At 26.4% G+C, this 57,671-nt stretch carries 61 protein-coding genes and 1 other annotated feature (2 of these 62 only partly in view); of the genes, 46 read left to right on the forward strand and 15 right to left on the reverse strand.

Annotation, left to right across the window (positions count from 1 at the left end):
- Positions 1-345, forward strand: the 3' portion of a protein-coding gene (locus BUB01_RS04605; RefSeq protein WP_072985512.1) for a hypothetical protein. Its footprint begins 54 nt before the window's first position; the window shows 345 of its 399 coding nt (coding positions 55-399); the start codon falls outside the window, past its left edge; it ends in the stop codon at positions 343-345.
- A gap of 583 nt (positions 346-928) precedes the next feature.
- Here BUB01_RS04605 and BUB01_RS04615 read toward each other — a convergent pair.
- Positions 929-1,132, reverse strand: coding sequence for a Spo0E family sporulation regulatory protein-aspartic acid phosphatase (locus BUB01_RS04615; protein WP_072985513.1), 204 nt, complete (start codon positions 1,130-1,132; stop codon positions 929-931).
- Positions 1,133-1,447: 315 nt separating this feature from the next.
- Between BUB01_RS04615 and BUB01_RS04620 the strand changes: the two genes are divergently transcribed.
- The 16 genes from BUB01_RS04620 (at position 1,448) to BUB01_RS04695 (ending at position 16,970) form a co-directional block, all read left to right on the forward strand.
- Positions 1,448-1,618 carry a DUF896 domain-containing protein gene (locus BUB01_RS04620; protein WP_072985514.1) on the forward strand — a complete coding sequence of 57 codons (171 nt, stop codon included), beginning with the start codon at positions 1,448-1,450 and terminating at the stop codon, positions 1,616-1,618.
- A gap of 26 nt (positions 1,619-1,644) precedes the next feature.
- Complete coding sequence (hprK, locus tag BUB01_RS04625; RefSeq protein ID WP_072985515.1) at positions 1,645-2,556, forward strand: HPr(Ser) kinase/phosphatase; 912 nt, start codon at positions 1,645-1,647, stop codon at positions 2,554-2,556.
- A gap of 235 nt (positions 2,557-2,791) precedes the next feature.
- Positions 2,792-3,721, forward strand: a complete 930-nt coding sequence (locus tag BUB01_RS04630) for a magnesium transporter CorA family protein (RefSeq protein ID WP_072985516.1) — start codon at positions 2,792-2,794, stop codon at positions 3,719-3,721.
- A 132-nt stretch (positions 3,722-3,853) separates the two neighbouring features.
- Entirely contained in the window at positions 3,854-5,260 is a 1,407-nt protein-coding gene (locus tag BUB01_RS04635) for an aminopeptidase (RefSeq protein WP_072985517.1), read from the forward strand.
- Positions 5,261-5,597: 337 nt separating this feature from the next.
- Positions 5,598-6,596 carry a CdiA C-terminal domain-containing protein gene (locus tag BUB01_RS23435; RefSeq protein ID WP_072985518.1) on the forward strand — a complete coding sequence of 333 codons (999 nt, stop codon included), beginning with the start codon at positions 5,598-5,600 and terminating at the stop codon, positions 6,594-6,596.
- 6 nt (positions 6,597-6,602) lie between these two features.
- Positions 6,603-7,058, forward strand: coding sequence for a hypothetical protein (locus BUB01_RS04645; RefSeq protein ID WP_072985519.1), 456 nt, complete (start codon positions 6,603-6,605; stop codon positions 7,056-7,058).
- A 359-nt stretch (positions 7,059-7,417) separates the two neighbouring features.
- Positions 7,418-8,479 carry an Ig-like domain-containing protein gene (locus tag BUB01_RS04650; protein ID WP_072985520.1) on the forward strand — a complete coding sequence of 354 codons (1,062 nt, stop codon included), beginning with the start codon at positions 7,418-7,420 and terminating at the stop codon, positions 8,477-8,479.
- A gap of 697 nt (positions 8,480-9,176) precedes the next feature.
- Positions 9,177-9,710 (forward strand): hypothetical protein, encoded by a 534-nt coding sequence (locus BUB01_RS04655; RefSeq protein WP_072985521.1) that lies wholly within the window; start codon positions 9,177-9,179, stop codon positions 9,708-9,710.
- Positions 9,711-9,738: 28 nt separating this feature from the next.
- Positions 9,739-9,978 carry a DUF7336 domain-containing protein gene (locus BUB01_RS04660; protein WP_072985522.1) on the forward strand — a complete coding sequence of 80 codons (240 nt, stop codon included), beginning with the start codon at positions 9,739-9,741 and terminating at the stop codon, positions 9,976-9,978.
- A 352-nt stretch (positions 9,979-10,330) separates the two neighbouring features.
- Entirely contained in the window at positions 10,331-11,563 is a 1,233-nt protein-coding gene (locus tag BUB01_RS04665; RefSeq protein ID WP_072985523.1) for a LamG-like jellyroll fold domain-containing protein, read from the forward strand.
- A gap of 660 nt (positions 11,564-12,223) precedes the next feature.
- Positions 12,224-12,433: an alpha/beta-type small acid-soluble spore protein gene (locus tag BUB01_RS04670; RefSeq protein ID WP_072985524.1), complete on the forward strand. Its 210-nt coding sequence runs from the start codon at positions 12,224-12,226 to the stop codon at positions 12,431-12,433.
- Between the two features lie 300 nt (positions 12,434-12,733).
- Positions 12,734-13,282, forward strand: a complete 549-nt coding sequence (locus BUB01_RS23095; RefSeq protein ID WP_072985525.1) for a hypothetical protein — start codon at positions 12,734-12,736, stop codon at positions 13,280-13,282.
- 300 nt (positions 13,283-13,582) lie between these two features.
- Positions 13,583-14,371, forward strand: a complete 789-nt coding sequence (locus tag BUB01_RS04680) for a response regulator (RefSeq protein ID WP_072985526.1) — start codon at positions 13,583-13,585, stop codon at positions 14,369-14,371.
- A 72-nt stretch (positions 14,372-14,443) separates the two neighbouring features.
- On the forward strand, positions 14,444-14,773 hold the full coding sequence (locus tag BUB01_RS23905; protein WP_072985527.1) for a phage holin: 330 nt from the start codon (positions 14,444-14,446) through the stop codon (positions 14,771-14,773).
- A gap of 238 nt (positions 14,774-15,011) precedes the next feature.
- Entirely contained in the window at positions 15,012-15,389 is a 378-nt protein-coding gene (locus BUB01_RS04690; RefSeq protein ID WP_072985528.1) for a RidA family protein, read from the forward strand.
- A gap of 201 nt (positions 15,390-15,590) precedes the next feature.
- Positions 15,591-16,970 carry a radical SAM/SPASM domain-containing protein gene (locus tag BUB01_RS04695; RefSeq protein WP_072985529.1) on the forward strand — a complete coding sequence of 460 codons (1,380 nt, stop codon included), beginning with the start codon at positions 15,591-15,593 and terminating at the stop codon, positions 16,968-16,970.
- 71 nt (positions 16,971-17,041) lie between these two features.
- On the opposite strand, the gene BUB01_RS04700 is transcribed toward BUB01_RS04695, so the two are convergent.
- Positions 17,042-17,875 carry a PHP domain-containing protein gene (locus tag BUB01_RS04700; RefSeq protein WP_072985530.1) on the reverse strand — a complete coding sequence of 278 codons (834 nt, stop codon included), beginning with the start codon at positions 17,873-17,875 and terminating at the stop codon, positions 17,042-17,044.
- A 132-nt stretch (positions 17,876-18,007) separates the two neighbouring features.
- Between BUB01_RS04700 and BUB01_RS04705 the strand changes: the two genes are divergently transcribed.
- The 7 genes from BUB01_RS04705 (at position 18,008) to folK (ending at position 23,552) form a co-directional block, all read left to right on the forward strand.
- A complete protein-coding gene (locus tag BUB01_RS04705; RefSeq protein WP_072985531.1) occupies positions 18,008-18,586 on the forward strand; it encodes an anthranilate synthase component II in 579 nt (192 codons plus the stop codon).
- Positions 18,583-19,932, forward strand: coding sequence for an aminodeoxychorismate synthase component I (gene pabB, locus BUB01_RS04710; RefSeq protein WP_072985532.1), 1,350 nt, complete (start codon positions 18,583-18,585; stop codon positions 19,930-19,932). Before BUB01_RS04705 ends, pabB begins: the two co-directional genes overlap by 4 nt.
- Before the next feature lie 102 nt (positions 19,933-20,034).
- Complete coding sequence (locus tag BUB01_RS04715) at positions 20,035-20,796, forward strand: aminotransferase class IV (protein WP_072985533.1); 762 nt, start codon at positions 20,035-20,037, stop codon at positions 20,794-20,796.
- A 19-nt stretch (positions 20,797-20,815) separates the two neighbouring features.
- Positions 20,816-21,370, forward strand: coding sequence for a GTP cyclohydrolase I FolE (gene folE, locus BUB01_RS04720; protein ID WP_072985534.1), 555 nt, complete (start codon positions 20,816-20,818; stop codon positions 21,368-21,370).
- A gap of 26 nt (positions 21,371-21,396) precedes the next feature.
- Positions 21,397-21,870, forward strand: coding sequence for an HD domain-containing protein (locus BUB01_RS04725; protein ID WP_072985535.1), 474 nt, complete (start codon positions 21,397-21,399; stop codon positions 21,868-21,870).
- Between the two features lie 16 nt (positions 21,871-21,886).
- A complete protein-coding gene (folP, locus tag BUB01_RS04730; protein WP_072985536.1) occupies positions 21,887-22,693 on the forward strand; it encodes a dihydropteroate synthase in 807 nt (268 codons plus the stop codon).
- 43 nt (positions 22,694-22,736) lie between these two features.
- On the forward strand, positions 22,737-23,552 hold the full coding sequence (gene folK, locus BUB01_RS04735; protein WP_072985537.1) for a 2-amino-4-hydroxy-6-hydroxymethyldihydropteridine diphosphokinase: 816 nt from the start codon (positions 22,737-22,739) through the stop codon (positions 23,550-23,552).
- A gap of 160 nt (positions 23,553-23,712) precedes the next feature.
- Here folK and BUB01_RS04740 read toward each other — a convergent pair whose 3' ends face one another.
- Positions 23,713-24,180: a DUF4883 family protein gene (locus tag BUB01_RS04740; RefSeq protein WP_084108355.1), complete on the reverse strand. Its 468-nt coding sequence runs from the start codon at positions 24,178-24,180 to the stop codon at positions 23,713-23,715.
- Positions 24,181-24,289: 109 nt separating this feature from the next.
- On the opposite strand from BUB01_RS04740, the gene BUB01_RS04745 reads away from it, so the two are divergent.
- Positions 24,290-24,721 carry a hypothetical protein gene (locus BUB01_RS04745; protein ID WP_072985538.1) on the forward strand — a complete coding sequence of 144 codons (432 nt, stop codon included), beginning with the start codon at positions 24,290-24,292 and terminating at the stop codon, positions 24,719-24,721.
- A gap of 143 nt (positions 24,722-24,864) precedes the next feature.
- On the opposite strand, the gene BUB01_RS04750 is transcribed toward BUB01_RS04745, so the two are convergent.
- Entirely contained in the window at positions 24,865-25,266 is a 402-nt protein-coding gene (locus BUB01_RS04750; protein WP_072985539.1) for a hypothetical protein, read from the reverse strand.
- Between the two features lie 109 nt (positions 25,267-25,375).
- On the opposite strand from BUB01_RS04750, the gene BUB01_RS04755 reads away from it, so the two are divergent.
- The 5 genes from BUB01_RS04755 (at position 25,376) to panD (ending at position 29,946) form a co-directional block, all read left to right on the forward strand.
- Positions 25,376-26,431, forward strand: a complete 1,056-nt coding sequence (locus BUB01_RS04755) for a pyruvate kinase (protein ID WP_072985540.1) — start codon at positions 25,376-25,378, stop codon at positions 26,429-26,431.
- A gap of 584 nt (positions 26,432-27,015) precedes the next feature.
- Positions 27,016-27,867 carry a Rossmann-like and DUF2520 domain-containing protein gene (locus BUB01_RS04760; RefSeq protein WP_072985541.1) on the forward strand — a complete coding sequence of 284 codons (852 nt, stop codon included), beginning with the start codon at positions 27,016-27,018 and terminating at the stop codon, positions 27,865-27,867.
- A complete protein-coding gene (gene panB / locus BUB01_RS04765) occupies positions 27,864-28,688 on the forward strand; it encodes a 3-methyl-2-oxobutanoate hydroxymethyltransferase (protein WP_072985542.1) in 825 nt (274 codons plus the stop codon). The genes BUB01_RS04760 and panB overlap by 4 nt, the downstream gene beginning before the upstream one ends.
- A gap of 8 nt (positions 28,689-28,696) precedes the next feature.
- On the forward strand, positions 28,697-29,545 hold the full coding sequence (gene panC / locus BUB01_RS04770; protein ID WP_072985543.1) for a pantoate--beta-alanine ligase: 849 nt from the start codon (positions 28,697-28,699) through the stop codon (positions 29,543-29,545).
- A gap of 20 nt (positions 29,546-29,565) precedes the next feature.
- Positions 29,566-29,946: an aspartate 1-decarboxylase gene (panD, locus tag BUB01_RS04775; RefSeq protein ID WP_072985544.1), complete on the forward strand. Its 381-nt coding sequence runs from the start codon at positions 29,566-29,568 to the stop codon at positions 29,944-29,946.
- Between the two features lie 226 nt (positions 29,947-30,172).
- Here panD and BUB01_RS04780 read toward each other — a convergent pair whose 3' ends face one another.
- On the reverse strand, positions 30,173-30,478 hold the full coding sequence (locus BUB01_RS04780; RefSeq protein WP_143152453.1) for a 50S ribosomal protein L7/L12: 306 nt from the start codon (positions 30,476-30,478) through the stop codon (positions 30,173-30,175).
- A 224-nt stretch (positions 30,479-30,702) separates the two neighbouring features.
- Entirely contained in the window at positions 30,703-31,245 is a 543-nt protein-coding gene (locus BUB01_RS04785; RefSeq protein WP_341422416.1) for a GNAT family N-acetyltransferase, read from the reverse strand.
- 224 nt (positions 31,246-31,469) lie between these two features.
- Here BUB01_RS04785 and BUB01_RS04790 point away from each other — a divergent pair, with 224 nt between their 5' ends.
- Genes BUB01_RS04790 through BUB01_RS04800 form a run of 3 tightly spaced genes read left to right on the forward strand, consistent with a single transcriptional unit; the run spans position 31,470 to position 33,866 of the window.
- Entirely contained in the window at positions 31,470-32,279 is an 810-nt protein-coding gene (locus BUB01_RS04790; protein ID WP_072985547.1) for an ABC transporter ATP-binding protein, read from the forward strand.
- Positions 32,276-33,079, forward strand: a complete 804-nt coding sequence (locus BUB01_RS04795; RefSeq protein WP_072985548.1) for an ABC transporter permease — start codon at positions 32,276-32,278, stop codon at positions 33,077-33,079. Before BUB01_RS04790 ends, BUB01_RS04795 begins: the two co-directional genes overlap by 4 nt.
- A gap of 4 nt (positions 33,080-33,083) precedes the next feature.
- Positions 33,084-33,866 (forward strand): ABC transporter permease, encoded by a 783-nt coding sequence (locus BUB01_RS04800; RefSeq protein WP_072985549.1) that lies wholly within the window; start codon positions 33,084-33,086, stop codon positions 33,864-33,866.
- A 332-nt stretch (positions 33,867-34,198) separates the two neighbouring features.
- Here the strand turns inward: BUB01_RS04800 and trpB are convergent, their stop codons facing one another.
- On the reverse strand, positions 34,199-35,368 hold the full coding sequence (gene trpB / locus BUB01_RS04805; RefSeq protein ID WP_200802840.1) for a tryptophan synthase subunit beta: 1,170 nt from the start codon (positions 35,366-35,368) through the stop codon (positions 34,199-34,201).
- A 54-nt stretch (positions 35,369-35,422) separates the two neighbouring features.
- Positions 35,423-35,663: a binding site (T-box leader), on the reverse strand.
- Positions 35,664-35,932: 269 nt separating this feature from the next.
- Between trpB and BUB01_RS04810 the strand changes: the two genes are divergently transcribed.
- The 3 genes from BUB01_RS04810 (at position 35,933) to BUB01_RS04820 (ending at position 37,874) form a co-directional block, all read left to right on the forward strand.
- Entirely contained in the window at positions 35,933-36,628 is a 696-nt protein-coding gene (locus BUB01_RS04810; RefSeq protein ID WP_072985551.1) for an MBL fold metallo-hydrolase, read from the forward strand.
- Positions 36,629-36,790: 162 nt separating this feature from the next.
- Positions 36,791-37,159 (forward strand): C-GCAxxG-C-C family (seleno)protein, encoded by a 369-nt coding sequence (locus BUB01_RS04815; protein ID WP_072985552.1) that lies wholly within the window; start codon positions 36,791-36,793, stop codon positions 37,157-37,159.
- 232 nt (positions 37,160-37,391) lie between these two features.
- On the forward strand, positions 37,392-37,874 hold the full coding sequence (locus BUB01_RS04820; RefSeq protein WP_072985553.1) for a DUF2628 domain-containing protein: 483 nt from the start codon (positions 37,392-37,394) through the stop codon (positions 37,872-37,874).
- Positions 37,875-37,970: 96 nt separating this feature from the next.
- Here the strand turns inward: BUB01_RS04820 and BUB01_RS04825 are convergent, their stop codons facing one another.
- Together BUB01_RS04825 and BUB01_RS04830 are read right to left on the reverse strand one after the other, a co-directional pair.
- Complete coding sequence (locus tag BUB01_RS04825) at positions 37,971-39,044, reverse strand: polysaccharide pyruvyl transferase family protein (protein WP_072985554.1); 1,074 nt, start codon at positions 39,042-39,044, stop codon at positions 37,971-37,973.
- Between the two features lie 11 nt (positions 39,045-39,055).
- Positions 39,056-40,891, reverse strand: a complete 1,836-nt coding sequence (locus tag BUB01_RS04830) for a glycosyltransferase (protein ID WP_072985555.1) — start codon at positions 40,889-40,891, stop codon at positions 39,056-39,058.
- Between the two features lie 237 nt (positions 40,892-41,128).
- Here BUB01_RS04830 and BUB01_RS04835 point away from each other — a divergent pair, with 237 nt between their 5' ends.
- From BUB01_RS04835 to BUB01_RS04850, 4 genes are all read left to right on the forward strand, one after another.
- Positions 41,129-41,599, forward strand: coding sequence for a hypothetical protein (locus BUB01_RS04835; RefSeq protein ID WP_072985556.1), 471 nt, complete (start codon positions 41,129-41,131; stop codon positions 41,597-41,599).
- Position 41,600: 1 nt separating this feature from the next.
- Entirely contained in the window at positions 41,601-43,493 is a 1,893-nt protein-coding gene (locus BUB01_RS04840) for a glycosyltransferase (protein ID WP_072985557.1), read from the forward strand.
- Between the two features lie 215 nt (positions 43,494-43,708).
- Positions 43,709-44,614, forward strand: a complete 906-nt coding sequence (locus BUB01_RS04845; protein ID WP_072985558.1) for a hypothetical protein — start codon at positions 43,709-43,711, stop codon at positions 44,612-44,614.
- 2 nt (positions 44,615-44,616) lie between these two features.
- A complete protein-coding gene (locus tag BUB01_RS04850; RefSeq protein ID WP_072985559.1) occupies positions 44,617-45,687 on the forward strand; it encodes a radical SAM/SPASM domain-containing protein in 1,071 nt (356 codons plus the stop codon).
- Positions 45,688-45,706: 19 nt separating this feature from the next.
- Here BUB01_RS04850 and BUB01_RS04855 read toward each other — a convergent pair whose 3' ends face one another.
- On the reverse strand, positions 45,707-46,456 hold the full coding sequence (locus BUB01_RS04855) for an ATP-binding protein (RefSeq protein ID WP_072985560.1): 750 nt from the start codon (positions 46,454-46,456) through the stop codon (positions 45,707-45,709).
- 325 nt (positions 46,457-46,781) lie between these two features.
- On the opposite strand from BUB01_RS04855, the gene BUB01_RS04860 reads away from it, so the two are divergent.
- From BUB01_RS04860 to BUB01_RS04870, 3 genes are all read left to right on the forward strand, one after another.
- Positions 46,782-47,300: a metal-dependent hydrolase gene (locus BUB01_RS04860; RefSeq protein ID WP_072985561.1), complete on the forward strand. Its 519-nt coding sequence runs from the start codon at positions 46,782-46,784 to the stop codon at positions 47,298-47,300.
- Positions 47,301-47,532: 232 nt separating this feature from the next.
- Positions 47,533-48,561 carry a DNA polymerase beta superfamily protein gene (locus tag BUB01_RS04865; RefSeq protein ID WP_072985562.1) on the forward strand — a complete coding sequence of 343 codons (1,029 nt, stop codon included), beginning with the start codon at positions 47,533-47,535 and terminating at the stop codon, positions 48,559-48,561.
- On the forward strand, positions 48,551-49,888 hold the full coding sequence (locus tag BUB01_RS04870; RefSeq protein WP_072985563.1) for a CCA tRNA nucleotidyltransferase: 1,338 nt from the start codon (positions 48,551-48,553) through the stop codon (positions 49,886-49,888). Before BUB01_RS04865 ends, BUB01_RS04870 begins: the two co-directional genes overlap by 11 nt.
- A gap of 212 nt (positions 49,889-50,100) precedes the next feature.
- Here the strand turns inward: BUB01_RS04870 and BUB01_RS04875 are convergent, their stop codons facing one another.
- Positions 50,101-50,376 carry a barstar family protein gene (locus BUB01_RS04875; protein WP_072985564.1) on the reverse strand — a complete coding sequence of 92 codons (276 nt, stop codon included), beginning with the start codon at positions 50,374-50,376 and terminating at the stop codon, positions 50,101-50,103.
- A 33-nt stretch (positions 50,377-50,409) separates the two neighbouring features.
- Entirely contained in the window at positions 50,410-50,919 is a 510-nt protein-coding gene (locus BUB01_RS04880) for a ribonuclease domain-containing protein (protein ID WP_072985565.1), read from the reverse strand.
- A gap of 245 nt (positions 50,920-51,164) precedes the next feature.
- Between BUB01_RS04880 and BUB01_RS04885 the strand changes: the two genes are divergently transcribed.
- The gene (locus tag BUB01_RS04885; protein WP_072985566.1) at positions 51,165-51,836 is read left to right on the forward strand and encodes a putative ABC transporter permease; all 672 of its coding nucleotides are present in this window, start codon (positions 51,165-51,167) and stop codon (positions 51,834-51,836) included.
- 197 nt (positions 51,837-52,033) lie between these two features.
- On the forward strand, positions 52,034-55,027 hold the full coding sequence (locus BUB01_RS04890) for an insulinase family protein (protein WP_072985567.1): 2,994 nt from the start codon (positions 52,034-52,036) through the stop codon (positions 55,025-55,027).
- A 136-nt stretch (positions 55,028-55,163) separates the two neighbouring features.
- Here BUB01_RS04890 and BUB01_RS04895 read toward each other — a convergent pair whose 3' ends face one another.
- A complete protein-coding gene (locus BUB01_RS04895; protein ID WP_072985568.1) occupies positions 55,164-55,919 on the reverse strand; it encodes an exodeoxyribonuclease III in 756 nt (251 codons plus the stop codon).
- Between the two features lie 366 nt (positions 55,920-56,285).
- Between BUB01_RS04895 and BUB01_RS04900 the strand changes: the two genes are divergently transcribed.
- Positions 56,286-56,465 carry a hypothetical protein gene (locus BUB01_RS04900; RefSeq protein WP_072985569.1) on the forward strand — a complete coding sequence of 60 codons (180 nt, stop codon included), beginning with the start codon at positions 56,286-56,288 and terminating at the stop codon, positions 56,463-56,465.
- Positions 56,466-56,544: 79 nt separating this feature from the next.
- Here the strand turns inward: BUB01_RS04900 and BUB01_RS23100 are convergent, their stop codons facing one another.
- Both BUB01_RS23100 and BUB01_RS04905 read right to left on the reverse strand, forming a co-directional pair.
- A complete protein-coding gene (locus BUB01_RS23100) occupies positions 56,545-56,712 on the reverse strand; it encodes a hypothetical protein (protein ID WP_159433206.1) in 168 nt (55 codons plus the stop codon).
- Between the two features lie 131 nt (positions 56,713-56,843).
- On the reverse strand, positions 56,844-57,671 hold the 3' portion of the coding sequence (locus tag BUB01_RS04905) for an aspartate kinase (RefSeq protein ID WP_072985570.1). Its footprint extends 486 nt past the window's final position; only the last 828 of its 1,314 coding nucleotides appear in the window; its start codon lies off the right edge, out of view — the gene reads right to left on this strand; it ends in the stop codon at positions 56,844-56,846.

The raw sequence follows: 57,671 nt of genomic DNA on the forward strand, positions 1-57,671 counted from the left end.
GAAGAGGTAAAATACAAATCGAAGCTTTTAGTTGTAAAATTCTATTATGATTTTGATCAAGCGGAAATAGAAGCAGCTAAAGCATACGCTAATGAAGAAAGTGATTATGATGTAGATAGTAAAGAATGGATTGCAGAATATGTTATTCCATATTTAAATGATTTAGCTATTGATAATGTTGGAGAGATAGTTGAAGAAGCTATGGAAAATTTTGAAGTTGAGGGTCAATTTGTAGCATTTGATATAGATTTAAACAATTATACTTATAACGAATTCTTAGTTGTATTTGGAAGTGAAGACCAAGCAATAGATTTAGATGAAGTAATGGATGATCTTAATTTATAGACAATATATTACATTTGAGTTTAAATTTAGATTTTTAATTATTAAATTTATATGTATTTATTCGAATAAAATGAGAAAGAGTTTCCTTTTAAAAAGTATTGATTTATAAAAAATATATGCTATAATAAATTTATAAAAATCCTGAGATGTGCGCGTAGCTTATAGTTTCAACCTACATTATTCATACGGGATTTGCAAAATTTTCTCATATGTCGGACTTCAAGTTTTTTACTTCACTTATGTGACAGAAGATGACAGAAAAGAGATGAGCGAAACCCACCTGCGAGGAGCAGGTATGAATTTATAAGTGAGACGGCATGTTGGGACTTTATATTAATAGGAATTATAAAAAGCCTCTAGATTATAATAGAGACTTTTTTTATGTCTAGGAATTTGTAAAATTAATTATAAGTATGTATTCATTAATATAAGTGTTTTAGTATATTATATATAATAATAAATCTTGTGAATTTTTTATTTTTTTAAAATTTTAAGTGGTATTATATAATTTTCTATGAGTTGAATTTATTCAGGACACGAGAAAATCATATAATACCACTTTCATCTTTATTAAGCAATTTTATTAAGCAATTTTTTTTCTTGTAATATAATATGCTTCCTTTTTTTTATGTTTAGTATAAGAGTATTTTTGATACTTAGTTATAAATATATCTAGATCTTGGCTTAATTGAACTATAATTGTATTTGTTGGATTTAAAAATATAAGTAATGTGTTTAATAAAAATTTTCTCAAAGCTATTTTTCTTTTTAATTCTCTTAGTCTCATAATATATCCCCCTGAAACTCTAGAAATGTTATTTATATGTTAACTATAGTATTATTATAACAAAAAAAGTAAAAAAGTAAAAAAATTTCCTTATACAATATTTTACAAAAAAATGTAAAAAGATATGTTTACGTATATAAATATCTAAAAAAATTATGCACAGATTATCCACAAACATCTTAGAAATGTAGAAAAATGAATACATGGAAAAAAATGTAAATGTAGAAATTTAGCAAAATAATTTTTAGTTGATAAAATTTCTTCTGGAAGGTAAAATAAAAATTGAAGGATAATAAAAGACAAGGAGATATTAGAATGAAAATAGATGAATTAATAGAAAGAATAAATTTTTTATATAAAAAGAGTAAAGAAGAAGGATTAACATCTGAAGAAAAACTTGAGCAAGAAAAATTAAGAAGACAATATATAGATAATGTAAAGGGAAATTTTAGAGTACAATTGCAAGGTATAAAACCTAAGAATTAAGAGAAGGGGAAAATGGGTGAGTACTTATGAATGTTACAGTCGAAAGGTTAATACACGATTTTGATTTAGAAGTATTAATAGAAGGAGATAAAAATGTCTCTATAAATGTTAGTGATATAAATAGACCAGGACTTCAATTGGCTGGATTTTACAATTATTTTGCGCCAGAAAGAATTCAGGTTATTGGTAAGGCTGAGTGGAGTTTTTTAGAGGATATGGCTGTAGATGTTAGAAAGAAGAGACTCAGTAAGTTTTTTTCTTTCAATATTAGTTGCGTAATAATAACTAGAGAGCTAGAACCTCATGATGATTTTTTAAAATATGCTAAGAAAAACAACACTTGGATTTTAAGAAGTAGAATGATGACTACAAAATTTATGAGTAAACTTACTATATATTTAGCTGACAAAATGGCACCAGAAACAAGACTTCATGGAGTTTTACTAGATGTTTATGGTATAGGTATGATGATAACTGGAGAAAGTGGAATAGGAAAAAGTGAAGTTGCTTTGGAGCTTATAAAAAGAGGACATAGACTAGTAACTGATGATGCTGTTGATATAAGAGAAATTGATGGTGAACTTATAGGTACAAGCCCTCAAATAACTTTTGGTATGCTAGAAGTTAGAGGAATGGGAATAATAGATGTATCAGCCCTATATGGATTAAGTTCAGTAATAGCTTCTAAAGAAATAAAGATAGTTATACATTTTGAACATTGGAAAGATGATGGTGATTATGATAGGCTTGGCATAAATGCAGAATATATGGATGTATTAGGTGTTAAGGTAAGAAAATTAACAATACCTATAAGACCAGGAAGAAATATAGCAGTAATTATAGAAGCAGCGGCGGCTAATTATAGATATAGTCTAATGTCAGATGTAACACCAGTAGATATAATTGAAAGTAGAATGAATAAATTTTCGGGTAATTAATTATAATATATTATTAAAAGATAGACCAAAATTTGAATTTTGGTCTATTTTTTTGTTATACAAGACATTATAAAACTATTTATAGATATAAGTTGTTTTATATTATGATTTAAATATTATAAAAAGAGTAATATCCATAGTTATAAGGTCTAAAATCTTCCTTTTTGAATGGTAAAGAGTAATTTTTATATACCTTGCATATAATACTATCATCTTTATATAAAAGGTGGATAGTATGATTACATTTAATATAGAAAACAATTTTAAGATTCAAAAGCAATGGAATGGGGAAGACGGATATTATTGGATCCTGTTAAATAGTTCTGAGGCAGAAGAGTTGAACTATCTATTTCATAAGGAATGTATAGAGGAATGTTTAGATTATAAGCAAAATTCTAGAATAGATTATTATAAAGAATATTTATTTATGGTTATTAATATTTTAGAGCAAGGTGAGAGAGAAATATTATCAAAAGAACTAGATATATTTTTAAGTAAAAATTTAATAATAACTGTTTATAAAGATAAAATTAAACTTATAGAGGAAATTATAAAGGATATAAATTTAGATAAAAATTGCCTTTTGCTTAAAGACGTGAAGAGACCTTGCATGGTACTTTATTATATATTAGATAGGCTTATTATAAATAATTATAATATAATATCTGATTTAGAGGTAAAAGGTGATAGTATCGAAATAGAGATTTTAAAAGAACCTAAAGGCGAACAATTAAATAAGTTGCTTTTTGTAAGAAGAGAAGCATATAAGGTACGTAAGCTTTTAAAACCATTAAGGTACATAGGTGAAAATATGCTTTTAAATGAAAATGGAATTATAGAAGATGAAAATCTTTTCTACTTTAGAAATATAAATCGTAAGATTGATAAATTAATGCTTACATTAGATAATTTATCTCAAGAACTTGCATTAGTAAGAGAGGCGTATGAATCAGAAATAGCAAATAAAACTAATGAACTTATGAAAGTATTTACTATAATAACAGCTGTTTTCTTGCCATTAGAACTTATAACAGCATTATTTTCTATGAGCTTTGATTACATGCCATTTAAAGGGAATTGTTATGCTTTTTATGGTATTTTAATATTTATGGCTTTATTAGTTATATATCTTTTGAGATTATTTAAAAATAAAAATATATTGTAAGTTATATTAAAATTAATAAAGATTAAAGGCATTTTTACTTGTTAAAATTAGTATTTTTATATTTGGAGAGAAATTTGAATTTTTATGTCATATGGTGTAAAATGTGGTTAATATATAAAAAGGGGTGTCACAATGGAAGATTTAAAAGGCTTAAAAAAGAAAGATGGGTTTGCTTGGGATAATTATTCTGAAGAACAATTAAAAGATGTTTTTGATTTAAGTGAAAGATACAGAAATTTTATGTCAAAGGCGAAGTCTGAAAGAGAATGTGTAGATGATTTCATAAACTTAGCTAAAAATGCAGGATATAAAGATTTAAATGAAGTTATAAAAAATGGTGAAACTTTAAAATCAGGTGATAAAGTATATTCAAATAATATGGGGAAAAATTTAGCTATGTTTCTTATAGGGGATAAGCCTTTAGAAAAAGGCTTAAAAATACTTGGAGCACATATAGACTCTCCGAGAATAGATTTAAAGCAAAATCCATTATATGAGGATAATGATTTAGCTTTATTTGAAACACATTATTACGGAGGAATAAAAAAGTATCAATGGGTTAATATTCCATTAGCTATACATGGTGTAATAGTTAAAAAAGATGGGACTAGGATTAACGTGGTTATAGGTGAGGATGATAATGATCCTGTAATTGGTATATCAGATCTTTTAGTTCATCTTTCAGCTACACAATTAGCAAAAAAGGCATCTGAAGTAATAGAAGGAGAAGAACTTAATGTTTTAATAGGTAGTATGCCAATTAAGGATAAGGATGCAAAAGAAAGAGTAAAGGGAAACATACTTATACTTTTAAATGAAAAATATGGTATTGATGAAAATGATTTTGTATCTGCAGAACTTGAATTAGTTCCAGCTGGTAAGGCTAGAGATTATGGTCTAGATAGAAGTATGATAATGGCTTATGGTCAAGATGATAGAGTGTGTGCTTATACTTCTTTTGAAGCTCTTTTAAAATTAGATAAAACTGATAAGACATGTGTAGCTTTATTTGTAGATAAAGAGGAAATTGGTAGCGTTGGAGCTACTGGAATGCAATCAAGATTTTTTGAAAACACAGTTGCAGAAATTATGGATAGATGTAATGAATATAGTGAACTTAAGCTTAGAAGATGTTTAACAAACTCAAAAATGTTATCATCAGATGTAAGCGCGGCTTTTGATCCTAATTTTCCATCAGTTATGGAAAAGAAAAATTCAGCTTTTTTAGGAAAAGGTATAGTATTTAATAAATATACAGGAGCTAGAGGAAAATATAGCTGTAATGATGCAAATGCTGAATATATGGCAGAAATAAGATCAATTATGGACAAACATGGAGTTACTTGGCAAACAGCAGAACTTGGAAAAGTAGATCAAGGTGGTGGTGGAACTATCGCTTATATTCTAGCTCAGTATAATATGCAAGTTATAGATTGTGGAGTAGCACTTTTAAATATGCATGCACCATGGGAAATTGCTTCTAAAGCAGATATATATGAAACTATGAAAGGTTATTATGCCTTTTTATTAGAAGCTTAAAAATGGTACAATAAAGCCATTTATATGTTTTATAAATTGTAATTGAAACGATGTTTTTTTATATATGGAAATCATGTTTTTTAAGGACATGAATTTTATGTATAGGAGGGCGTCGTTTTTTATGTGTTTAAGAGGTGAAAAATGGAATATAAAATATTTAGAGGATTAATTGTAGAGTGTCTAGAATATTAAAAAGTAAAAATAGGAGTAAGAGGACTATAAAAACTTGCACAGAAAAGTTTAATGCTTTTAGTAGATTTCTTGGAGATATCACTTTTAAATTCTAGTTTCAGATGCTATTAACACTCTTCCTACTACTGGCTCTGTAGGTATTCCAATGAATAAATTTCAAGAATGGGTTCAGAATTCACAAACTATAATGCCAAAAGATACTCTTGCACCTAGACAAATACCAGTTAAAAATATTTCTACTAATGCTATTAGTCTACAAGATATTGAAGATAGTATAATTAATGGTGGATGCTCAATAACAGAAGAAGTTCAAGAAAACATAAAAGCAACAACTGATTCATTAACAGCACAAAGATATATAAACGGTAGAGCAGTTGTAATAAATCAATCCTTAAAAGATGCCAATATAAAAGGGACAAAGGTATATGAATCAGATATAGTAAAAGGTATAACCAGAAGTTTATTAACTGAAGATGCCGAATTTTTGCTTGATTATTATGCAGGGACAGGCTGTAAAATTAATGATTATACGGAATTAGTAGATTTTGAAGATACAATAGGTCAATATTATGATACAAGTACTAAAACTTTTGAAGATACTAGTATGGGTGTTATAATATATGGTGTAAATGGAGCGCATATTGTACCGGTTAAGGCAGAAAGTAAATCAGGAGAAAATGAAAATAAAAAAACTAAAACAACAGAGCCTTCATTAAAGAAAGATGGTAAACCTAAAGGTAATTATCAAAAAGAGACTAGCCGTGGTATTAAAAGACAAAATGAAACCGCTGATACATTTGCAAAAGAGGGGTATGATACAGAAATGTTAGATGAAGTGGCTGGTGGAAATGGACATGGAATTGAAAAAGACACCAATCCAGATTTTTTAATTGAAGAAGAACCTTTCGATTGTTACTCACCAGATAAAAACACAAGTTTTAATAATGTTTGTAAAGAAATAGCTAAGAAGTTAAGAAAACAAGCCTACAGAATTGTTCTAAATTTAGATGATTATAATCCTGAAATGACGGAGGAGTTAATATCAACAATAGTAAGAAAAGCAAAACCTAATGGTGATTTGAAGAGATTAATAGAATTATTTATTGTTAAGGATGGTAAAATAAAAAGAGTTTTTTTGAGGTGATAGATAATGGAATTAAATTTGTTTTTGTTTTCAATTTATGATGAAGAGGTTACTATAAATATATTATTAGAATTATTAAAACAAGTTACACAAGATATTAAAACAGATTTGTCTGAATCGGGAGAAGTATATATATATTGTAATTATTTTTTGATTTGCATTGAAAAAGATGAGATAGATAATATAAATGATATAAAAGAAGAACATGATATGGATGTAAATCTATCAATTAGTATTCAGGTATTTAATAAAACATTTGATGTTGGGATAACTAGCTTATTAAAGTTTATTGGGTTGATTATTAATAAACTTCAAGGAGATGTGTTATTACTAGAAAACTTTTCACCAGAAATCTTAAAAAGAAAAGATGATGTTTTGTTTGCAAACATTGATTTTAATAGTGAGTATTATAGGTTTCCATTTAATGAGTTAGGAATACCTTATGTTGAATTGAAAATATAATTGAATATGAGAGCAAATAAAGTTTAAAAATAATAAGACATGTCAATACTTCATAGAAAGGAATTGTGGACATGTCTTTTATAATTACAAAGAAAGGTCATATTATTTAATAACGGCATTTTGCTTTGTTAGAGTTAATAAAAATAGCATTATAGTTGATTATGATAAAGGATTTGATATTGTAAGTTAGATAAATATGAATTTGTATCATTATTATGTTTTAATCCTTATAAGAATTTATTGTATAAAATTTACTTTATTTATAAAATATAAGGAAAAATGTAGAAATATTTTCCTTGAAATTGAAAATTATGTAGTTATATAATAGTAACTGTAGTAATTTTAAGGGGGAAATATAAATGAAAAAGAAAATTAGTTTAGTTTTAAGTATTATTTTAGCATTTACTTTTTTAGCTTTTACACATCCAACTAATGCTAGAGCAGAGGATAAGGACGTAGTAATTGGAGCAGATAATCTAAACAAGACAGCTGAAAATAGCGCTAAAGTTGGAGATAAACTTTTGCAACCTGAAAAAGGCTGGAAAAGATATATGCATACAAATCCAAATATAAATTATATAGGAGATTCATGGGAAAAAAGTGATTATTCTCATTATTCGTACTTAAACAATAAAAATATAAAAATAAAATTTAATTTTATAGGAACTAAGATAAGAATTATTGGAACTAGTAATATATATAAATTTAAAGATAATATAATAAATATAGATGGTAAGGAATATACATTTTCTCAATACTCCGAAAGAGAACCTTCGTCAAAACCAACTTATCAATTGAATTATGAAAATCTAGAACTTACAAATAAAAAACACACAGTTGAAATAAGTATTCCTAGAACTGAAGCACAATATACTTTGGTATTATGTGCAATAGATATAGATGATACTGGTAGATTGTTGACATCTAATGAAATTTTAGCAGAATCAATAACCTTGGATAAATCATCAATAAGTTTATTAACAGGAAAAACAGATAAACTAACAGCAACAGTAAAACCAGATAATGCAACAAATAAAAAAGTTGTATGGTCATCAAGTGATGAAAACATAGCTAAAATAGACCAAGATGGAAATATAACAGCTGGTAAAGTAGGACATGCAACAATAACAGCTACAGTTGAAGGTACTGATTTAAAGGCTACTTGTGAAGTTAATGTAACAGAAGAAAATAAAGGTAGGGCAATCCTTGCTATAACAATGGTAAATGGAATAACTAAAGAATATGATGTATCAGCAGATGAAATATCAGCTTTTGAAAAGTGGTTTGATGAAAGTAATGGTAAGGGACAAGTTAGATATGGATTTAATAAAACAATAAAACCATATAAACAAGTTAAGGAATATGTAGTATTTGATAAAATAGCTTCATTTGAAATTAGAGAATATGAGGCAGATAAATAAATTAAATAAGATATTTAAGAGCATCTATAGAGGTGCTCTTTTTTGTATTTTTCAACATATATGAGAGGGTATGTAACATGGGTGAATTATTAAAAGTTGCAATAAATCAAGGCTTTTGAAGCTTTTTAGATCCTATCTTTACTGATAAATATATGTAACTGTAGTAGTCTTTTAATAAAGAAACACTTATTTAATTAAATATGAAATCATTATTTATTGTTATTTGTTAGTAAGAACACTCCATGCACCATGGGAAATTGCTTCTAAAGCAGATATATATGAAACTATGAAAGGTTATTATGCCTTTTTATTAGAAGCTTAAAAAGCTATTGGTTGTGCAATTTTTTGATAAAACTTAATATTTGAAACGATGTATTTTTATATATGGAATAAATGTAATTTCCTTAAATGAAGGATTTTAAAATAAAATTTTAAAAAGGAGGTTGTATTTATTTTTTATGCATTTAAGAAGAATTAATATTAAAGATAAAATATTTAAAGAATTAGCAAAAGAGTGTTTAGGCTATTATAACAAAGAGAGAAATTAATAAAAAGAAAAAGTATTATTGAAATAAATGCAATGGCATAACTTATTTAATAACAATATTATAAAAGATTACTCTAAAAATGTTATGTAATTGTATAAATTTAGAAAAGCTGTTAATATAATTACATAATATAAAAGAGAAGAAATAAAATGAAAAACGCGTTTAAAAGTTTTGGATCAAAAAATGCTACAATCAAGATTACTAATTTATTAATAGTATTTATTATGGTAATAAGTTTAGGGGTTAATGGAATAGGTTGTGATTCAAAATCATCAGAAAATAAGAAAGTAGCTTCTGAAAAATTGCAATTTGAACAAAAGGGTAATGAAAAAGAGCAAGAAAAATTAGCTGAAGAGAAATTAGAGAAAAAACAAGCTGCAGAACAGCAAAGAAAGGAACAGGAAAAAAAAGCTAAAAAAGTGCAAGAGGATAAAGCCAAGATAGAATATGGACAAGCTAATAAAACTAATAACGCAACAACATCAAGTAATAATACTATAAAGAAAGAAATTCCTCAAAGTAATACGGATAATCAATCAGTTGCTGTATATAGTACAGATACAGGAAAAAAATATCATAGTAATGGATGTCAATATTTAAGAAAGAGTAAAATAGCCATAAATTTAAAAGATGCAAAATTACAGGGACTTACACCTTGTAGTAAATGCCATCCGCCTAGATAGAGTGTGAAATAATAAGGAGGTGTAATATATGAAGTATGTCTATTTATTACAGCATAGTTATGAAATAAATGAGGTAGATGAAACAAAAACAATAGGGATATACACATCAGAAGAAAATGCTTTGAATGTTATAGAGAAGTATAAAAGTCTTCCAGGTTTTAAAGATTATAATGAGGATTGTTTTTATATAGATAAGTACGAGCTTAATCAAAATAACTGGGAAGAAGGCTTTATAACTTGGGAAGAAGCAAATAAGACTGATAAATAATAAAATGGTAGTTTGTGTAAAGCTTAAAACCAACAAGACATGTCAATATTTCATAGAAAGGGAGTGTGGACATGTTTTTTATAATTACAAATAAAACTCATATATTATGGCATTTTGACTTATTAGAATGAATAAAAATAGTTTATATTTGATTAGGATAGAGAATTTGATATTGTAAGTTAGATAAATATGAATCTGTAGCATTATTGTGTTTTAATACTTATAAGAATTTATTGTATAAAATTTACTTTATTTATAAAATATAAGGAAAAATGTAGAAATATTTTCCTTGAAATTGAAAATTATGTAGTTATATAATAGTAACTGTAGTAATTTTAAGGGGGAAATATAAATGAAAAAGAAAATTAGTTTAGTTTTATCAATAGTATTGATTTTTTCAACAATATTTATGGGAAGTGGTTTTGGAAAAAATGTAATTGCAGTAGAAAATACAACAACTAAACAAAGTACTGATATAAAACCAATACACCAGTATACATTTGATAAAGATAATGGAGATACTGTGATTGATACAGGAAGCATGGCTGGAGAAGATGGAAAGTTTAATGGAAAAGCAAATAATACTAAGATTATAACTGAAAACGGAGAAAAGTTTAGAAGATTTAATGGTGGAGATGATAGCATTGGGTTTAATGATTATATTACACCATTAGGAAAGAAAAGTATAAAATTTAAAATAAGAACTAGTAGTACAAATGATTCAAATCTTATATCTAATTTAAATGATGGAGCTATTGAATGTGGATGGGCATCTTGGATAAGTGGTTCTGGTCAAATCAATGTATCAGTATCTAATGGAAATACATCATCAATCTCTAAAGTAACAAGTAATAAATCAATAAATGATGGAAAATGGCATGAAATCTTATTTACATGGGATGGAACAACAGGTACAAATAAAATGATGCTATATATTGACGACCTAACAAATGCAGATGCTGTGACTACAGCTAAAAGTGTTGAAAATAAATTACCAGCAAATAAATTTTTGATTGGTAAATATGGAGTAAATAAAGCTTATTCTTTTATTGGTGATTTAGCCTCATTAGAAGTATATAATGATGTATTGGACTGCTCAATAAAAGTAGAATCAATAACATTAGATAAATCATCAATAAGCTTATTAACAGGAAAAACAGATAATTTAACGGCTATAGTAAAACCAGATAATGCAATCAATAAAGAAATCGAATGGTCATCAAGTGATAAAGATATTGCTGAGTATAAAGATGGAAAAGTAGTAGCAGGCAAAAAAATAGGACAGGCAACAATAACTGCTAAAGTTAAAGGTACTGATTTAAAAGCAACTTGCGAAGTTAATGTAACTGAAGATAGAAATAAAGCAATACTTGCTATTACAATGGTAAATGGAATAACTAAAGAGTATGATGTATCAGCAGATGAAATATCAGCTTTTGAAAAGTGGTTTGATGAAAGTAATGGTAAGGGACAAGTTAGATATGGATTTAATAAAAAAATAAATCCTTATAAGCAAGTTAAAGAATATATAGTATTTGATAAAATAGCTTCATTTGAAATTAGATCATATGAGGCAGATAAATAGATATTTATTAATTAATAAGGGATACTTACTTGGTGGGTATCCCTTATTTTTTATTTACCTAAAAATAAAGGTAACAATAATAAAATATATATTAGAATCTTTATAAATAATAATATAAATATTTTAATGTAAAAATTTTTTTGTTTTAAGCATAATAAATTTTCAAATTAAAATTAGTTATTTATATTATTAATAAGTATTTACCAAAGTTACAAAATGTAAATTATGAGTAGATGGTATGCCTTTTTATTAGAAGCTTAAGAATGTATAATAAAACCAATTATGGGCGCTATAACTCAAATCTAAAACGATTTTTTCTTTTATATGAAAATCATGTGTTTAATCTCATGAAATTTAAAATTTTGGAGTATTATATTATTATTTTGGGTATTATATTTTTTGTAGGCATTTTTTGTTTACTGATTAAACTAGATTGCTTCTGTACAAAATTAACTTCCTTTTTTGTTTTAATGTATGCTAGGAGAAGTTAAAATTTTTTCCTAGCATACTTATTGGTAAAATTAAGCGATTAAAGTTTTAAATGCTAATATTGCTAATCATTAAATAGATTATTATTTTATAAAACGGTTAAGATATTATTGTACAAAAATAAAACAATATATTATTGTACAAATAAAAAACACAAAGGAGGAGTTAGATATGGCTTCAAATAATAGCAGAAGTAACAGAACTTTAATACCAGAAGCAAGACATGGATTAGACCAATTTAAGTATGAAGTTGCATCCGAAATGGGTATGCAAAACTATGACCATGTAGACAAAGGAAATCTTTCTTCAAGACAAAATGGAAGTGTTGGTGGAGAAATGGTTAGAAGAATGGTCCAAAGCTACGAACAAAATTTAAAATAACCAATAAAATAGTAAATGCACTAAGTTAATCTTAGTGCATTTATGTATTTGTAAAATATATTTAAAATTTATTTTAGTTATAAAATAATATAAGAACTCTAAGAATTTATTTTAGTTATTGATAGCTAAAATAAGTTTTTAGAGTTTTTTATTGAAGGATTTGATTATTTAAAGATGTAGTAATTAAGATAAATAATAATAAAAGCTATGGTTTAAATAATAATTTTAAAGACAATTTAATTGTATAATTATATAAATTTTGTTAAAATTATTGATAGACATGGTAAAGGGGGAAACAGTATGAGAAGATTACTTGAAAATTTTGAATCTAGAAAAACTATAATTAAAATAACAAATATTTCAATAGTTTTTCTTATGTTAATAACTTTTGCTATTAATGGAATAGCTTGTGGCTCTAAGCAGGCAGAGGATGAAAAGCTATCAGCTAATAAGTTAAAAGTAGAAGAAAAAGAAAAATTAGAGAAGGAAAAAGCTGATAAAAAACAGGCAAAAGAACAACAAAAAAAGGAGCAAGAGGAAAAGGTTAGAAAGCAACAAGAGGAGAAGGCTAAGAAGGAGCAAGAAGAGAAAACGAATAGAGAAGCAGAACAAGTTGTAAATGATAACAATTCAATGGTATCAACAACAGAAGAGAAAAGTACAGTAAATAAGGGGATTCCTAAAATTATTACAAGGAATAAATCGGTTATCGTATATACAAGTAAGAAAGATGATAAGTATCATAATGATGGATGCAAATATTTAAAAAATAATAAAATGGAAATAACTTTAAAAAGTGCAAAAAAGGGAAAACTAAAACCTTGTAATAAGTGCCGTCCACCTAGATAAGAATAATAAATATCTGTTTAGTTACATAATTTTTAAAAATAAGAGTTGTAAAATTAAAGAGAAGTATATTAAGATTAATATTACATAAAGCCACAAGATTAGATTTTTCTATCCTTGTGGCATCTTTTTGTATAAAAACAAATTTAGACGTTTAAAATATAATTAATATATATATAATTATTTAAACATTTAAATGAATATATTTTAAAGAAAATTTTCTACTAATATAAGCTCAAAGGACCTTAAAGTAAGTAAATATTTACACGATAAATAACAAACAAAAGAAAAGGGGGAAACAAAATGTATAACATCTTACATGTTGAACAAAGTGATTTTTTTTGTAAAATGGTAAAGAAAATAATAAGTGATAAGGGGTACGCTTATATACAAACGGATAGTTTCAATGATGCGCTACATATTTTAGAAACAGAAGATATTAATTTAATAATAACTTCATTATATGCTAAAGGGGGAAATGTAGAAGATTTTATTAAATGTGTTAATTATGGTGATAAAAAGGAAACACCTATATTTGTAGTTACAAGTAATACAATGGATGAAACTAAAATGAATTTAATAGACTTAGGAATAAGTGAATATATATTAAAAGATGAGTTTGAAAAAGAAATAGAATCTCATATGGATGCAGTTTTTGTGGAAAATGAGTATATGGAAAATTTAAAAGAAGCAAATATTGCAGTTGTTGAAGATAGCACTTTTGAAACATTGATTGAGAAAGATATTTTTAGAAAATATGAAATTAAAAATGTTGACTATTATAAATCAGGTAAAAAACTTTTAGAAGGTGAAAAAAAATATGATATTTATTTAATTGATATTATACTTAAAAACGAATTTGGAAAAGATTTGATAAGAACTATTAGGAGAAATAATATAAATGCTTCAATAATAGCTGTAACCTCTCTAAATAATACAAAAACAGTATCAAGTATATTAAATTCTGGAGCTGATGATGTAATACATAAACCTATTGATGAAAATATATTTATAGCAAAATTAAAATCAAATATAAGAGTATATACTTTAAATAAAAGAATAAGCAAAATGATTAAAGAACTAAAAAAATAAATCGATATTGCCTTCACAAATTTACTTTTTACAGAATAGAATATAATAAAGTAAATCTGAGGAGGTATTTTTATGGACACTTCAAGATTCAAAAATTACGGACTATGGGTAGCTATTTTTGCGTTAATTCCTATGGTGCTTCAAGGATTTGGTGTTAATATACTTCCAGATAACTATAAGGAAATAGTAAATGCTGTTTTGGGAATTTTAGTTATGGCTGGTATTTTAAATAATCCAACTACTGAAAATAAAGGTTTTTTAGATGATGAAAAAAAAAAGCTAGAGGATGACAAGAAAATAAAGTTAGAAAACAAACAGGATGAATCTGTTTATGAATATCATAATGATTATGATGATATAACTAGAAAAACTATAGATAGAGAAAATAGTGAAGGTAGATAATTTGTTGCTAGTCATAGGTAGTAAAATACCTATGACTATTTTTAATATATAGTAAAATGTAAAAATATTTATATATGAAATTAAAGAAGATATATTTTTTTAGAATATTATAAAATTAAAGTTGTAATACTTAATTCTATAAGTTTTTTGTCAAAGTTTAATACTTTATTTTAAAAGGTATTTGTAATATAATACAGTTATTATGTAAAATACTTATTTATTAGAAGGAGACACTTTTATTATGAAAGAAATTATATCAACTAAAAATGCACCCGGAGCTATAGGTCCATATTCTCAAGGAATAAAAATGGGAGATTTTATTTTTACATCAGGACAAATTCCTTTAAACCCTGAAACTGGAAAAATGCCTGATGATATTAAAGCTCAAACAGAGCAATCACTTAAGAACGTAAAGGCTATTTTAGAAGAAGCTGGATCATCTTTAGATAAGGTTATAAAAACTACAGTATTTTTAAAAGATATGAATGACTTTGCATTTATGAACGATGTATACGCTACTTTTTTTAATGAAAATCCTCCTGCAAGAAGTGCAGTAGAGGTTGCTCGTTTGCCTAAAGATGCTAAGATAGAAATAGAAGCCATAGCAAAATTATAATAAATTTTAGATATAAAAGTTCCTTTAAGATTAGTTTTTAGTCTTAAAGGAGCTTTTACATTTTATTTGGATAAAACTAAAAAATAAAATACAAATCAAATGTTAATAAATTGTTAATATTATAATTTAAATAAATAAAAGTGAAAATAAAATAATACTATCTAATATGACTAGTCGGTATAAAAAATAGAGGGTGATTTTATGAGTATTATTGAAAAGGCAGAAAAAACTGCTAAAAAGGTTGTTGTTGGAGCTGTATGTGACATACTAGAAAAAAATCCAGAAGATAATATAGGAAAGATATTTACACTTGTAAAAAAGCTTTCAACAGATGAAGCTTCTATGAAATCTATAGAAGATATAGAAAGTGATTACAATCAGGTGCCCTCAACTAAGGAATATATAGATAGAATATTAAAAGATACTAATAAAAATTGTTTGAAAAAATTTTTTCAGAATTTCTTAGCTGATGCAGTATGGACTGGAATACCTCAAAGAGAAAAATGGATGAAAAAAGAAGATACCAAGATTCCGTTTGTTCTACTTATAAGTCCATCCATGAAATGCAATTTAAGGTGTACTGGTTGTTATGCAGCAGCTTATGATAAAGGCGATGGCCTTTCATATGAGGAAGTAGATAAAATAGTCTCAGAAGCTAGAACATTAGGTATACATTTTATTATAATATTAGGTGGAGAACCTTTCTTTGTAGATTTTATGTATAAGATATACGAAAAATATAGTGATATAGAATTCATGCCTTTTACTAATGGTACTTTATTTAATGAAGAAGTATCAGAAAAATTAGTTAAGTTAGGAAACGTAATGCCTATGTTTTCTTTAGAAGGCTTCGAAGAGGAAACAGATGGTAGAAGGGGCAAGGGAACATTTAATAAAGTAATGAATGGAATGGATTTATTGAAGAATAAGGGAATACCATTTGGAGTTTCTTCAGCTACCACAAGATTTAACATGGATACCGTAACTTCAAAGAAATTTATTAATATGTTAATTGAAAAAGGATCGAAAATGAGTTGGTACTTTATGTATATGCCTGTTGGAGATACTCCTAATATAGACCTAATGCTTACACCAGAACAAAGAATAGAATTAGGAAGAAGAAATAGAAATATAAGAGAGACTATGCCTTATTTTACAATAGACTTCTTCAATGATGCTCCTTATGTAGGTGGATGTATAGCTGGTAAATACTATTGTCATATAAACTCTAAAGGTGATGTTGAACCTTGTATATTTGCACATATAGCAGTTGATAATGCTAAAGATAAATCACTAATAGATATATTTAGAGGAACTATGTTTAAGGAGCTTAGAAAAAGACAACCTTATAACAAAAATATGTTAAGACCTTGTATGATGATTGATAATCCTCATGTTATAAGAGAAGTAGCTAAAGTTTCAAATGCTCATCCAACAGACATAAGTGCAAAGGCTATGTTAGATAATCCGGAATTTCAGAAGAAGCTTGAAAAGTATTCAGAGGATTTTAAACCTTATGCAGATGAAGCATGGAAAAATGATTTTAATTCGCAGGGGAATGATGAATTTAGTAAAGGTTAAAATGAAAATCTACTATATTCTAAATTTTTAAGTTTAGAATATAGTAGATTTTTTATTAATATTTTAAATTTTTATGATTTTAAAGCTTTTAGAAACTTTTCTAGGTCAGCGTCATCAATACTCATATCGCCAATATCACCATGTTTTTCATCATTTTCATTAATACCATGAAAATCTGATCCACAAGTTATAAGCATATTATTTTTACGAGCATGACTTAAAAAAAATTCGGTTTCACGTTTAAAGTTTTGAAAATAAACTGCTTCTATACCATCGAAAGGAAAGGCTAAAACTTCACTTATAGGACATTTCTTTATAAGTTTTGGATGAGCTAGTATCGTTAAAGCATTATATTTTTTTAATAATGTAATGCCTTCTTCTACAGAAATCTTTTGGTTTGGAACATAGGCTGGACTATCATTGCCTATAAATTTTTCAAAAATATATTCCCATGGGTAGTCATAGCCAGCTTCTAAAATACTTTCTGCTATATGTGGTCTAGCTACAACACCATTTCCTTTTTTTAATACTTCGTTATGATTTATATGTATGTTAAAATGTTTTTTTAGATTGTCTACTATTTTTTTAGCTCTAGCTATCCTAGAAGCTTTAAGTTCATTAAGAAATTTTTGAAGCTCAGGATTTTTGTAATTATTATCTTTAAAATAACCAAGTACATGTACAGTACTTCCTTTATGTTCGCAGCTAAGTTCTATACCTGGTATAAATTCTATATTAAATTCTTTAGCAGCATCACTAGCTTCATCTAATCCTAAAGTTATGTCATGATCAGTTAATGCCAAAATCGAAACATCATTTTTGTGAGCCCTTTTAACCACATCATAAGGTGTAAGTTTACCATCAGATGCATTTGAGTGACAGTGAAATTCAGCTTTTATGGGCATACTAAAACTCCTTCCTTTACTTGATTTTAAACTTAGGGTTCAAATTTTTGAGCTTTTTGTTATAATTATTGTAACATAATAAATTAATATAAATAAGATAAAATTTAATCTTATTTATAGAAAAGAGGAAAAATGTTTTTAATGATAGATAATTATGACTCTTTTGTATATAATCTCGTAAGATATTTTGAGGAATTAGGTGAAGAGGTCTTAGTTTTTAGAAATGATGCGATTAATATAGAAAGAATAGAAGAACTTAATATAGATGGTATAATTTTATCACCAGGGCCTAAATCACCTGAAGATGCGAAGTTATGCTTAGACATAATAGATAAATTTAAAGGAAGAATACCAATTTTAGGGGTATGTCTTGGTCATCAATGTATAGGATATTATTTCGGTCTAGATGTGAAAAGAGCTAATTATCCTATGCATGGTAAAATATCCGTTATAGAACATAATAATACAGGTTTATTTAAAGGAATTAAAAATCCATTAAGGGTTACAAGGTATCATTCTTTAGTAGTTGAAATGCCTACGGAAGAAAGTTGCCTTTTATTAAATAGTAAAAGTGATGATGATGCAGTGATGGGGATTTCACATAAGGAGTATAAAATATATGGAGTTCAATTTCATCCAGAAGCAGAACTTACAGAAGAGGGACATAAGATTATAAAAAATTTTATAGATATAGCAAAGGAGAGAAAATGACACCTATAGTTAAAGAAATAGATTTTAGGTTTAATGCTTTTGAGGCTTATAGTCTATTTAAAGAGGAAGAAGATAGTATATTTTTAGATAGTTCTAAGGAAGACTCAGAATTTTCTAGATTTTCATTTATTGGTATAAATAAGTTTAAAACTTTTAGAGCATATGGAAATAATATAGAAATAGATAATCATAAATTTAAGGGAGATATTTTTTATGAATTAGAAAAACTTATAATTGAATATAAGTTTAATTATGAAAGTGATTTACCTTTAGTTTCAGGTTGTATAGGATACTTTTCTTATGATGCAGCAAGAACATTAGAGAGTATACCTGATACAACAGAGTATGATTTTAATATCCCTGATGCCTATTTTAATTTTTATGATAATATAATTATTTTTGATTTACTTAATAAGAAAACGTACATAACTGCTTTAGGGATATTAGAGGATAAAAAATCTAGTATATCTAGAATAGAAAATAAACTTAAAGAGTGCCAAGCTAGAGAGATAAAAGAAGTTATACCTAAGAAGACTAATTTTAAATCTAATTTTACTAGAGAGGAATATATAAATACTGTAAAGGCGCTTAAAGAATATATAAAGAGTGGTGATGTCTATATTGCAAATTTGACACAAAGATTTTATTGTGATTCATTAAATGATAGTTTTAATATATATGAGAGCTTAAGAAGTATAAATAAGGCCCCATTTTCAGCATATATGAAATTAGATGGATTCGAAGTAATAAGTTCGTCTCCAGAAAGGTTTGTAAAAATATATGATAGAAAGGTGGAGACTAGACCTATAAAAGGCACTAGACCTAGAGGGAGTACTCCGCATGAAGATATAAGAAATAAAGAAGAATTAGAAAATAGTGAGAAGGATAAGTCAGAGTTACTTATGATTGTGGATTTAGAAAGAAACGATTTAAGTAAGGTTTGTAAAAATAATACTATAAAAGTTACAGATTTATTTAAGTTAGAAACTTATGCAACAGTTTTTCATTTAGTTTCAACAATTACAGGTATGCTTAAAGATGATGTTACAAGCGTTAAGTGTATTAGAGAATGTTTTCCAGGAGGTTCCATAACTGGAGCACCTAAGATAAGAGCTATGGAGATAATAGAAGAATTAGAAGGTCTTAAAAGAAATCTTTATACAGGTTCAATAGGATATTTTGATTTCAGAGGTAATAGTGATTTTAACATTGTTATTAGAACTATAGTAAAAAAGGATAATAAGGCATATTTTGGTGTTGGTGGAGGTATAACGATAGATTCAATAGAGGAAGATGAATATGAGGAAACATTAGATAAAGCTAAAGCATTGATGAAAGTTTTATAAAAATCAAAATTTACAAATTAATTATGTGTTAAAGCTAATAAAAAAATATATAATAATTATAATAAAAATATTTAAAATGACATTGAAAGGAGGCTTGCTTTTATGTTTATAATAAACGGTAAAGAAGATAAGGCTTTGAATCTGGACTCTGGTTATTTTTTTGGACGTGCTATCTTTGAAACTTTATTAGTTAAAGATAAGCCATTATTTTTAGAAGATCATATAAAGAGGTTAAATGATTCAAGTAAAATTTTAAAAATAAAAAAAGTTATTAATGAAAATGAGATAATAGAATTAATTAATAAATTTAGCATTAAAAACACAGTTCTTAAAATAGTTCTTAGTGAAGAAAATTTAATTTTAGCAACTAGAGATTTTTGTTATAATAAAGAGATTTATGATAAGGGCTTTAATTTATGTATTAGTAATGTTATTAGAAATAGTACTTCTAGACTTACATACATAAAGTCTACAAATTATATTGAAAATATTTTGGAGCGAGAAGAGGCAGTCCAAAATGGGTTTCAGGAAGTTTTGTTTTTAAATGAAAAGGGGAACTTAACTGAAGGAAGTTTTACTAATGTATTTTTTATAAAAAATAAAGAAATTTTTACTCCATCTAAACAGGAAGGATTATTAGATGGTATAATGAGACAGTGGATACTAAATAATTATAATGTAAAAGTAGGAAGTTATAGTATGAATGATATATATGAAGCAGATGAAGTATTTTTAACAAATTCAGTATTTGGAATAATGAAGGTTAAAAGTGTAAATTTTAAAGATGAAGTTAAGAATTTTAAATATAAAAATATACTTAAAATACAAAATGATTATTTTAGATATATAGATACAAAATATTAAAAGAACAGGAGGAGAAATGATGGATAAACAAAAAATAAAAGAAGCAGTAAAAATGATTATAGAGGCTGTTGGGGATGATCCAAATAGAGAAGGGCTGTTGGAGACACCGGACAGAATAGCAAGAATGTATGAAGAAATATTTTCAGGAATTTCGCAGACAGCTGAAACGTATTTAACTAAGAATTTTTCAGTAGAAGGCGAAGATATAGTATTAGAAAAGGATATAACTTTTTATTCTATGTGTGAACATCATTTTTTACCTTTTTATGGTAAAGTGCATATAGCTTATATTCCAAATGGTAAAGTAGCTGGGCTTTCAAAACTTGCTAGATGTGTAGATGTATATTCTAAAAAGCCTCAGTTACAAGAAAGATTAACTTATGAAATAGCAGATGCCATAATGGAATATTTGGATGCTAAAGGTTCTATGGTTATAATTGAAGCTGAACATATGTGTATGACTATGAGAGGTGTAAGAAAACCTGGGACTAAGACCATAACATCAAGTTATAGAGGCGTTTTTAAAGAAGATTCTAGTCTTAAAAATGAAGTGTATAAAATGTTATCTATGTAATTTAAGACTTATAAGGAGGGATGTAGTTGCATAGAATTAATCTTTTATTGGAAAATGTTAAGTATAAAGAATTTTTGTGTAAATTGGAAAAATTAGAAGAAGGTAGAATATTCTGCAATCATAATCTTCAGCATTTTTTAGATGTATCTAGAATAGCTTATATACTTTGTTTAGAAAATAAATTATCTGTAAATAAAGAAATAATTTATGCATTTGGTCTCTTACATGACATAGGAAGAGTTTTAGAATATGAAGAAGGTATACCACATGATAAAGCCTCTAAGGATATAGCCGAGGAGCTTTTGACAGAAGCTGACTTTAATAAAGAGGAAATTCAGATTATTAGTCAAGCCATATTGAGCCATAGATTAGAAAAAACAACTGGACTTAATAATATATTTTTAATGGCAGACAAGTTATCAAGGGCTTGCTTTAATTGTAAAGCAGAGAAACTTTGTAAGTGGAAAGATGAAAAGAAAAATCTTTACATAAAAATTTAAGAGAGAAGTGATTATTATGAAAATAGGAAACACAGAATTTAACATAGGTGAAAGGACTTATGTTATGGGAATATTGAATGTAACTCCAGATTCTTTTTCAGATGGCGGTAAGTTTAATGTGTTAGACAAAGCAATGGAACATGCTTTTCAGATGATAAATGAAGGTGTAGATATAATAGATATAGGTGGAGAATCTACAAGGCCTAATCATACAAAGGTATTAGAGGATGAAGAAATAAAAAGAGTAGTTCCTATAATAAAAGCCTTAAGGGAAAAGTCAGATATTCCAATATCAATAGATACTTACAAAGGAAAAGTTGCAGAAGAAGCTATTCTAGTAGGAGCGAATCTTATAAATGATGTGTGGGGATTTAAGAAGGACACTTATATGGCAAAGGTCGCTGCAAAATATGGAGTTCAATGTTGCCTTATGCATAATAGAGATAATACAGATTATGATGATATAATAGAAGACATGAAAAAAGATTTAGAGGAAAGTATAAAAATAGCTTTAGATGCTGGTGTTAAAAAAGAAAATATAATTTTAGATCCAGGAATAGGTTTTGCCAAAACATATGAACAAAATTTAGAAGTTCTAAATAGACTAGAAGAATTAAATAGTTTAGGATATCCAATATTACTTGGAACTTCAAGAAAATCTGTTATAGGTCTTACTTTAAATTTAGATGCTAGTGAAAGGTTAGAAGGAACCTTAGCTACTACGACCCTTGGAATTATGAAGGGGTGTGACTTCGTAAGAATACATGATGTACTTCAAAACAAGAGAGTTTGTGTTATGACAGATGCTATGGTTAGAAGATAAAAAAATAATTTTATAAAAAGTTTTAATTTAGAAGGGGAAAATCATGAATAAAATAATAATAAAAGATTTAGAAGCTTTTGCTCATCATGGAGTCTTTAAGGAGGAAAAAACTTTAGGTCAGAAGTTTTTAATTTGTTTAGAGTTAGAACTAGACACAAGGGCAGCAGCGAAATCTTGTGATTTACAAAAATCAGTCCATTATGGAGAACTTTCTCATAGAGTACTTGAAGAATTCGCAAGAGAAAGTTATGATTTACTAGAAACAGTGGCTGAAAATCTAGCTGAATTTATTCTTCTTGAATATAATTTAGTTAAAGCAGTTAAGGTCACTGTAAAAAAACCATGGGCACCTATACTTAGGAGTTTAGATACTGTATCCATTGAGATTTGTAGAAAATGGCATAGAGTATATATATCTTTAGGATCTAACCTTGGAAACAAGGAAGAAAACTTAAATAATGCTTTAAAATTAATGGAAGATTCAAATTATATAAATATTTTAAAGGTTTCAAATTTTATAAAAACAGAACCTTGGGGATATGAAAATCAAGATGAATTTTTAAATGGTGTTTGTGAGATTAAAACTTTATTAAGTCCAAAAGAACTTGTGAAATTTTTACTTAATATAGAGGCAGAATTAAAAAGGGAAAGAACTATAAAGTGGGGACCTAGAACTATAGATTTAGATGTATTACTTTATGATGATATGATAACAGAGGATGAAGAAATCTTAATTCCACATCCAAGAATGCATTTAAGAAGATTTGTTATGGAACCTCTAACAGAAATAGCACCATATGTATTTCATCCTGTATTAAGAAAAAGAAACTATGAAATATTAGAAGCTTTACTAGGTTAAATTATAATATTTATATTTATGGAAGTGAAATTTATTAAGAAAATTTCTGTTTGGTAAAATTAATTGGAATAATTTCAAAAAAGAGTATGATTATATAGAAGTGTATCTAAATCATACTCTTTTTTGATATACATTGGAATTTTATTTATAAATGTTATGATTATTTATCATAGACATATTTACAAAATTGTTCAAGTTTATAAGCGTCAGGCACGGTTTTTAAATCTACAAAATCTTCAGGAAAATTACCATCCCAAGGGAAAACTGAAATTATGTTATTACTATAAATATTAATAACATATTTTTTAGAATTTTGATTTATAAAAAGTTTATACATAGGCTTTTCTTTTAAGTCAGTAGGCTTGTCTATAAAATTATTAGTAGTTAGACTTTTTATAGTACTTTTTAAAATATACTTGTCCTCATCTTTTACAATAACATTCTTATAAAGATTTGTATCTAACATAGTGAAATCATAATTGTTATCTTTAACTGCTTTATATAAAAGTTCAGTATAATACCCTTTGTGTGGTTTATTTTCTAAATTTATATATTTAGGATCAGAGCAACCATATAAAGCTATTGAAAAATTTAAAACTATAAATATTAACAACATGCGTTTTTTCAAATAAATCACCTCTTAAGATTAATTTATGAAATATCTCTTTTGGTTAGAACAAAATTATAAATTTTAGAATATACTACAGAGGATAATAATTATTACGTTGGGACTAGCGATGAAAATAGGAATCGATATAAATAATCAATTTATTAGATTAAATTTAAAATATAGATTAAAGAAGATTAATCATGTTGTAGTAGATTTTTCAGAAATTAATGCAGCATCTTTAGGAGAGCGATTATATAAAAAGTCAATTATGGCAAATCAAATTAAGGTGGACTTATTTATAAATATAACTACAATTGAGAATTTCCAAGATGAATTCATTATTTTTAGTAAGCTTCAGGATCAATTTGTAATAAATATAGAGAAGGAATTAAAAAAATTTTTTAATTCTAAAAAAGTTTCATTAAGAGATGGAGCGTATTTATATATTATAAAAAATATAAAGGCTACAGCATATATTATAAATATACCTAAAAATTTAAATTATGATGAGTCTTTAGGCTTTGCAAATTGTATTTATGATTCAATAATAAAGCAATAATTTATTAAATAAAAATAATTCTATTATTGCAATTTAAAGATAACAGAATTATTTTTTTAATTACATTTTCTATAAAATTTATGTAGTAAAAAAACACACCAAAATTACATTAATTATTTTGGTGTAAGTTAATATAAAAGATATTAGTTGCATTCTGGGCTTTTACAACGACTTATTAAAAAGCCTACTGATGAAAATAGTAGGTTTCTAATTTCAATAATGGCCGGACTATTTTGATCAATATAAATTAAGTCACTTAATATTGTCATAGTTAAGGTTACAAAACCAATAATACTACAAACCGCAATTTGAAATTTCTTATTTCTAAAATTTTCATTAGTTATTATTTGTTCACCAAAAATATATCCAAATATAGAAGATAAAACTGAGCGAACTGCAAGACTAGAAGGTGTAGAAAAATTACTATTAAAGAAAATGGATATTGAGGTGTGTAGTAATGCTATAAAACCTAGACTTGTTAAAACTTTTGTAGCACTACATTGTTTGTTCCATATACTTTTTAATGAAGAAAATATCTTAAGCATATTATCACCTCTACTTATATTATGTTATGTAATAATTTAAAATTTGTGAATATAAAAAGAAAATAAAAAATATAAATATTAGTATGTAATAATTTTAGGGGAGATACTTATGTATATTATAGCTACTATTGGCCCTAAATCTTCAAATGAGGATATGCTTGAGAAGATAATAAAAGGGGGAGCTACTTGTATAAGGCTTAATTTTTCTCATGGAGGATATGGAAGAATTGAGGATACAATAGATTATCTTAGAAGGTATAGTAAAAATACTCTCATAATGGGAGATCTTCAGGGAAATAAAGTTAGGGTTTCTATGCTTTTAACAGAAGCTTTTTATGCTAAAGAAGGTAAGGTTATTTATTTTTGTTCGGAAGATGATTATTATGAGATTAAGTCAAAATGGAAGCTTGATGAAAGATTAGTACCACTAAATATAGGAAGAGATCATATTGTTAATGGAAGTTATAAAAAATTATATATGAAGGACGGTACTATGGAATTTAGTATAATGGCTAGAACACAAAAACTTGTAAAGACCAAAGTTAAAAGTGGAGGAATGATTAGAGCAGAGAAAGGATGCAATTTGCCAGGTATAAATAGAAAAAATTGGGGACTTTCTATTAAGGATAAAGAAGATATAGATTATGCATTAAGTAAAAATATTGATATTTTATGTTATTCTTATTGTTGTTATAAAGAAGAATGTTTGGAGTTCAAGGAATATGTGTTTTCAAAATACAACCTTGGAGTAATAAATAAAATACCAAAGCTTTGGGGAAAAATAGAAACTAAAGAAGGTGTAGAGAATTTAAAGGATATTTTGGAGATTCTGGATGGCATAGTTGTTGGTAGAGGGGATTTGGTTCCAGAAACAAATCTTTATCATATACCAATACTTCAAGATAAGATAGTTTTAACAGCTAAAAACTTTAATAAAGATATAATTATAGCAACTCATGTTTTGGATACTATGAAAGAAGAATTTAAGCCTACTGTAAATGAATTAAATGATATATATATTCTTTTGAAGCATGGGGTTAGTGGTTTTATATTAACAAGTGAAACAACAATAGGTAAAAATCATTTTGCTACTGCCAAAACATTAAAATCGGTAGTTGACTTTTATTCAAAAATAATAAATAAAGGGAAAAATAATAGAACCTAGTGTTATAAAGTGATAATCTAATGTTAAAAATACATAAAAAAGATTAATCTTTAGAAAATACTAGAATAATTATAAATTTAAATAGTCATAATATATAATGTAATAACTTAATTATAACTTGTGTCTAAAAACTAAGGAAGAGTAATCTACCTTAGTTTTTATTTTAAGTTTAGATAATCAAATGATAAATTTGATTATTTGAATTTAGTAACATAGTAATTATTTTAAATATAGTATTAGGTTAAAACAATATAATATGAAAAATATAATAAGCATAGATATAGTTGCAAATATAATTGAGCCATCTAAATTTATTAAAAATTTTTTTATTGATTGAATAAAATCACCTCTTTAGTTGAAATTATTGACAAAAAGAAAATTTTAATTCAATAAACTATTAAAAAATTCAATAGTTCTTAAAAAATAGAATTATATGATTTAATTTCACTTAATGTAAAAAAATTCTTGTTGTTAAAAATAATTTGTGATATATTTATCATGGGTGGTATCTAAAAAATAGAACCGCACCTTAATAAGTTTGAAGAATTTAAGGGCACACTAACAAAGTATAAGGTGGTGATGCTATGAAAATAGGCTTTCTAGGAGCAGGTAAGGTTGGTGTATCCCTAGGAAAGTATTTTAAAATAAAAGGTTTAAATTTAAGTGGTTATTATTCTAGAAAACTTGCATCCAGTCAATTTGGAGCAGGATTTACAGATAGTAAATACTATACTTCATTTCAAAAATTTATAGTTGAAAGTGATATTATATTCATAACTACTACAGATAATGAAGTTGTCAATTGCTATAATAAACTTTCAAACTTTGATTTAAGAGGTAAAATTCTTATAAACACTTCAGGCTCAATTTCTTCAAAAGAATTCTCTAAAGCTAGGGAATTAGGTGCGTACTCCTATTCTTTACATCCAATTTATCCATTCCCAGATAAAGAAACATCATATAAAAATTTAAACCAAGCTGTATTTACATTAGAAGGACAAGCTGAAAAATTAAATATTATTTACGAAATTATAACCTCACTAGGAAATGATGTTGTTATTTTAAATGGTGATAAAACTACATATCATTTAGCTTGCGTTATGGCTTCTAATTTAATGTTAGCTCTAACATCTAAAGCCATAAATTATTTAAAGCTTTTAGGGTTTACTGAAGAGAGCGCCATATCAATTTTAATACCCTTAATAAAGAGTAATTTTCAATCTATTGAACAGGTTGGACTTGTTAATTCTTTAACTGGTCCTGTTTTAAGATATGATAGTTTAACTATAAAGAAGCATTTAGAGGTTATTAATTTAGAGGATGCTCAATTTTATAAGGATCTTTCTTTAGAACTTTTATCTTTAGCTATTAAAAAGAATGGAGAAAATCAAGGTTATGCAGAACTTAAAAGGATTCTAGGAGGAATAAATTTATGAAAAATACGACTGCCAGTTTTGTAGAAATGAAGAGAACAGGAGAAAGAATTTCTATGTTAACTGCATATGATTATTCTACAGCAAGATTAATTGATGAAAGTAATATTAATGGTATTTTAGTTGGAGATTCATTAGGAATGGTATGTTTAGGATATGAAAATACATTATCTGTAACTATGGAAGATATGATTCATCATACAAGGGCTGTAGCTAGAGGAGTTAAAAATGCACTAGTAGTTTCGGATATGCCTTTTATGAGTTATACCAATATAGATGATGCTGTAAAAAATGCAGGACGACTTATAAAAGAAGGGTTTGCTGGAGCTGTAAAGCTAGAGGGTGGAGCTAAAGTCAAGAATCAAGTTAGAGCAATAGTAGATGCTCAAATTCCTGTTATGGGTCATATTGGGTTAACACCACAATCTATAAATGTTTTTGGTGGGTTTAAAGTACAGGGAAAAAGTGAAGAGGCAGCAAGGTCAATAATAGAGGATGCTAAATTACTTCAAGAAGCTGGAGCTTTTGCAATTGTACTTGAATGTATACCAAGTGATCTTGCAAAAATTATATCAAATGAACTTTACATACCAACAATAGGTATAGGTGCTGGACCAGGATGTGATGGCCAAATTTTAGTTTATCAAGATATGATATCAATGTTTTCATCTTTTAAACCAAAATTTGTTAAGGAATATGCAAATGTAGGGTCTATTATGAGAGAATCATTTATGAGTTATGACAAGGAAGTTAAAAATGGTGTATTTCCAGGAGAAAAGCATTGTTTCAAAATAGAAGAAAGCATTATAAATAAATTATATTAGGAGGATTTATGAGAACATTATATACTATAAACCAGATGAAACAAAAAGTTAAAGAGTGGAAAAGACAAGGATTAACTATCGGATTTGTACCTACTATGGGATATTTGCATGAGGGACATGCTTCTTTAATAAGAAAGGCTAGTAGTGAATGTGATAGAGTTGTGGTTTCAACTTTTGTTAATCCTATCCAGTTTGGACCGAATGAAGATTTAGATAAATATCCTAGGGATCAAGAAAGAGATGAGGAAGTCTGTATTAAAAATGGTGCTGATGTAATGTTCTTTCCAAGCGTTTTGGAAATGTATGGTGAAGATAGAAAAACAACAGTTTCAGTTATTGGCTTAACAGCTGGACTTTGTGGAGCTAAAAGACCAGGACATTTTGATGGAGTAACTACAATTTTAACAAAATTGTTCAATATAATAACACCAAAGAAAGCTTATTTTGGAGAAAAAGATATCCAACAGCTTATGGTAGTAAAAAAGATGGTAAAAGATTTAAATATGGATGTAAAAATAATTGGATGTCCTATTGTTAGAGAAGAGGATGGACTTGCAAAGAGTTCTAGAAATAAGTATTTAAATCAAGAAGAGAGGAAAGCCGCATTAGTTTTATCAAAAAGCTTAAATAAGGCAAGAGAATATATAATTAATAATAAAAATAAGGAAATACTAGCCACTGAAGTAAAAGAAATAATAGCAAAAGAAATAAGTACAGAAGATTTAGCAAAAATTGATTATATAGAAATTGTAGATAAAGAAAATATTGCCGAAGTAAATATGATAAAGGATGAAATTTTGGTAGCTATAGCCGTATATATTGGTAAGATAAGGCTAATAGATAATTTTATTTTATAAAATATAAGGGAGAAATACTTATGGAATTAACAATGCTTAAAGGTAAAATACACAGAGTAACAGTCAAAGAAGCTAATATAAATTATGTAGGAAGTATAACAGTAGATAAAGACTTGTTAGATGCATCAGGTATTTTAGAATATGAAATGGTACAAGTAGTTGATATTGATAATGGAGCTAGACTTGAAACTTATACAATACCAGGAGAAAGAGGTTCAGGAATCATAAGTTTAAATGGAGCAGCTGCAAGACTTGTTCAAGTAGGTGATAAGGTTATAATAATGGCTTATGCAAAGATGTCAGAAGAAGAAGCGAAAAAGCATAAACCAAGAGTAGTTTTAGCAGATGAAAATAATAAGGTTTCAAAAATTTTTGACTATGAAAAGCATGGATTTATGTAAAGCTATATTAAAATTAAGTATATAAGATGAATATGTTAATTAGATAACTTGGTTTATAAAATAATATATTAAAAAAGAAAATGAGCAACATCAAGATTATGTTTAACCTAATTTGATACTGCTCATTTTTATATTTTAGATTCAAATTTAAATGGTTTTTATACAGAATATGATAAATACTAAGGGAAACTTAGAAACGTACTCTTAGCATAATCTGAAAATTTAACTATTTTAGATTTTCAGATTGTAATAAATTATCAATGTATTGCTTTGCATCAAGTAAAGAAGCACCAGTATATTCTCTATATCTTTTAATCGCTTTAACTTGATTACCTTCCGAAATAAGAGAATTTAACTCTTCTAACATTTTATCTTTGTTTTCATCAGGTATTCCTAGATGCTCTGTTATTTTTTCAATGTTAGAATTTAAACGATAAATGTCACGTCTTAATTTATTAATATTATCTGACATAATAGTTAGGAATGCTAAAATTAAAATACAACCAACAAATAAATATGACATATCTAACATACCTCCATAAAATATTATTGCTTAATTGTTATTATAGGATTAATTCTCTATAAAATCAATATTGTTACAGCATATCCACATTATAGAATGAGGTTTTAATGTAATTAATAATGCTTAAAGGTAAAATATACAGAATAACAGTAAATGAAGTCAACACAAATTATGTATAAAGTATAATCAGTTGATAAATATATTTTATATGCAGAAAATAAATAGTGGGAATTTTAATTATCTTCTATTGCAATAATATATTTGTATAGATATTCATTTTCTTCTTCATCAAAAATAGTTTCTAATAATTTACCATTATTTTTTTCTATGATTCGCTTTGAGGCTATATTATCTATATTACAAGTTAAAATTATTTCGTTTAAACCTATACTTAGAGCCTTTTCTAAGGCAAGATTCAAAATCATAAAGCCATAACCTCTATTCCTATAATTTGGCGATATATCATAGCCTATATGACCAGCAAATTCATCTTCTTTATGCCTAATTCGTAGTACGCCTACAACTGTATCATCATCAATTAACCAGAAGGTTGAAGTGTTTGTAAGTCCCAAAGGTAAATTCTTTCCTTTAGAATAATTAAGCAAGTCTTGTGAATATTTTTCAAAATTTTCTAATGATTTTTCATATTTGGTAAAATAATGATTATCATTTATTTTTTTATATGCTAAGGTATAATTTTTAAAACTTCTTTGATATTTTTCAGTAGGTTCAACTAAGAATAAATTTTTCGCAAATAATTCCTCCTTAATAAATATTTAACAAGTGTTTTATGTGAAATTATAGCAAATAGATTAATTTAATTCAATAATAATATGAATTTTTAAAGTATATTTTTATATGAAATTTTATAATAAAATAATAAAACTTCCATTAGGGTAAATGTATAATTAAGATTTTATAGGTTTTACGATAACTTTACATTTAAGTGATTAAATGTTATAATTTTAAGGTTTTCTAAAAAACATAAAGGGGTGATAACTTGATAGAAGTTAAAAATCTTACTAAAACATTTAAGGTTTCTAGAAGAGATGCAGGCTTAAAGGAATCTTTTAAATCACTATTTAAAAGAAATTATGAAGTGATTGAAGCATTAAAGGATGTATCCTTTAATATTTCAGAAGGGGAGATGGTTAGCTACATAGGACCTAATGGAGCAGGTAAAAGTACAACTATAAAGATAATGAGTGGTATTTTGAATCCTGATAGTGGAAGTTGTATTATAAATGGAAGAGTACCTTGGAATGATAGAGTAAATCATGTTAAAGATATTGGAGTAGTCTTTGGACAAAGATCTCAACTTTGGTGGGATGTACCCGTTGTAGATTCTTTTGAGGTAATAAAAGAAATTTACAAGATTGACCCTTTAGAATATAAGAAAAATATAAGCAATCTTTCAGAGTTATTGAATATAAAAGATATTATAAAAATACCAACAAGACAATTAAGCTTAGGTCAAAGAATGCGCTGCGAGATAGCAGCATCACTTATCCATAGTCCTAAGTTATTATTCTTAGATGAACCTACCATAGGCTTAGACGCCGTATCTAAAATAGCAGTTAGAGATTTTATTAAGAAAATTAATAAAGAAAAGAAAACTACAGTAATTTTAACCACACATGATACCCAAGACATAGAAAATCTTACTAAGAGAATTATTCTAATAGGAAAGGGCAAGGTTCTTTTAGATGGAGATTTGGATATTTTAAAGAGTAAATATGGTAAAGAGCCTAACATGGAAGCAACCGCAGAAGATGTAGTTATTTCACTTTATAAGGAGTTTAATATATGAGGGCATATATAAGCTTTTTTAGGATTAGATTTATAAATGGATTACAATATAGGGTAGCTGCTTATGCTGGTGTAGCTACACAATTTGCTTGGGGATTTATGTATATAATGTTATATCGTGCTTTTTATGAAAGTAATCCTTCTAAAATGCCCATGAGTTTAAATGAGATTTCGAATTATATATGGTTACAACAAAGTTTACTTATGCTATTTATGACCTGGTTTTTAGATAATGAAATTTTTGAACTTATAAGAAGTGGAAATGTAGCGTATGAGCTTTGTAGACCACTAGATATTTATAAAATGTGGTTTGCAAAAAACTGTGCTACTAGACTATCTAAAGCAATTCTTAGATGCTTCCCAATAATTTTAATAGCATTCTTCTTACCTAATGGGTACAATTTTACAATACCTAAATCGTCTAAAGATTTCACATTATTTATTGTAGCAACAATTTTAGGCTTTTTATTGGTAGTTGCCTACTGTATGTTAATCTATATATTTACCTTTTATACAGTATCAGAAGTAGGAATTCGTATGATTATGGTTATGCTTGCTGATTTTTTGTCAGGAGGTTTAGTACCACTACCGCTTTTACCTGATTGGATAACTAAATATATCTATTACTCTCCATTTGGAGTTATGCAAAACCTTCCTTTTAGACTTTATAGTGGAGGTATTAGTGTACATGATGGATTAAATGGAATAGTGTTACAAGTATTTTGGATTATAGTATTGGTGATGTTTGGAAAATTACTTGTAAATAAAGCTATTAAAAAAGTAGTAGTTCAAGGAGGTTAGAAGTATGAAATTATATTTAAAATATTTTTCTATTCATTTAAAATCAGCTATGCAATATAAAACCTCTTTTTTCTTAAATAGTTTAGGGCAAGCATTAACAAGTTTATTTTCATTTATATGTATGTATTTTTTATTTGATAGATTTAATAATATAAAAGGTTATACATTTAATGAGGTTTTATTGTGCTTTAGTACTATATTAATGGCATTTTCTTTAGCAGAGTGCTTTGGAAGAGGTTTTGATAATTTTTCTAGCATAATATCAAATGGTGAGTTTGATAGAATAATGGTAAGACCAAGAAGTGAAATACTTCAAGTAATAGGGGCAAGAATAGAATTTTCAAGAGTTGGAAGACTAATTCAAGCTATAATAGTGCTTATCTATGCAGTTATAAGCTGTGAAGTTAAGTGGACTTTCTTAAGAATAGTTACACTAATTTTTATGATACTAGGGGGAATGGGATTATTTTTTGGACTTTTTATGATATATGGGGCACTAAGTTTTTTCACTATTGAAGGTTTGGAATTTATGAATATATTTACAGATGGTGGAAGAGAATTAGCACAGTATCCATTAGATATATACAAGAAGTGGATACTTAACTTTTTCACTTATATTGTACCACTAGCTTTAGTAAACTACTATCCTCTTATGTATATCTTAGGTAGAGTAGATGAAACAGCGTATTTATATATGTTATCTCCACTAGCAATCATTTTATTTTTAATAATTTGTAATTTTATTTGGAAAATAGGAGTGGCACATTATAAATCTACAGGTTCTTAGAAATATTTTATAATTATATAAATATTTGATAGTATTAATTAAAATATATAAGTTCTAATTAACCTTCTACATTCAAACTATTCTAAAATATAGATAATTCTAAATGTTATAGATGTAGATTATTTATTAAAACACATATAATTTCTCTTCTTTTTGTAGAGAAAAAATTTCAACATAAAGAATGCTACCCAATTATTTATGACAGTTGTAAGTGATTTGAAATTTAAAGATGGTATTAGATATACATCAATGAATTATATATTATATCTATAATAAAAGGAACTGTACCAAAAATTAGTTTTGATACAGTTCTCCTATATAATATTATATAATTATTTAGACATAAACATATTTTTAACTTGATCAACGTCTTTATCTCCACGTCCTGAAAGATTAACTACTATAATTTTATCTTTAGGTAAATCTTTAGCAAGTTTCATAGCATATGCTACAGCATGAGAACTTTCAAGAGCTGGTATGATTCCTTCGATTTTACTTAATTTCATGAAAGCATCTAAAGCTTCGTCATCTGTAACAGGTACATAGTTAGCACGTCCTGTAGAATGGTAATAGCTGTGTTCTGGGCCAACACCAGGATAATCAAGACCAGCAGCTACAGAGTAAACAGGGAAATTTTCCTTAAGAGTGTAACATTTAAATCCATGAATAATACCAACATCTCCTTTGGAAATACTAGCTGCATGGGACAAGGTATCAATTCCTTTTCCAGCTGGCTCAACACCTATAATATTAACTTCCTTGCAATCATAGAAAGGATGGAATAGTCCTATTGCATTACTACCGCCACCTACACAAGCTACTAAATAATCAGGAAGTCTACTTTCTTTTTGTAGAATTTGCTTTTTAACTTCTATGCCAATAATACTTTGAAATTCACGAACCATAGTAGGATATGGGTGAGGACCTACAGCAGAACCTAACAAATAAAAGGAATCTTCATAATTTATAGAATAATCATTTAAAGCCTCATCAACAGCATCTTTTAAGGTTCCTAGACCACTTGTAACAGGAATAACTTTGGCACCTAATAATTCCATTCTAAAAACATTAAGAGCTTGCCTTTTAGTGTCAACTTCCCCCATATAAATAATACATTCAAGTCCAAAAAGAGCACAAACTGTTGCAGTAGCAACACCATGTTGACCAGCTCCAGTTTCAGCAATTATTCTTTTTTTGCCCATTCTTTTTGCAAGTAAAATTTGTCCTATAGTGTTATTTATCTTATGAGCACCAGTATGGTTTAGATCTTCCCTTTTTAAATAAATTTTCGCACCACCTAAAATTTCACTTAAATGTTCTGCATAATAAAGAGGAGTACTACGACCTACATATTCTTTTAAATAATAATTAAGTTCATTTAAAAATTTTTCATCTTCAATGTACTTATAAAAATTAGTCTCAAGTTCTTCTAAAGGTTTAATAAGTTTATCTGGTACAAATCTACCTCCAAATTCTCCGAAATATCCATTTGCATTTTTCATAAAATCCATCTCCCTTAATTTAATATATAAAAAAGCCCTCTATCTAAAAACTAGATAGAGGGCGATTATAAACCGTGGTACCACCTCAATTGAATAGTAAAAACTAATCCACTTTATTCAAGTACAACAAAATACTCTAACCTTTTTAACGTAAGGTATACGGGTTACCTACTACAATTTTCGGCTTCCTCTCATGAGCCCATTCTATAATCCTACTTATATATTAGCTTTCACCAAGCGCTAACTCTCTTTGATACTTTCAGAAAATATACTATTTCTCAATCACTGATTTTAATATTTAATTATTTGTATAATACCATATATTCAATTAAGTGTAAATAAAATTTTCTAATTTATTCTATATATGATTATATTATCAAATGGAAATATGAGTAAATACAAAACAAATATATTTAGAGAGAAATTAATATATTAAATAAAATACTCGTAAATGAAAATAAAATAAAAAACAATAAACATAAAAAGTAAGAATAAATTGTATTATAATTATAACTACGGATATATTATTTTTAAATAATTAAGCTAAAAATTAGGGAGGAAAATATGATTGATTTTATTGGAACTGGAAGTGCATTTAATGTTGAGAGAGGTAATACAAGTGCTTTTTTTAGAAAAGATAAGAGTTTGCTTTTAATAGACTGTGGGGGAGGAGTATTTCATGAGTTACAAAAGTTAAATATTTTAAATGATGTAGAAAAAGTATATATTATAATCACCCATACGCACCCTGATCACGTGGGAAGCCTTGGTGATTTAATATTCTATTCATATTATATTTTAAAGAATAAGGTAAATATTTTCTTTCCAGAAAAGACTTTACTTGAGGAACTATTAACCAAATTAGGAGTAACTTCAGAATATTATAACCTTAATACTTTAAATAAGGTAAATATTAATGATAGAGCATTAGGTAATCTAGAAATAGATTTTTTAAATGTTACTCATGTTAATACAATACCAGCTTATGGATTTGTAATGAACTTAAATAACAAAAACTTTTATTATAGCGGTGATTCAAACAATATAAGTAAAGAAATTATTGATAAGCTTAAAATAGGAGAGATTCAAAGAATTTATCAGGATACCTGTGGATTAGATTATGAAGGAAATGGGCATCTATCATTAAAAAAACTTTGTGGGTTAATTCCAGAAGAGTTTAGAAGTAAAATTTATTGCATGCATCTTGATCAATATGTGACAGAGGAAGAAATAAAGGCTAATGGATTTAATATTGCTTAAAGTATGTAATTAATGTTTTTCTATTATATATCTTTATGTCTTGTTTAAATATAATATTAAGTTTGGTGCTAATAGTAATAATATATGGAATTTTAACTTGAAAATAATATATAATTGAGTTTACAATAAAAATAGTAAATATATTTAAAGGAGAGTTTTATTATGAAAAAGGCATCAGGATATCATAAACAAGGTTATAATTGTGGAGAAGCTATGATTAAAGCTTTTAATGAAGATAATAATACAAAAATACCAGTAGCGTTAGGTAGTGGTATGGGGTCAGGATTTACTGTAGGTAGTGTATGTGGGGCAGTAGGGGCAGCAACTGTAATACTTGGATATTTAAAAGGAAGAGAAGACAAGGAAGATTTAAATATAGCAAGGCAAAATACTAAAGAACTAATGACTATGGTTCGCGAAAAGTATGGTAGTGAGCTTTGTAAGGACTTAAAGAAAAATGGTATTAGTTGTGAAGAAATAGTTGAATATACTTATGAAAGCTTAAATGAAATTTTACAAGAAAATAAATAAATTTAACCCTCTATGTTAAAATTTTAAACATGGAGGGTTAAAGTTTTATATACTAATATATATTGTAATATTATTTTAAAATTATCTTTATTATTGATATTAAGTTAAATGTAGAATTATAATTCAATATACATATACGTACTTAAAATAAAAAATAAAAGTTTAAGTATACAGGTTAATCTTATGGAATATAATTCATAATGAAAGTATAATTTATAGGGGGAAAATATCTTTGGAGAATAACTTTAATAATGATTTACCTTATACTTTGGAAGAATATAATGATTTCATAGGACAAGAAAAAGCAGGTTATTATACTGAAAAATTTAAGTTGGCTAATAGGGGAAATAAAGCTTCTTGGAATTGGCCAGCATTTTTCTTTTCTGCTATCTGGTTGATGTATAGAAAAATGTATGCTATAGGCGCTGGTATTTTTGTTTGTAATCTTGTTCTTGTAAGTATACACAGAGTATTAGGGCTTGTGTTAAATATAGTAGTTGCTATTTTTGCAAATTATTTATATTCACAACATGTAAATACCAAAATAGCTCAAATTAAAGCTTTAGGACTTTCAAAAGCTGAAGAAAAAATGAAACTTGTTAATCAAGGTGGAGTTAATATAGTTATTCCTATAGTGTTTGCAGTTATATACGTCTTAATTATTGTATTATTAGTTCTTGTATTTGCCACACTTTTCACTTTTGCAACAAAATAAATATAGAATCTTAATAAAATATAAAAAAGTGGATAATGAGTCCACTTTTTTTTATATTTTATTAAAGTTTATAGGTTATTAAATTTAACCAATAATCTAGTTTAATATAATATTTTTAAATGTTTCTTCAAAGGAATTAGCATATATAGAAATATTATTATTAATTTTGCTACATATATAATCATGCTTAGATTCTATAAGATTTATTGTGGTATTAATGTCTTCTTCTAAATTAGAAGAGTCAGTTGCTACAATTAATTCATCACAATCAATAGATTTAATAAAATCAAAACATTTAAACCTATAGCCTAAACAAACAAAAGGGGTACTAGCTACCGCTGATAAAATGCTTGCGTGTAACTTGAAATTTATAGAGAATATACACTTTTCTAATATACTTATAATTTGTCCTCCATTATATTTATTGAAATCTAATATTACATTATTACAGTCGTTAATTTTCTTATATAAATTAATGCAAGAATCTATATCAGTAGGCCACATAGTATAAATATAAATTTTGTGTTTATTTTCAATAAGTTTTTTACATATAGATACTAATGAATTTTCTACATTAAGCTCATTATTACCATATAACTTATTAAAAGTTGTTCCCCAATTTATAGCTATTACTTTTTCAGAATAATCTAAAGAAAGAATAGGACAATTACTACTTAAAGCACTAGGTTTTAAAAGAAAAGCTATGTCTCCAATAACGTTAATTTTATTAATATTATTAGACGAATTCTTAAACAAAGCTTTTGTTAAAGGGCCACGTACACCTATAAATTTAGATTTTTTTATTATTTCTATTAATTTAATCTCATCTTTAAAAGGTAATATATAGCAAGGAATATTAGAATCTATTAAGGATGGGATGAAGTCTTTATTTATCCAGTCATAGCCACTTCCCCAAATAATAACTTTTTTGTTTTTATTCACTGCCTTATATAAAACATCGATAGTGTTTTCAAGGAGGATAGAACCTCCACCTAAAATAATAGTATCATAATCTTCAATTTCATCTATTGTTACCCCAATATTTGCAAAAGAAATTTGGGTTTCATTTAGTTTTAAATATTTATCACAGAGTTCTTTAAAAACTTCAAGCATTAGTTCATCACCAATATTTTGAGAGTTTAACCATCCAATATAAACAATCTTAATCATAATTAATTCTCCTAGAAATTTTGTAATGAAGTTTTGTAAATATTAATTATATCCTCAGTAACCTTAGAAATTGAAAAAATATTTTTTGCCCATTCAATGTTGAATTTAGAATTATAAATAATATCTTTTTTATTTTGATATATAGTTATTAAATCATTATATAAAAAAGATGCATTATTTATTTTCCAAGAATCATGGTCTCCAAAATATACTTTCCATGCATTGTCAATATTAGACTTATTTAATATACCTAAATAGCCATGGTTCCCAGATGCTATTACTGGTTTATAAGAAGCTATAGCCTCAATTGCAACACGGCCTGTCCCTATTACGCAATTACAAGCATTATAATAATCAGATACATTAGTTTTTGAACCTAGAACGTGAATAAATTTAATCCTTAACATGTTGTTAACAAAATCGGCCATTTCTCTGATTTTATTTAGATCAGGACCATCGCCAAGGATTATAGCATGAACATCAATTTTTTCAGTAATCCTTAAATCTTTACAAACTCTTATCAAATTTTCACACACTTTAGTTTTTTCCCACGCTAGTCTACTGCAGTATAATGCTAATAAAGCATTTTCAGGGATTTCAAGAGAGCTTCTTATTGAATTCTTATTATTAAATGAATAATCGTCAAAATTTATACCATTGGGAATTATAGTTGATTGTATATTAAATTTTGAAAGCCAATTATAAACAGGAGTACTTACACTTATTACTTTTGAGCATAAAGGTAACTTTGTAGAGACTATATCATGATAATATAGGCCGTGTACCGTAAATATAGATGGAATTCTTAAATCTTTAGCAACATCTATACATATAGCTCCAGATGGTGATTGATGAGCATGAATTATATTAATATTTTCTTTTACAACTATTTCTTTAATTTTATTTTTGTAAGATATATTTTCATTATAGTCATTTATAATAGTAAGTGGGAATTTAATTGTATAAATTTTGCAATTTAGTTTTTGAAATTCTTGACTTAAAGGACCTTCATTAGAAAGAATTACTACATTAACATTTGATTTTATTAATTCTTTAGCTAAACTCAATACATGAGTTTCAGTACCTCCAATATTTAAAGTATCTAATGCTAATAAAACTTTTAAATCAGTATTTTGTAAGTTTTTAAAAGTTTTTTTACTATAAAATTCATTAGAACGTTGTTTATCATGATTTCTATAATAGTAAAGTGATTCATTTATATTATCTATACCAAATGGAAGCAATTTTGTTATAAATTCATAATCTTCTGCACCATTAATTTTTCTAGTAAGTCCTCCAATATTATCAAAGATTTCTGCTTTGAATAAAAGAGTACCATAACAAACAGCATTTCCACCACGAGCATAAATTTCTTTAATATTATCAACACCATAATAAAGACCATTATTAACAGGTGTGGGATTAGGATTATCATTAGTAAAAGTTGAATAATTGCAACCAACAGCATCCAATTCAGAATGTTTTTTTAAATAGTCAACTTGTTTCTTGATTCTATTTATATCTGAAATATCATCTGAGTCATGAATAGCTATAAATTCTCCATGAGCATGAAACAAGCCACAGGTTACTGCACCAGAGAAACCAACATTTCTACTTAAATTAACTGTTGTAATAAAATTTTTATTTGGAAATTTTGCCTCGTTTTTTATAATCCACATATTAATAACTGATTTACTATCATCAGTAGAACAATCATCAACTATAATTATTTCTATATTTTTGTAGGTTTGATTAAGCAAAGCATTTAAACAATCTTCTAAATAAGGAGCATTATTAAAGTTAGAGATAACTACACTTACTAAATTTTTAGTTCGTTTAAAAGACATTTATTACACCTCTCTAATTTTCAAATTTATAATGAATTTACATATTTAATTTTTAAATTATCAAGATAATTGTCATGATAATCTAGGAAAAGCAATTAAATTTTAAACAACAATACAATATAGTATATTAAGTAAATTAAAATTTGCTATAAATTAATAACAATTTTAAAAATTTTTAATATTATAATACTGTGTTAAAAATTATGTAAAAAAATATGCTAAGGAGTCGATGAATAGATGTTAAATAATTATATTGAAAGTGAGATAAATAGTACAACCAAGAATAATTTCTATAATAATTCTTTTTTGAGGAGATTTTTTGAAAAATTCACCTCTACTATTAGTAAAGAAGATAAAGAAAGGTTGGTAGATCCATGTAAAAATTTAAATAAAAAACGTTATGCATATACAACAGGAATTTTAAGTAGAGTTGCTAATACAAATGCTATTAGAATAACATTATTAAATCTAAATAATGGTATAGAACATTTGGAGATTGGAGTTTATGATTGGACAAAAAACGTTTCGGAATGTTTTTATTATAATAAAATATCCTTAAATCAATATAAAGGAAAAGTTATAGATATAATATTAAAGGATAATTCATATGATGATATATTGAATGTTGAGTTATTTGAAGTTAGATTATACCCATATACTGAAGCGGTAAAGGTTAATATTTTTTCTGTTAATTTGGAGAATAATTGAAATGGAAATTGAAGGCTTAGTTAGTATTATTATTGTGATAGAAAATAATGTTAATACAAATAATGTGAAATTAAGTATAGATAGTATAAATAATCAGAGTTATAAAAAGACGGAAATTATGTTTATAATGAGAGATTCTGAGAAAGAGGATATAATTAAAGCTATAAAGAAAAATAATAATATAAAGAACAATAATAATATAAAGATAGTACAAGCTAACAATGAAAAGAGTTTATTTCAATTATTAAAAAAAGGTGTGGAAATATCTAATGGTGAATTTGTTATACTAGAAAATAATTTTAATATAAGTTTAAAGAAACGAATTGAAAAACAATTAAAATATTTTAAGAATAATCCTCAAAAAGATATAGTTGGATGTTTAATTAAGTGTAGAGACAATACTCCTTTAAGTAAAAGTATATCAACCTTTCATAACAAGTTTATTAATGAAAATGATATAAACAATTCAATAAGGGGAGGAGAACTCCCCTTATTTTTAAATACACTTATGATAAGAAAAAGGCTATTAAAAAATATTTTTAATATAGATTATAAAGAGGATGAAATAGATATTATATTAGAACTTTTTAAGTATAGCCCAATTGAAAAAGTTAATGAAAAATTATATTTATTTAATGAATGTCCCATTTCAAAGTTTGATAGTGAAAAACAGTATTATAGTATAGTAGATATAAAATTAGGAAAATTTAACAAGGATAAAATGATAGAATATAGAAGTTATTTAGCAGAATTAAGAAAAACAACAGTAAATACTTTAAAATATAAAGGTAATAAAAATATTTTAATAGTTATAGAACAGTTAAATTTAGGGGGAACAGAGACACATATTTTTAGTATGTGCAAAATTCTAAGTAAGATGGGGATTAATATTTATATAGCAACATCAGGAGGTATTTTAAGGGAACTATTTATTAAAAATGGGTTTAAAATAATTGATTTTAGTCTTAAATTTAATAAATCTACAAATACTTTTTCAAATGATAATTATCTAGATTTTAAAAATATAATAGATAGATTTAATATAAAATTAGTTCACTGTCATTTAGAAAAAGAGATGATTTTTTGTAAAAGTGCCTGTAAAAAGTTTAAAATCCCTTATGGAGTGACATTACATGGAATGTTTTACTCTAAGGATTTAATTTCTAATGTATGCAAGGATGCAAACTTTGTTATTGCTGTTAGTGAACCGGTGAAATTATTGTGTGATAAACTTGGAATAGAGTCTACTGTTATCTTTAATGGTGTTAACATTAGTGAAAGAATAAGTTCTCAACAAAATATTTATAAAGAATTGAATATTCCAAATAATAGTAATATAATAACTTATTGTAGTAGGCTAAGTTGGGGAAAAGGAAAAGTTGCAGAGCTGTTTTTAAATGGTATTGAGGAAATATTATTTAAATATGATGACCTTCATATAGTTATTGTAGGTGAAGGAGATAAAAGGTATAGTATAGAGAATTATGCAGCTAGTATCAATAAAAGAATGAGAAAAGAAGTTATTCATATTGTTGGTGCCAAATATAATGTGAAGGACTATTATGTTGAAAGTATTTTAGTAGTAGGGACTGGAAGGGTAGCATTAGAAGGCATGAGTGTTTCAAAGCCAGTATTAGCTTTTGGTGGAAAGTGTTATGCTGGAATAGTTAAATATGATACTTGTGATAGAGTTTTAAAGTCTTATTTTGGTGATCATGATACAGATACAACTAATAAATATTTAAATTTAAAAAAGGATATAGAGTACCTTTTAACTCATGAAAAGGAAAGATTAGAGATTGGAATATGGAGTAAAAATTGGTGTTCTGAAAATTTTAACGAAGAAGATATGGGTATAAAAGTTAATGAAATTTATAATAAAATTCTTTTTTAAAGACAAATAGGATAATTATGTAGAGAAAAGATAAATAGTAGAAGAATCATTTTAGCTATTAAAAAATTCTTCTATTATTTATAAAGATTGAATATTTAAAATAGAAATAAGTATAGAATTTTTAAATAATTTTTTCTATAAGAGTAAAAATATTGTTTTTAATTGCAATATATATGATAATAAAAATATAAGATATAGAATATTGGGGGGATTTTATGTTTGATTTTATAAGGGAAATTAATGGACAAGATTTTTGTATTATATTTCCGATTTATGTAGTAGTTGTAATTATACTTAATAATATTATAAGAGGTTTATTGAGAAAGAGTGAGAATGAAAAAATACTTGATGAAGTAGGAATGGACGCTAAAGAACTTACAAATCTAGATATTTTAATATTAAGAGTCGATGATGATAGAGTTGAAATTATAAAATATTTTATTTTTAAGCTTTGGAAAGAGAAAAAAATAGAATTGATTAATAAAGGTAAGAAAGTCTATGTAAAGTTATTAGATGAAAATTATTTATCAGAAAATATCATTGAAAGTTGTATTTTATATCTTTGTAGAACTGATAAAAATATTAATGATTTATATACTGATAAAGTTTTAGAGGGTGAAATTAAAAAAAAAGTAAAGATTAAGAAAAATAAGTTAATAGAAGAGGGGTATATTTTCAAGAGTAGTTATTTAAAAAAACAGTCAATCTTTAATATTTGTATTTTGATTATAATGTTGTTTCCAGGAATAACTAAGCTTATTATGGGAATGAATAATGGAAAACCAATAAGAAACTTATTAATTGAACTTATAATTGGTTTTATAGCCTACTTATTTTTAACGGCTGCTAATGAGAAAAGTAAACTAGGAATAGAGCTTTTAAAAGAAAAAGAGAATTATTATAATAATATAAATTGGAATAGTTTAGAGTTCAATGAACTTGAATTATGTGGATGTATATTAGGGTTTGAGGTATTGAAGAAATTTCCGGAAACAGCTGTTTTTGCAACTAATCTTTTTACAGTTAGTAATAGTAGGTCAGGTTCTGATGGGGGATCATGCTCATCTTGTAGTTCGTGTTCTTCATGTAGTTCCTGTGGTGGTTGTGGGAGTAGTGATTAATAATGGAATGTAAAGAATTTAATAGACTTATATTACAGTGGCACATAACAAATAGATGTAATCAAAGGTGTAAACACTGCTATCAGGAGAGCTACTCTAATAAAGAATTGGATTTTGAAGAGATACTTTATATAATTGAAGAATATAAAAAACTTTTAATAGAGTATTCTAATTTAAAGGGAAGTAGTTTTATTAGAGGACATATAAATATTACAGGGGGAGAACCTTTTGTAAGAACTGATTTTATATCTATATTAGAAGAATTTTATAAGAATAGAGAATATTTTAGTTATGGAATTTTGACTAATGGTAGCTTTATAACACCTGATATAGCAAAGAAATTAAGAAAGCTTAGTGTCTCTCATGTTCAAGTTAGCATAGATGGAAATCAGAAAGAACATGATTATCTTAGAGGGAGTGGTAATTTTAATCAAACATTTAAGGCGATTAGAATGTTAAATAAAGAGAATATAAGAACTATGGTTTCATTTACAGCACATAAAAATAATTATAGACAATTTAAAAGTGTTGCTAAAGTATCAAGAAAAAATAAAGTAAGTAAACTTTGGACAGATAGATTAATTCCAATTGGAAATGGGATGTCTATGGTAGAAGATGTGTTAAATCCTATTGAAGCATTAGAATATTTTGGTGTTTTAAAGTCTGAAGAAGATAAGAGTTTTTTAAACAAAATATCAGGACTTGAGGTATATACAGAAAGAGGATTACAGTTTTTAAAATCAGGTAAAAATCCATATGCTTGTAGTGCTGGGGATAGTCTAATTACAATATTAGAGAATGGTGATGTTATGCCATGTAGAAGGTTGCCTATAATTTGTGGAAATGTTTTAAAAGAATCTTTAAAATCTATTTATATAAATAATAATATTTTTAAAGAATTGAAAACTAAAGCTATACCTAAGGAATGTGCAGAATGTGTTTATGCAAAAAGGTGTAAAGGTGGACTAAAATGTTTAGCATATTCAATATATAAAGATTATAATAGAGCTGATCCAGCATGTCCTATACTATATAAATTAAACTCTTTGAAAAATAAAAATAGCGTTATCTAAGAAGATAACGCTATTTCCTTTATTTTAATATATCACCATTAGTTCCTATAATAACTTCTCTGTAAGGTACTATTATTTGAGCTTCTAGCATAGCTTTTTTTACTAAATCCACAATACCTTTACAACAAGGAACTTCCATTCTAAGTACTGTTAAACTTTTTATATTATTAAATTTTAAGATTTCTATAATTTTATTTGTATAGTATTCAGTATCATCTAATTTAGGACAACCTATAAGAGTTATATTATCTTTTATAAAATCTTTATGGAATGATCCATAAGCGTATGCAGTACAGTCAGCAGCTATAAGTAAATCTGCGTTCTCAAGGTAAGGTGCTTTTGAGTTTACAAGTCTTAATTGAACAGGCCATTGTTTTAAATAAGATGTATTTTCATATTCACAATTATCATTGGTGGAAATATTTAAAGCAGTATTAGATTTTTTCATTTGAAGAGGACGTTCTATTTTTTTTGCCATAGTTCCAGGACAGCCGCAAGGCATTTTTTCTTCTTTGTTTTTAATATTATTTAAATGAGCTTGTCTCTCCTTAACCTTATCATCATCATAAGCTAAGCTTTCTCTTTCTATTATTTCTATTGCATTCATAGGACATCCAGGTAGACAATCACCCAAACCATCACAATATTCATCACTTATAAGTTTTGCAACATTATCTATAATTTCTATTGCACCTTCATGACAAGCGGTAACACAAATTCCACAGCCGTTACATTTTTCTTCATTTATATGCACTATTTTTCTAATCATAAATTACTCTCCTTTTAATATATAATCTAATATTTTAATCTGTTTAATACAAATTTACTACTATGAGTGATTGGTAGAAGTTTTTCTATAAGTAAGAATCCAAATTTTAATTTGGTTAATTCAAACTTACTCATGCGAATGCAATGAGTAGGAGTTTCCTTATTAATAATATATACTGTTTTTTTTGATAAATCAGTAACTTATGTTACAAAATAAAAAATTATAAAATAAATTATAGGAAAAAATCTAAAAAGAAGTTATAATAAGAACTGGTGTGCGCAATAATTGTTTACTAAAAAATTTACAAAAGAGAAAAGGAGAAAAAATGGATTATAAAACACATAGGATAGGTGGTATTTGTTCTGGTATTATTTTTAGTTCAGTACAAATATCAACAGTTAATACTTCTGATAAAATAGTTTATTCAGGTGCTATAATTTTAGGGGCAGCAATAGGGAGTCTTATACCAGACTTAGATCACCCTAAAAGTGTTGTAGGAAAAAGGTTCAAACCTGTATCAAAAGGGATAAATAAAGCCTTTGGGCATAGAGGTATAACTCATAGTCCAATTGCACTTATTTTTTACACTTTATTAATGTTAAGGTTAACAAGTACATATAATCAGTATTATGAAATAGTATTACATTATATAGCTATTGGTAGTGCTATAGGTTATTTAAGTCATTTGTTTTTAGATATGCTTACATTAGGCGGAATACCATTATTTTATCCATTAAGTAAAAAACATTTTAATTTAGCAAGATTTAAAACTGATAGAGACTATTATATTGTTTCATTTTTATGTATCGCAGGAACTATATTAACACTTACATATTTGAAGTGAAAATTCAAATTTTTATTTAAGAATTTTAATTTATCATTTAAGAGCACTCCTACTAAGCTATAGTGAGTAGGAGCTTTTTTTATATTCTAAAACAGTTTTATGAATTTTTATTTGCTTAAAGCATATAATCAAATCTTTTAATTTACATTTTTTTCCTTTATTAAGAAGCCTAATAATGGTAAGATAAGTTTATTAGAAGTGATAGTGGTAGTATAAGGTTATGGAGGTAGCTATGAATATAGAATTAATGAAAGCAAAATTAGATAGTACGGAGTATGAGTTTTTAGAAAATGAAAAAGCTTTAGGTAATAATATAATGCTTTTAACTACAGGTGGAAGTTATGCTTACGGAACTAATATAGAGACAGAAAATCATGTTAGTGATTTTGATGTTAGGGGAATTTATTTAAATAGTAAGGAAGAACTACTTACTATGAATTGTAGTGACAAGCCTTATGAGAATAAGGATTTAGACGTAGTGATTTATCCAATCAAGCAAGCTGTAGATTTATTTATAAATGCAAATCCAAATACTTTAGAAATGCTTGGAACGAAAGATAAACATGTATTTAAAATAAGTGAAGAGGGGAAAATGTTAAGAGATAATTATAACTTGTTTTTATCTAAAAGAGTGTATTCTTCCTTTGGTGGTTATGCTATTTGTCAACTTAGGAGACTTCAAAATGCGCTAGCTAGAGATAGTTATCCTAGAGAGGAAAAAGAAATTCATATAAAGAGAAGTATAGAGAAACAAATGTTGACTTTTAATGATAGGTATAAAAAGCTTTCAAATGAAGATTTAATTTTAAATGTTGGAAAATATAATGAAAGATTAGATTCTGAAATACTTATAACTATGAATTTAAAGAATTATCCTCTTAGAGATTTGAAAGGAATGCTTAGTGAAATGACTCAGGTTTTGAAAGATTATGATAAGTTAAATCATAGAAATAGTAAAAAGGATGAGATTCATTTAAGAAAACATGCTATGCATCTTGTAAGATTACTTTTAATGGGAAAAGAAATTTTAGAAGGTAAAGGAATAAATACATATAGAGAAAATGATAGAGAAATGCTTTTAGATATTAGAGCAGGTAAATATAGTTATGAGGAAATATTTGATTTAGTAAATGAATTAGAAAATAACTTTAAATATGCAGCTAAGCATACCAATTTACCTGATAAACCAAATTTAAAAGACATAAATGAACTAGTTATGGAAATAAATAAAAAAGTGGTGATGAGAAACGATGGAATTTAAAATAAATATACCAAAGCAAGTTGAATTTATAATTTCTACTTTAGATGAAAATTCTTTTGAAGCCTTTGCAGTAGGTGGATGTGTTAGGGATAGTATACTTTTAAAAGAACCTAACGATTGGGATATAACAACAGAAGCAGAGCCTTTAAAGGTAAAAGAAATATTTGAATCTTTAGGTTATAAAGTAGTAGAAACAGGAATTAAACATGGAACTGTAACTGTAATTGTAGATGATGAGCATTTTGAAGTCACAACTTATAGATTAGATGGAGAATATGAAGATTTAAGAAGGCCAAAAGAAGTTAGTTTTACTAAAAGTTTAGAGGAAGATCTTAAGAGAAGAGATTTTACTATAAATGCTATGGCTTATAATGATAAAGTGGGGCTTGTAGATTATTTTAATGGCAGAGAGGATCTTAAAAATAAAATTATAAGAACAGTAGGGAATCCTTTGGAAAGATTTGGTGAAGATGCGTTAAGAATGATGAGGGCAGTTAGATTCTCGGCTCAGCTTGATTTTGAAATAGACAATAATACAAAAGAAGCAATAAAAAAATTAGCACCTAATTTGAACTTTATTGCAGTAGAAAGGATTAATCAAGAGTTAAATAAGATTTTAGTTTCAAATGGAGTAGCTAAAATTGAAACTCTTTATGAGCTAGGTTTGTTAGAATTTATAATCCCAGAACTTATAGAAGGTTTTACAGCTCAAAATAATCCTCATCATATTTATGATGTTTTTCATCATACTATAAAAACTATGGAGAATATAGATAATAATCTTGATTTGAGACTTACTATGCTTTTTCATGATATAGGAAAGCCAAGAGCGAAAACAACAGATGAAAAAGGGATAGATCATTTTTATAAGCACCAACTTATATCTTATGATATGGCAAATGATATTTTAAAAAGGCTTAAATATGATAATAAAACCATAGAAAAGGTAGGAAATCTAGTTAAAGAACATGATAATAGAGTTAAAAACAAAAAAAGTATACGAAAGCTTCTAAATAGAATAGGTAAAGAAAATACATTAGAGCTTTTAAAAGTTTGGAAGGCAGATATGCTTTCTCAAAATCCTGAGTATTTAGAAGAGAAATTAATTTGGCTTAAAGATACTGAAAAAAAATTAAATGAGATTTTAGTAAGTGATGAATGCGTAAATATAAAAGATTTAAAAATAAGTGGTAATGATATTTTAAACCTTGGAGTCAAGGGAAAAGAAGTTGGGATAATATTGAATAATTTATTAGATAAAGTTTTAGAAGAACCAGAATTAAATGAACCAGAAAAACTATTAAATCTAGCAAAACAAATGATTTAATTAAGCAATCAAGATTTGACGTTGCTTGTTTAGGAGATAATCAAGTTTTAAAGCCAAATTTAATTTATACAAATTGCTTAATGAATATTAATAAGAGGTAGCAAAATAAATAATTTAAAAAATTTTTTGGATTTCTCTTACTTAATAAAATGGATTGTATTTTAAAATACAATCCATTTTATTTTATAACATATTATAGATATAAAGTTTTTTTAATTTATAGTAACAATAAAATCATTAGGATAGTAAGTAGAAACATTTTTTAAAACCTCTATAGTACTATCTAGATATTCACCTAAGTATTGTTTACAATACTTAGTGTTTTCAAATATAAGATTAATAGGCATTTCTATATCTGTACTTAATACGTCAAAAAGTGCGTCTAAGTTGTTACCATAATAATCCGGGAAATTAAGTTCAGTTCTAAAAACTTCATGTAATTTTTCCTTTGAATTTATTTTTAGTCCATCAATTAATACTGTTTTCATATAATACATCTCCTGAATAATTGGTTTGGTTAATTATTTTTTGTTGCTATTTTCATCATAGTAAGCTTTAAAAGTATTATAGTGATCACTAGTTCCATAAACAAGACCATCAGTTGAATATAATATTCTGTCAGCGCCTCTTTTACCACCATTATAATTTATATCACATTCATGCCAGGTTCTACCTGATTTTTTAGGAAGTTTTCCTTCAGCATTTCCAAAATAGTCGCCACCTATACTTTTACCTTTTGCATATTTAGAAAGGTCATTACCAGGTTTCCAACCAAGTTTTGTAGCTTCTTCTTTAGTTATATAATTAGACGGTAGCTTTTTAAATTTATGAATATAGTCTGCTACGCCTTGAAAATCATTAGGAGTATCAATTTCTTTTATCTCATTTTTTGAAGCTTTATTATCAGAGTTTGTTACATTAGTTTTAGCATTTGTATTAGTGTCAGTTTTTTTGCTAGTACAACTAAATAAAGAAAAGCTTAAAATTAATGATAAAAATAAAGCTAAAAACTTTCTTATAATGTATTTCATTTAAATTTCTCCTTGCCTTTAATTTATATTTTTAATTATATAATAAAATTTATAGCTATATCAAATAAAATTTAGCTATAGATTGTTTAATAATCTATAGCAGAAGAAAAATGCAGCTTTATAAACTGATGCATATTATAGTGAAAAGAGTTTACTAGTGCTTATTTAGTACAAATAAGCACTTTGTATCAATAAAGATTCATTATACATACTATAAATAAAATCATTTTTAGGATGGTATGTAAATGAATCCTTTAGTGCATAAAAAAGAAGTAAAATCTTTTGTAGAAGGGGTAAACTATTATAAGATAAGTTGGATTTTTATTTTTTTCAGTGTGATTGGTTTTATTATTGAAAGTTTATGGTGTCTTATTACAAATGGGTTTATTGAAAGTAGAAGAGGCTTAATATACGGGCCGTTTAGCCAAATATATGGATTTGGGGCTGTAATTTTTATATTAACCTTAATAAAGCTAAAAGCAAATAATAATTTAAAAATATTTATTTATAGTTACATCTTAGGAGCAATTTTTGAATATATTAGTAGCTTTGCACAACAGATAATTTTTGGAAGTGTATCATGGGTATATAATGATGATCTTATAGGAATAAATGGACGGACAAGTCTTCTATATTCATTGTTTTGGGGAGTTTTAGGGCTAGTACTTATGCTTTGGTTATATCCATTATTAAATAAGTTTTTAAAAGTTATTTCAAATAAAAAGGGAATTATATTAACTAACATAATAGTTATATTTATTGTTTTAGATATGTTGATTTCAGGATTGGCTGTTTATAGGGAGCAGAAGAGAAATAGAAACATTCCCCCATCAAATGAAATAGAAAAAGTTTTGGATGAATATTATCCAAATGACTATATGGATAAAGTATATCCAAACATGAAATTCACGGAGTAACATATTTTTACAAAATGGATTAATAAGAGTGTAGAGCATACTTTAATGTTAGTATTAATTTTAAAAATGGATAGGTAAAATCAAATTATTTTATGGTATGAAATTAAATGGCAATTTTATAAATCAAAGTATAAAATTTAGCATTTAGCATAAAATAAATTCCAACAAAAATATAAAAAAGAAGGGAATTTAATAGGATGAATGTTAAATTTATAAAAAGAATGGCTATAGTTATAAGTATTTTTATACTAAGTAATATAATTTTTGGAGTAAATAGTTTAAAGGCTATAGCAAGTCATAATATAAATTTAAGGGTAGGGGATAATTATAGTGGCTTTAAATTAGTAAAATCTAAGGAGTCAGATGAGTTAAAATCAAAACTACATTTATTTACTCATGAAAAGACAGGGGCAACGCTTGTGTATATAGAGAATAAAGATGAAAATAAATGTTTTGACATAAATTTTTATACACCACCTACTGATAATACTGGGGTTAATCATATATTAGAACATTCTTTATTATATGGATCAAAAAAATATAATGTAAAATCGCCTCTTATGGAGATTGTAAAAAGAGGTATAGTAAATGATGCTAATGCTATAACTAAAAGTGATAGAACAGAATTTTTATTTTCTACTAATAATTATAAAGATTTCAAAAATAACTTAGATATATATATGGATGCAGTATTTAATCCTAATTTTACAAGGGAAAAGAATATATTTTATCAGCAGGGAGGGCATTATGAACTAAACTCAGAGGAAGATAAGTTAAGCTTTAATGGAGTTGTTTATAATGAAATGAAAGCACACAATTCAAATACGGATGTAATATTAATGGATCATATAAATAATATACTTTTTAAAAATACACCATATGCCTTTGAATCTGGAGGCAAGGTTAGTGATATACCTAATTTAACCTATGAAATGGCAAAAGAAACTTATTATAAAAATTATCATCCATCAAATAGTCTTATTTATGTCTATGGAAATCTTGATATTTTAGATACGCTTAAATTTTTAGATAATAATTATTTAGGTAAATATGAAAAGAGAAATTATACTAGAGATGTTGCTAGAGTAAATGGCATAGAAAATAAAGAAGCTATTTTTGACTATGGAATAACAAAAGGAAGTAATGTAAAAGATAAAACTTTTTTAGTAAAAGCAACTAAAACTTATGTTGGAGAAGATGTTAAAGACTTATTAGGATTGCAGATATTGAATTATATATTATTAGGAACGGATAATTCGCCCATTAAAAAAATTTATGCGAAAAATAATATAGGAACGGCTATAGAAGGATTTTTAAGTACAGATACTCCTATTCCAGTTTATATAGAGCTTTTAAGAGATGGTAATATTGAAGATAAGGATAAGTATTTAAAAGTTAGAGATGATGAGCTTAAAAGATTAATAATAGAAGGTATACCTAAAGATACAATAGAAGGTGCTATTAATACTGTAGAGCTAGAACTTAAAAAAGAAAAAATATCGGGTAGTAGAGGAAGTAATTATAATGAGATTATAATGCAAGGATTTCTGTTTTATAATGACCCTTTTAAGCTATTAGAAAATGATAAATATTTTGATGAGATAAAGAGTCTAAAGGATAAGGGGTATTTTGAAAAGCTTATAAATAAATATTTGCTTAACAAAGATGAATCAGCACTTATTATATTAAAGCCTAATGAAAATTTGAATTATAATGAAGATTTATCTAGTGTAAAATTAAGTCAAGATAAAAGAAAAAATATTATAGAAGAAACAAAAGCTTTTAAAGAATATCAAAAACAAGTGGATAGTGATGAAGAACTTAAATGTATACAAAATTTAGAGCTTAAAGATATAGATTATAAAATCAAACCATTACCATTAAAGGAAGAAAAAGTAGCAGAAACTAAAGTTTTATATCATCCTCTTTATACAGATAAAATAGTAGATATAAATTATTATTTTGATACAACTACTGTAAATGAGGATAATCTTCTTTATATAGAACTCTTAGCTAATCTTTTAGGTAGGTTAGATACTAAAAATTATAGTTTAGATGATTTGATTAAAACTTCTTTAAAACTTGGAAGCATAAAGTTTAGTAATATGAATATACCAAAGTTCAAAGATGGTGCAAGTTATTACCCAAAATTGAGGGTTGATTTAACTTGCTTAGAAAGCAATTCAATAAATTTAAACAGTTTAGCTAAGGAAATAATAGAAAATACAAATTTTAAAGACAAAGAAAAACTTAGAGTTTATATAAAAGAATTAAGAGTAAATAAAGAAATAAGTATTAATAATTCAAGAGAAAGCTTAGGGGTTTCTTCAGTTAAAGCGTATTTAACTGAAGCATCTAGATACAATGAACTATTTAATTTGGATTATTATAAATTTTTAATAGATTTAGATAAAAACTTTGATGTACGTTATGAAAATTTGACCAAATCTTTAGAGAAAGTAAAAAATGATATTTTTAATAAAAGAAATTTAACTATAGGAATGACTTGTGAAGAAAAAAGTTATAAAGATAATAAAAAATCAGTAGAAATTTTTTTAGAGAATTTTAGGGATGAAAAAGCTAAAAAGTATACTTATGAATTAAAGCAAAGTGAAAAAAATATAGGTTTTATAGTAAAAGGTGAGGGCCAGTATGTGGCAAAAGGGGCTAATCTAAAAGATTTAGGATATACATATAAAGGAAGTTTAGATGTTTTAGCTCAAATTATAACCAATGAATACCTGATGCCAGAGATTAGAGAAAAAGGTGGAGCTTATGGAAGTAGTTTAAATATTGATAATTATGGGGATTTGATTTTTTCATCATGGAGAGATCCAAAGCTTATGGAAACTTTAAGTGTTTATAATAAAACAGGTGATTTTTTAAGTAATAATAAGAATACATCTGTTAAAAAATATATTTTGGGATTAATAATAAATAGGGATAATTTATTAGATTCAATTAGTTATGGGGCTTTAAGTGATTATTATTATTTTCAAGGTGTAGATAACAAAGTTTTAAACAAAAGGCAAGAGGAGATATTAAATACCACAAATGAAGAGGTTTTAAAATTTAAGAGGCTTTTAGATAAGCTTGCTAAAGAAGAAGTATATTCTGTGGTAGGTGGAGAGAAAAAAATAGAAGAACATAAAGATATGTTTAATAAAGTAATAAAGTTAAGTAAGAATTAAAATTATAGCTAGCTTTTAAGTAAGTTAGCTATAATTTTAAAAACTATTAATGAACTTTGTTAATATAATAGTAAAAAAGCATTGAATAAATAATTTAATTTATTAATAACGTTTATTAAATTGATATTGTTATAGATTAATTTATAACAAGTTCAACAGGACAATGATCAGATCCTAAAATCTTTGTGTGAATATCTGCACTGACAAGTCTAGAATCTAAAGATTTAGATGTGCAAAAATAATCAATTCTCCATCCTGCATTATTTGCTCTAGCATTAAATCTATATGACCACCAAGAGTAAATTTCTTCTTTGTCTGGATTAAAGTAGCGATAAGTGTCAGTAAAGCCAGAGGCTAAAAGCAGAGAAAATTTTTCTCTTTCTTCATCAGTAAAACCCGCATTTTTTCTATTAGACTTGGGGTTTTTTAGGTCTATTTCAGTATGGGCAACATTTAAATCTCCACAAACTATGACAGGTTTATTTTTTTCAAGATTTTTTAAATAGTTACGAAAAGCATCTTCCCAAGTCATTCTATAATCAAGTCTTAAAAGCTTATCTTTAGAATTTGGAGTATATACTGTAATTAAGTAATAATCATTAAATTCTAAAGTTATAACTCTACCTTCTTTATCATGTTCTTCTATATTTATTCCGTAAGATGCTGAAATTGGTTTTTCTTTTGTAAAAATAGCAGTGCCAGAATACCCCTTCTTTTCAGCATAGTTCCAATATTGATAATAACCATCTAATTCTAATTCAATTTGGCCTTCTTGTAGTTTTGTTTCTTGAATACAGAATGCATCTGCATTAACCTCTTTAAAAAAATCTAAAAATCCTTTTTGTACACAGGCTCTAATACCATTTACATTCCATGAAATAAATTTTTTCATTTTGATGCTCCTTTGATTAATATTTATGTATTACTTAATAAAAACAGTATATCATAAACAATATTAATAGAAAATGGTTATTATATATTTTTGTATAGTAATGTATATTAAATAAAAATCATATAAATAAAAGAATGATTTTAATAAAAGTAAATATATAAAACTAAATCTTTAAACAATCAAATATTTTCATATAAAAATTAATTATAGAATATTTATGTGAGTTTAAGGGGATTAACCAGGAGAATTTAAAACTTCAAAATTATCGCATAAGCAAGTAATATTATGGAAATAATTTAAATAGTATATAGAGTAAAACTTGACAAGTTTAAGTAATTTACTACGAATTTGGGAGGATACTAGCTTATGAATGCTAAAAGAAATATAGTATTAAATTTAATATGTGCAGCTTTGTTCTTTATAAATGCATTTTTACAAGTTCAAAAGAATAATAATTTAGCTATATCTTTATGGAGTATAGGCGGAGTATTTTGGTTAATTGTTGGATATGCAAATTATAGAGTTTATAAGAATAATAAAGATTAATAAATAAAATAAGTTAGAAGTTAAGATTATTATAAGGTATGGAATGTAGAATTACTCTAAATTCCATACCTTTTTTTGATTAAAATAGATTTTCAGGTCCTTTTGGATAGTATTTACTAAATGCATCATCATAATTTTCAGGTTTTTTAAAATCTTGAACTTCACTAACAAATTTACCATATTCACCTTGTACTACTTCATGGGTTATTGTTTTATTTTCTTCAAGATTTTTCTTTTGTTTTTTCATCTTTAACACCTTCCTAAAATTAGTATTCATTAATATTTTTCTACTAAAACAAACTTTTATACAAAAAAAACACTTGTAAAATATAGAAACAAGTGTTTTTTATAAATATATTAATTTATGTTTTTTTAATACTATACAAAACTATTATATATGGCTTGAATAGCTTTTTCAAAATCGTCATTTTCTATACCTACTAAAATGTTTATTTCACTAGACCCTTGATCTATCATTCGAATATTTATACCATTGTCACTTAAGGCAGTGAATATTTTACTAGCAACACCAAGGCTTTTTGTCATCCCACGACCAACTGTTGCTATTAGTGCCATATTAGGATAAATGTGAATAGAATCTGGTGAGCATTGTAGTTCTATTTCTTTAACTATTACTTGCAGTTTATCTTTTATTTGATTATCTGAAACTACAAGGCATACAGTGTCTATTCCAGATGGCATATTTTCAAAAGATACATTGTGATGTTCAAGTATAGAAAGAAGTTTTCTACAAAAACCTAATTCATAATTCATAAGAGCTTTTTCTATAGATATCACTGTGAAGTCTTTCTTACCAGCTATGCCAGTTATGGTTCTATTTTCATTAATATTAGTAAAATCATTTATAATAAATGTTCCTACATCTTTAGGAATGTTTGTATTTTTTATATTAATAGGTATTCCATTTTTTCTTACAGGAAAGATTGCTTCTTCGTGTAAAACAGAAGCACCCATATAAGATAACTCTCGAAGTTCTCTGTAAGTAATTTTTTCAATTGTTTTTGGATTTTTTACTATTCTTGGATCTGCCATTAAAAATCCTGAAACATCTGTCCAATTTTCATAAAGATTAGCTTCTACTCCAGCAGCAATAAGCGAACCTGTTATATCTGAACCACCTCTAGAAAATGTAACTATATCACCAAGAGAATTTGCTCCATAAAATCCAGGGATTACAGCTTTTTC

Origin of the sequence: Clostridium cavendishii DSM 21758 (genome assembly GCF_900141845.1) — a bacterium.
Lineage (GTDB): Bacteria > Bacillota > Clostridia > Clostridiales > Clostridiaceae > Clostridium_AG > Clostridium_AG cavendishii.

Coding starts and splice junctions, on each gene's coding strand:
- BUB01_RS04825 (WP_072985554.1), bottom strand. CDS start 39,044: ATGATTAAGATTGTTTATATTGGATGGTTAAACTCTCAAAATATTGGT.
- pabB (WP_072985532.1), top strand. CDS start 18,583: ATGACACCTATAGTTAAAGAAATAGATTTTAGGTTTAATGCTTTTGAG.
- BUB01_RS04755 (WP_072985540.1), top strand. CDS start 25,376: ATGTATATTATAGCTACTATTGGCCCTAAATCTTCAAATGAGGATATG.
- BUB01_RS04850 (WP_072985559.1), top strand. CDS start 44,617: ATGGAATGTAAAGAATTTAATAGACTTATATTACAGTGGCACATAACA.
- BUB01_RS04615 (WP_072985513.1), bottom strand. CDS start 1,132: ATGAGACTAAGAGAATTAAAAAGAAAAATAGCTTTGAGAAAATTTTTA.
- BUB01_RS04700 (WP_072985530.1), bottom strand. CDS start 17,875: ATGCCCATAAAAGCTGAATTTCACTGTCACTCAAATGCATCTGATGGT.
- panD (WP_072985544.1), top strand. CDS start 29,566: ATGGAATTAACAATGCTTAAAGGTAAAATACACAGAGTAACAGTCAAA.
- BUB01_RS04745 (WP_072985538.1), top strand. CDS start 24,290: ATGAAAATAGGAATCGATATAAATAATCAATTTATTAGATTAAATTTA.
- BUB01_RS04760 (WP_072985541.1), top strand. CDS start 27,016: ATGAAAATAGGCTTTCTAGGAGCAGGTAAGGTTGGTGTATCCCTAGGA.
- BUB01_RS04660 (WP_072985522.1), top strand. CDS start 9,739: ATGAAGTATGTCTATTTATTACAGCATAGTTATGAAATAAATGAGGTA.
- BUB01_RS04860 (WP_072985561.1), top strand. CDS start 46,782: ATGGATTATAAAACACATAGGATAGGTGGTATTTGTTCTGGTATTATT.
- BUB01_RS04705 (WP_072985531.1), top strand. CDS start 18,008: ATGTTTTTAATGATAGATAATTATGACTCTTTTGTATATAATCTCGTA.
- BUB01_RS04750 (WP_072985539.1), bottom strand. CDS start 25,266: ATGCTTAAGATATTTTCTTCATTAAAAAGTATATGGAACAAACAATGT.
- BUB01_RS04840 (WP_072985557.1), top strand. CDS start 41,601: ATGGAAATTGAAGGCTTAGTTAGTATTATTATTGTGATAGAAAATAAT.
- BUB01_RS04715 (WP_072985533.1), top strand. CDS start 20,035: ATGTTTATAATAAACGGTAAAGAAGATAAGGCTTTGAATCTGGACTCT.
- BUB01_RS04650 (WP_072985520.1), top strand. CDS start 7,418: ATGAAAAAGAAAATTAGTTTAGTTTTAAGTATTATTTTAGCATTTACT.
- folE (WP_072985534.1), top strand. CDS start 20,816: ATGGATAAACAAAAAATAAAAGAAGCAGTAAAAATGATTATAGAGGCT.
- BUB01_RS04900 (WP_072985569.1), top strand. CDS start 56,286: ATGAATGCTAAAAGAAATATAGTATTAAATTTAATATGTGCAGCTTTG.
- BUB01_RS04620 (WP_072985514.1), top strand. CDS start 1,448: ATGAAAATAGATGAATTAATAGAAAGAATAAATTTTTTATATAAAAAG.
- BUB01_RS04680 (WP_072985526.1), top strand. CDS start 13,583: ATGTATAACATCTTACATGTTGAACAAAGTGATTTTTTTTGTAAAATG.
- BUB01_RS23095 (WP_072985525.1), top strand. CDS start 12,734: ATGAGAAGATTACTTGAAAATTTTGAATCTAGAAAAACTATAATTAAA.
- BUB01_RS04665 (WP_072985523.1), top strand. CDS start 10,331: ATGAAAAAGAAAATTAGTTTAGTTTTATCAATAGTATTGATTTTTTCA.
- BUB01_RS23100 (WP_159433206.1), bottom strand. CDS start 56,712: ATGAAAAAACAAAAGAAAAATCTTGAAGAAAATAAAACAATAACCCAT.
- BUB01_RS04670 (WP_072985524.1), top strand. CDS start 12,224: ATGGCTTCAAATAATAGCAGAAGTAACAGAACTTTAATACCAGAAGCA.
- BUB01_RS04795 (WP_072985548.1), top strand. CDS start 32,276: ATGAGGGCATATATAAGCTTTTTTAGGATTAGATTTATAAATGGATTA.
- BUB01_RS04885 (WP_072985566.1), top strand. CDS start 51,165: ATGAATCCTTTAGTGCATAAAAAAGAAGTAAAATCTTTTGTAGAAGGG.
- BUB01_RS04630 (WP_072985516.1), top strand. CDS start 2,792: ATGATTACATTTAATATAGAAAACAATTTTAAGATTCAAAAGCAATGG.
- BUB01_RS04875 (WP_072985564.1), bottom strand. CDS start 50,376: ATGAAAACAGTATTAATTGATGGACTAAAAATAAATTCAAAGGAAAAA.
- BUB01_RS04780 (WP_143152453.1), bottom strand. CDS start 30,478: ATGTTAGATATGTCATATTTATTTGTTGGTTGTATTTTAATTTTAGCA.
- BUB01_RS04865 (WP_072985562.1), top strand. CDS start 47,533: ATGAATATAGAATTAATGAAAGCAAAATTAGATAGTACGGAGTATGAG.
- BUB01_RS23905 (WP_072985527.1), top strand. CDS start 14,444: ATGGACACTTCAAGATTCAAAAATTACGGACTATGGGTAGCTATTTTT.
- trpB (WP_200802840.1), bottom strand. CDS start 35,368: ATGAAAAATGCAAATGGATATTTCGGAGAATTTGGAGGTAGATTTGTA.
- panB (WP_072985542.1), top strand. CDS start 27,864: ATGAAAAATACGACTGCCAGTTTTGTAGAAATGAAGAGAACAGGAGAA.
- BUB01_RS04855 (WP_072985560.1), bottom strand. CDS start 46,456: ATGATTAGAAAAATAGTGCATATAAATGAAGAAAAATGTAACGGCTGT.
- BUB01_RS04895 (WP_072985568.1), bottom strand. CDS start 55,919: ATGAAAAAATTTATTTCATGGAATGTAAATGGTATTAGAGCCTGTGTA.
- BUB01_RS04635 (WP_072985517.1), top strand. CDS start 3,854: ATGGAAGATTTAAAAGGCTTAAAAAAGAAAGATGGGTTTGCTTGGGAT.
- BUB01_RS04870 (WP_072985563.1), top strand. CDS start 48,551: ATGGAATTTAAAATAAATATACCAAAGCAAGTTGAATTTATAATTTCT.
- BUB01_RS04890 (WP_072985567.1), top strand. CDS start 52,034: ATGAATGTTAAATTTATAAAAAGAATGGCTATAGTTATAAGTATTTTT.
- BUB01_RS04815 (WP_072985552.1), top strand. CDS start 36,791: ATGAAAAAGGCATCAGGATATCATAAACAAGGTTATAATTGTGGAGAA.
- BUB01_RS04845 (WP_072985558.1), top strand. CDS start 43,709: ATGTTTGATTTTATAAGGGAAATTAATGGACAAGATTTTTGTATTATA.
- BUB01_RS04645 (WP_072985519.1), top strand. CDS start 6,603: ATGGAATTAAATTTGTTTTTGTTTTCAATTTATGATGAAGAGGTTACT.
- BUB01_RS23435 (WP_072985518.1), top strand. CDS start 5,598: ATGAATAAATTTCAAGAATGGGTTCAGAATTCACAAACTATAATGCCA.
- BUB01_RS04880 (WP_072985565.1), bottom strand. CDS start 50,919: ATGAAATACATTATAAGAAAGTTTTTAGCTTTATTTTTATCATTAATT.
- BUB01_RS04810 (WP_072985551.1), top strand. CDS start 35,933: ATGATTGATTTTATTGGAACTGGAAGTGCATTTAATGTTGAGAGAGGT.
- panC (WP_072985543.1), top strand. CDS start 28,697: ATGAGAACATTATATACTATAAACCAGATGAAACAAAAAGTTAAAGAG.
- BUB01_RS04655 (WP_072985521.1), top strand. CDS start 9,177: ATGAAAAACGCGTTTAAAAGTTTTGGATCAAAAAATGCTACAATCAAG.
- BUB01_RS04830 (WP_072985555.1), bottom strand. CDS start 40,891: ATGTCTTTTAAACGAACTAAAAATTTAGTAAGTGTAGTTATCTCTAAC.
- folK (WP_072985537.1), top strand. CDS start 22,737: ATGAATAAAATAATAATAAAAGATTTAGAAGCTTTTGCTCATCATGGA.
- BUB01_RS04835 (WP_072985556.1), top strand. CDS start 41,129: ATGTTAAATAATTATATTGAAAGTGAGATAAATAGTACAACCAAGAAT.
- folP (WP_072985536.1), top strand. CDS start 21,887: ATGAAAATAGGAAACACAGAATTTAACATAGGTGAAAGGACTTATGTT.
- BUB01_RS04695 (WP_072985529.1), top strand. CDS start 15,591: ATGAGTATTATTGAAAAGGCAGAAAAAACTGCTAAAAAGGTTGTTGTT.
- BUB01_RS04800 (WP_072985549.1), top strand. CDS start 33,084: ATGAAATTATATTTAAAATATTTTTCTATTCATTTAAAATCAGCTATG.
- hprK (WP_072985515.1), top strand. CDS start 1,645: ATGAATGTTACAGTCGAAAGGTTAATACACGATTTTGATTTAGAAGTA.